The sequence below is a fragment of the Pseudarthrobacter equi genome, assembly GCF_900105535.1.
GTDB lineage: Bacteria > Actinomycetota > Actinomycetes > Actinomycetales > Micrococcaceae > Arthrobacter > Arthrobacter equi.
The window spans coordinates 1-57671 of the sequence record NZ_LT629779.1; the positions used below are offsets into that span (position 1 = coordinate 1).

45 protein-coding genes, 1 tRNA gene and 10 pseudogenes (1 of these 56 running past the window's edge) are annotated in these 57671 nt (G+C 64.2%); 32 read left to right on the top strand and 24 right to left on the bottom strand.

The features are described from left to right. Nucleotides 1-428 (bottom strand): annotated as a pseudogene (locus tag BLT71_RS00005) (MFS transporter); the annotation flags it as partial. Between the two features lie 31 nt (nt 429-459). Here BLT71_RS00005 and BLT71_RS20620 point away from each other — a divergent pair. From BLT71_RS20620 to BLT71_RS20965, 6 genes and pseudogenes are all read left to right on the top strand, one after another. Beyond that, a complete protein-coding gene (locus BLT71_RS20620; protein ID WP_231994390.1) occupies nt 460-1002 on the top strand; it encodes a hypothetical protein in 543 nt (180 codons plus the stop codon). Between the two features lie 75 nt (nt 1003-1077). Continuing rightward, nucleotides 1078-2010 (top strand): annotated as a pseudogene (locus tag BLT71_RS20625) (proton-conducting transporter transmembrane domain-containing protein). Between the two features lie 530 nt (nt 2011-2540). Next, nucleotides 2541-2882: pseudogene (gene mbhE / locus BLT71_RS20945) on the top strand (hydrogen gas-evolving membrane-bound hydrogenase subunit E); the annotation flags it as partial. 292 nt (nt 2883-3174) lie between these two features. Further along, nucleotides 3175-3446, top strand: a pseudogene (locus tag BLT71_RS20635) (MnhB domain-containing protein); the annotation flags it as partial. A gap of 178 nt (nt 3447-3624) precedes the next feature. After that, nucleotides 3625-4251: pseudogene (locus BLT71_RS20950) on the top strand (Na(+)/H(+) antiporter subunit C). Next, nucleotides 4248-4560, top strand: a pseudogene (locus BLT71_RS20965) (Na+/H+ antiporter subunit D); the annotation flags it as partial. The pseudogenes BLT71_RS20950 and BLT71_RS20965, both read left to right, overlap by 4 nt. Nucleotides 4561-4840: 280 nt before the next feature. On the opposite strand, the gene BLT71_RS20970 reads toward BLT71_RS20965, so the two are convergent. From BLT71_RS20970 to BLT71_RS20670, 8 genes and pseudogenes are all read right to left on the bottom strand, one after another. Continuing rightward, nucleotides 4841-4990, bottom strand: a complete 150-nt coding sequence (locus BLT71_RS20970; protein WP_407681227.1) for a hypothetical protein — start codon at nt 4988-4990, stop codon at nt 4841-4843. A gap of 151 nt (nt 4991-5141) precedes the next feature. Then, nucleotides 5142-5498, bottom strand: coding sequence for a sodium:proton antiporter (locus tag BLT71_RS20955; protein WP_407681251.1), 357 nt, complete (start codon nt 5496-5498; stop codon nt 5142-5144). Nucleotides 5499-5609: 111 nt separating this feature from the next. Next, nucleotides 5610-5999 carry an MnhB domain-containing protein gene (locus tag BLT71_RS20860; protein WP_322788318.1) on the bottom strand — a complete coding sequence of 130 codons (390 nt, stop codon included), beginning with the start codon at nt 5997-5999 and terminating at the stop codon, nt 5610-5612. Continuing rightward, nucleotides 5996-6976: a hydrogen gas-evolving membrane-bound hydrogenase subunit E gene (mbhE, locus tag BLT71_RS20865; protein ID WP_269457143.1), complete on the bottom strand. Its 981-nt coding sequence runs from the start codon at nt 6974-6976 to the stop codon at nt 5996-5998. Before mbhE (BLT71_RS20865) ends, BLT71_RS20860 begins: the two co-directional genes overlap by 4 nt. A gap of 87 nt (nt 6977-7063) precedes the next feature. Beyond that, the gene (locus BLT71_RS20975; protein ID WP_407681252.1) at nt 7064-7477 is read right to left on the bottom strand and encodes a hypothetical protein; all 414 of its coding nucleotides are present in this window, start codon (nt 7475-7477) and stop codon (nt 7064-7066) included. A 68-nt stretch (nt 7478-7545) separates the two neighbouring features. Then, a pseudogene (locus BLT71_RS20980) lies at nt 7546-8020 on the bottom strand (proton-conducting transporter transmembrane domain-containing protein); the annotation flags it as partial. Beyond that, nucleotides 7987-8397: a proton-conducting transporter transmembrane domain-containing protein gene (locus tag BLT71_RS20880; protein WP_269457145.1), complete on the bottom strand. Its 411-nt coding sequence runs from the start codon at nt 8395-8397 to the stop codon at nt 7987-7989. The gene BLT71_RS20880 and the pseudogene BLT71_RS20980, both read right to left, overlap by 34 nt. Beyond that, the gene (locus BLT71_RS20670) at nt 8376-8612 is read right to left on the bottom strand and encodes a hypothetical protein (RefSeq protein ID WP_231994392.1); all 237 of its coding nucleotides are present in this window, start codon (nt 8610-8612) and stop codon (nt 8376-8378) included. Before BLT71_RS20670 ends, BLT71_RS20880 begins: the two co-directional genes overlap by 22 nt. Nucleotides 8613-8804: 192 nt before the next feature. Between BLT71_RS20670 and BLT71_RS00035 the strand changes: the two are divergent. The 3 pseudogenes from BLT71_RS00035 (at nt 8805) to BLT71_RS00045 (ending at nt 11889) form a co-directional block, all read left to right on the top strand. After that, nucleotides 8805-10227, top strand: a pseudogene (locus BLT71_RS00035) (MFS transporter). An 8-nt stretch (nt 10228-10235) separates the two neighbouring features. Beyond that, nucleotides 10236-10713, top strand: a pseudogene (locus tag BLT71_RS20960) (cation:proton antiporter regulatory subunit). Continuing rightward, nucleotides 10682-11889 (top strand): annotated as a pseudogene (locus tag BLT71_RS00045) (cation:proton antiporter). The pseudogenes BLT71_RS20960 and BLT71_RS00045 overlap by 32 nt, the downstream one beginning before the upstream one ends. 28 nt (nt 11890-11917) lie before the next feature. On the opposite strand, the gene dcd reads toward BLT71_RS00045, so the two are convergent. After that, nucleotides 11918-12493, bottom strand: coding sequence for a dCTP deaminase (dcd, locus tag BLT71_RS00050; RefSeq protein WP_091716511.1), 576 nt, complete (start codon nt 12491-12493; stop codon nt 11918-11920). Nucleotides 12494-13298: 805 nt separating this feature from the next. Here dcd and BLT71_RS20680 point away from each other — a divergent pair. Both BLT71_RS20680 and BLT71_RS20685 read left to right on the top strand, forming a co-directional pair. Then, nucleotides 13299-13520 (top strand): CAP domain-containing protein, encoded by a 222-nt coding sequence (locus BLT71_RS20680; protein ID WP_231994573.1) that lies wholly within the window; start codon nt 13299-13301, stop codon nt 13518-13520. A gap of 336 nt (nt 13521-13856) precedes the next feature. Continuing rightward, entirely contained in the window at nt 13857-14408 is a 552-nt protein-coding gene (locus tag BLT71_RS20685; RefSeq protein ID WP_231994393.1) for an FG-GAP repeat domain-containing protein, read from the top strand. Between the two features lie 85 nt (nt 14409-14493). On the opposite strand, the gene BLT71_RS00060 is transcribed toward BLT71_RS20685, so the two are convergent. Continuing rightward, complete coding sequence (locus BLT71_RS00060) at nt 14494-14955, bottom strand: SRPBCC family protein (protein WP_091716514.1); 462 nt, start codon at nt 14953-14955, stop codon at nt 14494-14496. Between the two features lie 384 nt (nt 14956-15339). Here BLT71_RS00060 and BLT71_RS00065 point away from each other — a divergent pair, with 384 nt between their 5' ends. Genes BLT71_RS00065 through BLT71_RS00075 form a run of 3 tightly spaced genes read left to right on the top strand, consistent with a single transcriptional unit; the run spans nt 15340 to nt 17703 of the window. Further along, the gene (locus BLT71_RS00065; protein WP_091716516.1) at nt 15340-15720 is read left to right on the top strand and encodes a hypothetical protein; all 381 of its coding nucleotides are present in this window, start codon (nt 15340-15342) and stop codon (nt 15718-15720) included. A gap of 42 nt (nt 15721-15762) precedes the next feature. After that, entirely contained in the window at nt 15763-16653 is an 891-nt protein-coding gene (locus tag BLT71_RS20260) for a hypothetical protein (protein ID WP_157693399.1), read from the top strand. A 6-nt stretch (nt 16654-16659) separates the two neighbouring features. Continuing rightward, nucleotides 16660-17703, top strand: a complete 1044-nt coding sequence (locus tag BLT71_RS00075) for an ImmA/IrrE family metallo-endopeptidase (RefSeq protein WP_091716520.1) — start codon at nt 16660-16662, stop codon at nt 17701-17703. Between the two features lie 85 nt (nt 17704-17788). Here BLT71_RS00075 and BLT71_RS00080 read toward each other — a convergent pair whose 3' ends face one another. The 7 genes from BLT71_RS00080 to BLT71_RS00110 all read right to left on the bottom strand — a co-directional run bounded on the left by BLT71_RS00080 (nt 17789) and on the right by BLT71_RS00110 (nt 26918). Next, nucleotides 17789-18334, bottom strand: coding sequence for a hypothetical protein (locus BLT71_RS00080; protein ID WP_091716521.1), 546 nt, complete (start codon nt 18332-18334; stop codon nt 17789-17791). Between the two features lie 34 nt (nt 18335-18368). Beyond that, nucleotides 18369-19319, bottom strand: coding sequence for a hypothetical protein (locus tag BLT71_RS00085; RefSeq protein ID WP_091716523.1), 951 nt, complete (start codon nt 19317-19319; stop codon nt 18369-18371). Further along, the gene (locus BLT71_RS00090; RefSeq protein WP_091716525.1) at nt 19316-22420 is read right to left on the bottom strand and encodes a type I restriction endonuclease subunit R; all 3105 of its coding nucleotides are present in this window, start codon (nt 22418-22420) and stop codon (nt 19316-19318) included. The genes BLT71_RS00085 and BLT71_RS00090 overlap by 4 nt, the downstream gene beginning before the upstream one ends. A 2-nt stretch (nt 22421-22422) precedes the next feature. After that, the gene (locus BLT71_RS00095; protein WP_091716526.1) at nt 22423-23751 is read right to left on the bottom strand and encodes a restriction endonuclease subunit S; all 1329 of its coding nucleotides are present in this window, start codon (nt 23749-23751) and stop codon (nt 22423-22425) included. Next, the gene (locus BLT71_RS00100; protein WP_091716528.1) at nt 23748-25715 is read right to left on the bottom strand and encodes a type I restriction-modification system subunit M; all 1968 of its coding nucleotides are present in this window, start codon (nt 25713-25715) and stop codon (nt 23748-23750) included. The genes BLT71_RS00095 and BLT71_RS00100 overlap by 4 nt, the downstream gene beginning before the upstream one ends. Before the next feature lie 149 nt (nt 25716-25864). Next, entirely contained in the window at nt 25865-26101 is a 237-nt protein-coding gene (locus BLT71_RS00105) for a DUF2188 domain-containing protein (RefSeq protein WP_091716530.1), read from the bottom strand. A gap of 520 nt (nt 26102-26621) precedes the next feature. Further along, entirely contained in the window at nt 26622-26918 is a 297-nt protein-coding gene (locus BLT71_RS00110) for a helix-turn-helix domain-containing protein (protein ID WP_157693400.1), read from the bottom strand. Nucleotides 26919-27089: 171 nt separating this feature from the next. On the opposite strand from BLT71_RS00110, the gene BLT71_RS00115 reads away from it, so the two are divergent. From BLT71_RS00115 to BLT71_RS00130, 4 genes are all read left to right on the top strand, one after another. Then, the gene (locus BLT71_RS00115) at nt 27090-28022 is read left to right on the top strand and encodes a tyrosine-type recombinase/integrase (RefSeq protein WP_091716534.1); all 933 of its coding nucleotides are present in this window, start codon (nt 27090-27092) and stop codon (nt 28020-28022) included. Between the two features lie 102 nt (nt 28023-28124). Next, the gene (locus BLT71_RS00120; protein ID WP_157693402.1) at nt 28125-29405 is read left to right on the top strand and encodes a hypothetical protein; all 1281 of its coding nucleotides are present in this window, start codon (nt 28125-28127) and stop codon (nt 29403-29405) included. A 217-nt stretch (nt 29406-29622) separates the two neighbouring features. Continuing rightward, nucleotides 29623-29696 (top strand) — tRNA-Gly (locus BLT71_RS00125). Nucleotides 29697-30001: 305 nt separating this feature from the next. Next, the gene (locus BLT71_RS00130; RefSeq protein WP_091716538.1) at nt 30002-31252 is read left to right on the top strand and encodes an amidohydrolase; all 1251 of its coding nucleotides are present in this window, start codon (nt 30002-30004) and stop codon (nt 31250-31252) included. Between the two features lie 2 nt (nt 31253-31254). Here the strand turns inward: BLT71_RS00130 and BLT71_RS00135 are convergent, their stop codons facing one another. Continuing rightward, the gene (locus BLT71_RS00135) at nt 31255-32676 is read right to left on the bottom strand and encodes an MFS transporter (RefSeq protein WP_091716539.1); all 1422 of its coding nucleotides are present in this window, start codon (nt 32674-32676) and stop codon (nt 31255-31257) included. Between the two features lie 133 nt (nt 32677-32809). On the opposite strand from BLT71_RS00135, the gene BLT71_RS00140 reads away from it, so the two are divergent. Further along, nucleotides 32810-33664: a LysR family transcriptional regulator gene (locus BLT71_RS00140; RefSeq protein ID WP_045732473.1), complete on the top strand. Its 855-nt coding sequence runs from the start codon at nt 32810-32812 to the stop codon at nt 33662-33664. Between the two features lie 147 nt (nt 33665-33811). Beyond that, on the top strand, nt 33812-34126 hold the full coding sequence (locus BLT71_RS00145) for a hypothetical protein (RefSeq protein ID WP_091716541.1): 315 nt from the start codon (nt 33812-33814) through the stop codon (nt 34124-34126). A gap of 109 nt (nt 34127-34235) precedes the next feature. On the opposite strand, the gene BLT71_RS00150 is transcribed toward BLT71_RS00145, so the two are convergent. Next, nucleotides 34236-37769, bottom strand: a complete 3534-nt coding sequence (locus tag BLT71_RS00150; protein WP_091716543.1) for a proline dehydrogenase family protein — start codon at nt 37767-37769, stop codon at nt 34236-34238. A 346-nt stretch (nt 37770-38115) separates the two neighbouring features. Beyond that, nucleotides 38116-39579: an amino acid permease gene (locus BLT71_RS00155; protein WP_091716546.1), complete on the bottom strand. Its 1464-nt coding sequence runs from the start codon at nt 39577-39579 to the stop codon at nt 38116-38118. 153 nt (nt 39580-39732) lie between these two features. Here BLT71_RS00155 and BLT71_RS00160 point away from each other — a divergent pair, with 153 nt between their 5' ends. The 4 genes from BLT71_RS00160 (at nt 39733) to BLT71_RS00175 (ending at nt 43285) form a co-directional block, all read left to right on the top strand. Then, on the top strand, nt 39733-40644 hold the full coding sequence (locus BLT71_RS00160) for a LysR substrate-binding domain-containing protein (RefSeq protein ID WP_091716548.1): 912 nt from the start codon (nt 39733-39735) through the stop codon (nt 40642-40644). 85 nt (nt 40645-40729) lie between these two features. Continuing rightward, nucleotides 40730-41155 carry an aspartate 1-decarboxylase gene (panD, locus tag BLT71_RS00165; RefSeq protein ID WP_172829877.1) on the top strand — a complete coding sequence of 142 codons (426 nt, stop codon included), beginning with the start codon at nt 40730-40732 and terminating at the stop codon, nt 41153-41155. A gap of 51 nt (nt 41156-41206) precedes the next feature. Continuing rightward, complete coding sequence (locus BLT71_RS00170; RefSeq protein ID WP_091716552.1) at nt 41207-42133, top strand: AEC family transporter; 927 nt, start codon at nt 41207-41209, stop codon at nt 42131-42133. Nucleotides 42134-42154: 21 nt separating this feature from the next. Further along, the gene (locus tag BLT71_RS00175; RefSeq protein WP_091716554.1) at nt 42155-43285 is read left to right on the top strand and encodes an FAD-dependent oxidoreductase; all 1131 of its coding nucleotides are present in this window, start codon (nt 42155-42157) and stop codon (nt 43283-43285) included. A gap of 15 nt (nt 43286-43300) precedes the next feature. Here the strand turns inward: BLT71_RS00175 and BLT71_RS00180 are convergent, their stop codons facing one another. From BLT71_RS00180 to BLT71_RS00190, 3 genes are all read right to left on the bottom strand, one after another. Beyond that, nucleotides 43301-44857 (bottom strand): MFS transporter, encoded by a 1557-nt coding sequence (locus tag BLT71_RS00180; protein ID WP_091716555.1) that lies wholly within the window; start codon nt 44855-44857, stop codon nt 43301-43303. A gap of 63 nt (nt 44858-44920) precedes the next feature. Further along, nucleotides 44921-47551: a trehalase-like domain-containing protein gene (locus BLT71_RS00185; RefSeq protein WP_172829878.1), complete on the bottom strand. Its 2631-nt coding sequence runs from the start codon at nt 47549-47551 to the stop codon at nt 44921-44923. 188 nt (nt 47552-47739) lie between these two features. Further along, entirely contained in the window at nt 47740-48732 is a 993-nt protein-coding gene (locus BLT71_RS00190) for an LLM class flavin-dependent oxidoreductase (protein ID WP_091716557.1), read from the bottom strand. Nucleotides 48733-48889: 157 nt separating this feature from the next. On the opposite strand from BLT71_RS00190, the gene BLT71_RS00195 reads away from it, so the two are divergent. The 8 genes from BLT71_RS00195 to BLT71_RS00230 form a co-directional block, all read left to right on the top strand. Continuing rightward, entirely contained in the window at nt 48890-49798 is a 909-nt protein-coding gene (locus tag BLT71_RS00195; RefSeq protein WP_269457146.1) for an aldo/keto reductase, read from the top strand. Nucleotides 49799-49847: 49 nt separating this feature from the next. After that, on the top strand, nt 49848-50546 hold the full coding sequence (locus BLT71_RS00200) for a type 1 glutamine amidotransferase domain-containing protein (RefSeq protein WP_091716559.1): 699 nt from the start codon (nt 49848-49850) through the stop codon (nt 50544-50546). Between the two features lie 244 nt (nt 50547-50790). After that, entirely contained in the window at nt 50791-51771 is a 981-nt protein-coding gene (locus BLT71_RS00205; protein ID WP_091716561.1) for an ABC transporter substrate-binding protein, read from the top strand. A 79-nt stretch (nt 51772-51850) separates the two neighbouring features. Beyond that, entirely contained in the window at nt 51851-52447 is a 597-nt protein-coding gene (locus BLT71_RS00210; protein ID WP_091716563.1) for a hypothetical protein, read from the top strand. Nucleotides 52448-52522: 75 nt separating this feature from the next. Next, nucleotides 52523-53122 carry a TetR/AcrR family transcriptional regulator gene (locus BLT71_RS00215; RefSeq protein ID WP_091716565.1) on the top strand — a complete coding sequence of 200 codons (600 nt, stop codon included), beginning with the start codon at nt 52523-52525 and terminating at the stop codon, nt 53120-53122. A gap of 337 nt (nt 53123-53459) precedes the next feature. Continuing rightward, nucleotides 53460-54956, top strand: coding sequence for an aldehyde dehydrogenase family protein (locus BLT71_RS00220; protein ID WP_091716567.1), 1497 nt, complete (start codon nt 53460-53462; stop codon nt 54954-54956). Further along, nucleotides 54957-56606: a GMC family oxidoreductase gene (locus tag BLT71_RS00225; protein WP_091716569.1), complete on the top strand. Its 1650-nt coding sequence runs from the start codon at nt 54957-54959 to the stop codon at nt 56604-56606. It begins immediately after the preceding gene. 153 nt (nt 56607-56759) lie between these two features. After that, nucleotides 56760-57671, top strand: the 5' portion of a protein-coding gene (locus BLT71_RS00230; RefSeq protein WP_091723693.1) for an APC family permease. The gene runs 687 nt beyond the window's last position; 912 of the gene's 1599 nt are visible here — the first part of the coding sequence; the start codon lies at nt 56760-56762; its stop codon lies off the right edge, out of view.

The window sequence follows — 57671 nt, forward strand, 5'->3', positions numbered from 1 at the left end:
CCCGGCGAATTCGAAGAACACGTTGCCCAGGGCGATCAGGGTGACGCCAGCAGCAGGAATTCCGGCTGCGGGAAGACGAAGAAGCACAGCGCGGTGAGGACGGCGACGGCGGCCGTGTTGACTCCCAGCCACAGCTTCCGCCGGCCGCCGGCGTCGGAGCGCTGCCCGGTCACGGGGGCCAGCAGCGCGATGGCGAGGCCCGCCACGGCGAGGGCGCCGCCGAGGACAGCCGAGGCTTCGTCCTTGCCGCCGAAAGCGTTGGACGTCAGGTAGACGGTGAACACGAAGGTGGTCATCACAGCGTTGAAGGCCGCCGAACCCCAGTCCCAGGACGCCCAGGCCAGGATCCGGCCCTTACTGGAGACCTGGTTGCCGGATGCTAGTTCCGAGGACGGCTGCATGGCCCGGGGAGCGCTGGCGCTGTTCATAGCTGCATCGTATCCGCCGAGGGCGAACAGGATGCGGACCGAAGCCCTGACTGGCGCGAATGACGCGCGGCGGCCGGGAAACCGCGACGGGTCAGGCGCCCGGCTTGATAAACTGTGGATTCCCGAACCCGACATTTTGCCGCCTGCTCCAACTTTTGACAATCGAATTCCTGACGTTGCGGAGATACCAGTGATCACAGTCCTTGCCGTGCACTTTTCGGTGGCTGTGCTGGCGCCGTTGTTCTTCAGGAAGTGGGGCCGCAACGCATTTCTACGCTTTGGCAGCCGTACCCGCTGCTCGTTCGTCTGGCTCCTGTTCCAGTACGGCCCCGTCTATTCGCAACAGGGTGCGGTGGCCGAGGTCATCCCCTGGATTCCCGGCCTCCACCTCGAGTTCGCCTTCCGCATGGACCCGCTGGCCTGGGTGATGTCACTGCTGGTGCTGGTGTTGGTGCCCTGGTGCTGCTTTTACTGCGCCCGGTACTTCAAACGGAAAGACCAGGACCTTCGGCGCGTTCGGCGCGCAACTCCTGGCCTTCGCGGGCGCCATGTTCGGCCTGGTGGTGGCCGATGACCTGCTGCTGCTCTTCATTTCTGGGAACTCACCACCATCCTGTCCTACCTGCTGATCGGCTTTGCCCGGACAAGGCTGGCGGCCCGGCGCTCGGCGCTGCAGGCCCTGATGGTCACCACCGCCGGTGGCCTGGCCATGCTGGTGGGAGTCATCATGCTGGGCCAGACGGCCGGAACCTACCGCATCTCTGCCATCCTCGAACAGGCCCACGTGCTCGCGGAGGGCCCGTCCGGCGCCGTGGTGAGCGCCGCCGTCGTGCTCATCCTGGTGGGCGCCATCACCAAATCCGCGCTGGTTCCCTTCCACTTCTGGCTTCCCGGCGCCATGCCGCCCCCACCCCGGTCAGCGCGTACCTGCACGCCGCCGCCATGGTGAAGGCCGGCATCTACCTGGTGGCAACGGCTGGCGCCCGGATTCGCGGAGACGGCCTACTGGCAACCCGTGGTGCTGGGCCTGGGCCTGGCCACCATGCTGGTGGGCGGCTACCGTGCGCTGCGCCAGACCGACATCAAACTCATCCTCGCCTACGGCACCGTGAGCCAGCTGGGCTTCCTCACCATGGTGGTGGGCCTCGGCACGCCGGACGCCGCGCTGGCCGGCCTGGCAATGCTGCTCGCCCACGGCCTCTTCAAGGCGACGCTCTTCCTGGTGGTCGGCATCATCGACCACCAGTCCGGAACGCGCGATGTCCGGAAGCTTTCGGCGTCTTCAGGTCCTCCCGCGCCCTGGGGATCGTGGCCGGTATCGGTGCCGCGTCCATGGCCGGCATTCCCTTCCTTGCCGGGTTCGTGGCCAAGGAATCCGTGCTGGAAGCGTTCGTCCACCACGCCGGGGACCCTGACGCCGGACCGTGGGGCATGGTGGTCCTGGTGGGCTGGTCGTGGGTTCAGTCCTCACCTTCGCGTACAGCGCGCGCTTCATGTGGGTGCCTTCGCCGTCAAACCCGGCGTGGAGCCCACCCAGTTCAAGGCGTCCGGCCTTCCTTCATCGCAGCACCGGCCATCCTGAGCGTCCTGACCATCGCCTACGGCCTGTGGCCGGCACCGGTTGACACCTGGATCCAGCCGTACGCCGCGCTGTTCGCGTCCACAGCGCCCGACGCCGGAACACCGGCCGAGCAGGCCGGGCACCTCGCGCTGTGGCACGGGCTCACCCCCGCACTTGGCCTGACGACGCTCACCTTTGTCCTCGGCGCTGCGATGTACTTCGGCCGCAACGCCGTGGCCCGGGCGCAGGCGCTGGTGCCGGACTGGGTGGATGCCGACCGCGGCTACCAGCTGACCATCGGTGCGCTGGACGACATCGCCGTATGGATCACCGGCCGGACCCAGCGCGGTTCGCTCTACTTCTACCTCGCCGTCATCCTCACAGTGGCGTTTGCCCTGCCCCTGACCGCGATCCTCTTCGCCGGCAAGCCGCTTCCGGACAATATCTACCTGGTGGATCCGGGCTCTCCGCTGCAGATCGTCGCGGGAATCGGCATCGTGATCGGCGCCCTCGCGGCAGTCAAGGCGAACAAGCGCTTCCTCGCCGTCCTTATGGTGTCGGTTACCGGCTACGGCATCGCCCTGATGTTCGCCCTCCAGGGGGCCCCCGACCTGGCACTGACGCAGATGCTGGTGGAAACCATCATCCTGGTGGCCTTCGTCCTCGGCATGCGCCGCCTCCCTCCCGAACTGCGGGACCGTACCGGCGGCAAATACCGTGTGGTCCGTGTCATCATCGGCGCAGCCTTCGGAGCCACCATGGTGTTCGCGGCCATCTACGCCATGGGCGCCCGCGTGGCCCAGCCCATCTCGCTGCAGTTCCCGCAACTGACCTACGAGGGCGGCGGCGGACTGAACATCGTCAACGTCACGCTGGTGGACATCAGGGCCTGGGACACCTTCGGTGAAATCACGGTGCTGGCACTCGCCGCCACGGGTGTTGCGAGCCTCATCTTCGTCCGCGGCCGCGGTGACCGCCTGCGGGCCTCAAGCCTCGGTGGCGGAAGGAACCGTGGGCCGCTTCCATGGCGTGGACCCGGGTTCCCGGGATGGCGCCGCCCTGGCCATCAGCAGGAAGTTCGCCACGGCCACCCGGGACGCCTGGCTGGTGGCCGGCCGGACGCTGGCCCCGGAACGCCGCTCCATCATCTTCGAAGTGGTCACCCGGTTGGTCTTCCACTCGCTGGTGATCTTCTCGCTCTACCTTCTGTTCGCCGGCCACAACCTGCCCGGCGGCGGCTTCGCCGGCGGCCTGACGGCCGGCCTGGCCCTGACCATCCGCTACCTGGCCGGCGGGCGGTTCGAACTCAGCGAGGCCACTCCCGTCAGCGCCGGTGGCCTGCTGGGCATCGGCCTGGCCACGGCGGCGGCTCCGGTGTTGCCCCGCTGTTCCTGGGCGGCCAGGTGTTCCAGAGCGCCATCATCCAGTTCTGGCTGCCCGTCTTCGGGGACATCAAGTTCGTCACGTCGACCATTTTCGACATCGGCGTGTACATCGTGGTGGTGGCCTGGTGCTGGACGTGCTGCGCAGCCTCGGCGCTGAAGTGGATGAACACATCGAGGAGCGGGGCTCCGAACCCGCAGAGTACGAGGAACCCGAAGACATGCCAGCCGAAACCATCTCAGGAGGCAAGGCATGAGCATCAACCTCGCCCTGCTCCTGGTCATGGGTGCCCTGTATGCCTGCGGCATCTACCTGATCCTGGAACGCAGCCTCACCCGCGTCCTGCTGGGCTCATGCTCCTGGCCAATGCCACCAACCTGCTGATCCTGGCCACCGGCGGCTACTCCGGCCTGGCCCCGCTGTTCTCCAAGGAAACCGCTGCGGGGGACTACAACGATCCGCTGCCGCAGGCGCTGATCCTGACGTCCATCGTGATCTCGTTCGCGGTGACCGCCTTCATGCTCGGCATCATCTACCGGACCTGGGTGCTGGCGCGCGAGGACGAAATCCAGGATGACGTGGAAGACCTCCGCGTCGCCGAAACCCCCAGCTTCGACGCCGAGGACGACGCCGAGATCCCCGCCGAAACGTCCGAATTCCCGCTCACCATGCTGGGCGGCGACGGGCAGGACATCTCAGACCACCGAACGGGGTCAGGCGATGACACGTCCGGCGGACGTGAGGCCGGCGCCCGGGTGCACGGCGGTACCGCCACCGTGGTGGCGGGCGACCGCGAAATACCCACCGAGAACGCGGCCCAGGAAGAAAAAACCCGGCTCACCCAACGTCAAGCCCAGCCCGGAAGGAGGCGGACAGTGAACATCGCCAGTCTGGCCCCGCTCGCCGTCGTACTTCCCATCCTGGGCGCCGCCCTGACCTTCCTGCTGATCCGGCACTCCCGCGCCCAGCGGGCCGTCAGCATCGGACTGCTGTCCCTGACCCTGCTGCTCGAATGCTTCCTGATGGCGGCGGTGTGGGACGGCGGCACCGTGGCCGTCAGCATCGGCGGATGGATTCCGCCATGGGGCATCGTGCTGGTGGTGGACCAGTTCTCGTCACTGATGCTGGCTGGTTTCCTCCCGCCGTCGAGCCTCTGGCGGTACCTCGTCCTACGCCACGGGCCAGGGCCACTGGCCGACCGGCCGCGATCACAAGGACACCCCCGGCCACCAGGATCACGGTAGGTGGGGTTGGAAAGATGCGAATAACCCGGTGCGTCCTTGTCCGCCGTTCGGCCATGCCCTGGCCCGTGGCGTAGACGCAGGAACCGGCGAGGCTCACGGCGGAGAGGAAACCACCAGCACTCAGTGACGAGAACCTGGTCCACCACCAGCACGATGCCCCCATGGCGGAATCCATCCGCCGATGCTCGACGGCCACGGTGCCGCCGTCCCACCACCGCCGCCCATCAGGAAGCATTCGAGCAGCAGGGTCCAGGGACAGCCAGTCCGATGCTGACGGCCCGCTGGGCGCGGGAGTGCCGGATCAGCAGGAAGGTCAGGGCGGCGCCCAGGATGGGAAGTACGACGGCGAGCGGGGCCAGACTGGCGATGTTCACTGTCCGCCCTCCTTCCGGGCTGGGCTTGACGTTGGGTGAGCCGGTTTTTCTTCCTGGGCCGCGTTCTCCGGTGGGTATTTCGCGGTCGCCCGCCACCACGGTGGCGGTACCGCCGTGCACCCGGGCGCCGGCCTCACGTCCGCCGGACGTGTCATCGCCTGACCCGTTCGGTGGTCTGAGATGTCCTGCCCGTCGCCGCCCAGCATGGTGAGCGGGAATTCGGACGTTTCGGCGGGATCTCGGCGTCGTCCTCGGCGTCGAAGCTGGGGGTTTCGGCGACGCGGAGGTCTTCCACGTCATCCTGGATTTCGTCCTCGCGCGCCAGCACCCAGGTCCGGTAGATGATGCCGAGCATGAAGGCGGTCACCGCGAACGAGATCACGATGGACGTCAGGATCAGCGCCTGCGGCAGCGGATCGTTGTAGTCCCCCGCAGCGGTTTCCTTGGAGAACAGCGGGGCCAGGCCGGAGTAGCCGCCGGTGGCCAGGATCAGCAGGTTGGTGGCAATTGGCCAGGAGCATGAGCCCCAGCAGGACGCGGGTGAGGCTGCGTTCCAGGATCAGGTAGATGCCGCAGGCATACAGGGCACCCATGACCAGGAGCAGGGCGAGGTTGATGCTCATGCCTTGCCTCCTGAGATGGTTTCGGCTGGCATGTCTTCGGGTTCCTCGTACTCTGCGGGTTCGGAGCCCCGCTCCTCGATGTGTTCATCCACTTCAGCGCCGAGGCTGCGCAGCACGTCCAGCACCAGGCCCACCACCACGATGTACACGCCGATGTCGAAAATGGTCGACGTGACGAACTTGATGTCCCCGAAGACGGGCAGCCAGAACTGGATGATGGCGCTCTGGAACACCTGGCCGCCCAGGAACAGCGGGGCAACACCGGAGCCCGCCGCCGTGGCCAGGCCGATGCCCAGCAGGCCACCGGCGCTGACGGGAGTGGCCTCGCTGAGTTCGAACCGCCCGCCGGCCAGGTAGCGGATGGTCAGGGCCAGGCCGGCCGTCAGGCCGCCGGCGAAGCCGCGCCGGGCAGGTTGTGGCCGGCGAACAGAAGGTAGAGCGAGAAGATCACCAGCGAGTGGAAGACCAACCGGGTGACCACTTCGAAGATGATGGAGCGGCGTTCCGGGGCCAGCGTCCGGCCGGCCACCAGCCAGGCGTCCCGGGTGGCCGTGGCGAACTTCCTGCTGATGGCCAGGGCGGCGCCATCCCGGGAACCCGGGTCCACGCCATGGAAGCGGCCCACGGTTCCTTCCGCCACCGAGGCTGAGGCCCGCAGGCGGTCACCGCGGCCGCGGACGAAGATGAGGCTCGCAACACCCGTGGCGGCGAGTGCCAGCACCGTGATTTCACCGAAGGTGTCCCAGGCCCTGATGTCCACCAGCGTGACGTTGACGATGTTCAGTCCGCCGCCGCCCTCGTAGGTCAGTTGCGGGAACTGCAGCGAGATGGGCTGGGCCACGCGGGCGCCCATGGCGTAGATGGCCGCGAACACCATGGTGGCTCCGAAGGCTGCGCCGATGATGACACGGACCACACGGTATTTGCCGCCGGTACGGTCCCGCAGTTCGGGAGGGAGGCGGCGCATGCCGAGGACGAAGGCCACCAGGATGATGGTTTCCACCAGCATCTGCGTCAGTGCCAGGTCGGGGGCCCCCTGGAGGGCGAACATCAGGGCGATGCCGTAGCCGGTAACCGACACCATAAGGACGGCGAGGAAGCGCTTGTTCGCCTTGACTGCCGCGAGGGCGCCGATCACGATGCCGATTCCCGCGACGATCTGCAGCGGAGAGCCCGGATCCACCAGGTAGATATTGTCCGGAAGCGGCTTGCCGGCGAAGAGGATCGCGGTCAGGGGCAGGGCAAACGCCACTGTGAGGATGACGGCGAGGTAGAAGTAGAGCGAACCGCGCTGGGTCCGGCCGGTGATCCATACGGCGATGTCGTCCAGCGCACGATGGTCAGCTGGTAGCGCGGTCGGCATCCACCCAGTCCGGCACCAGCGCCTGCGCCCGGGCCACGGCGTTGCGGCCGAAGTACATCGCAGCGCCGAGGACAAAGGTGAGCGTCGTCAGGCCAAGTGCGGGGGTGAGCCCGTGCCACAGCGCGAGTGCCCGGCCTGCTCGGCCGGTGTTCCGGCGTCGGGCGCTGTGGACGCGAACAGCGCGGCGTACGGCTGGATCCAGGTGTCAACCGGTGCCGGCCACAGGCCGTAGGCGATGGTCAGGACGCTCAGGATGGCCGGTGCTGCGATGAAGGAAGGCCGGACGGCCTTGAACTGGGTGGGCTCCACGCCGGGTTTGACGGCGAAGGCACCCCACATGAAGCGCGCGCTGTACGCGAAGGTGAGGACTGAACCCACGACCAGCCCCACCAGGACCACCATGCCCCACGGTCCGGCGTCAGGGTCCCCGGCGTGGTGGACGAACGCTTCCAGCACGGATTCCTTGGCCACGAACCCGGCAAGGAAGGGAATGCCGGCCATGGACGCGCACCGATACCGGCCACGATCCCCAGGGCGCGGGAGGACCTGAAGACGCCCGAAAGCTTCCGGACATCGCGCGTTCCGGACTGGTGGTCGATGATGCCGACCACCAGGAAGAGCGTCGCCTTGAAGAGGCCGTGGGCGAGCAGCATTGCCAGGCCGGCCAGCGCGGCGTCCGGCGTGCCGAGGCCCACCACCATGGTGAGGAAGCCAGCTGGCTCACGGTGCCGTAGGCGAGGATGAGTTTGATGTCGGTCTGGCGCAGCGCACGGTAGCCGCCCACCAGCATGGTGGCCAGGCCCAGCCAGCACCACGGGTTGCCAGTAGGCCGTCTCCGCGAATCCGGCGCCAGCCGTGCCACCAGGTAGATGCCGGCCTTCACCATGGCGGCGGCGTGCAGGTACGCGCTGACCGGGGTGGGGCGGCCATGGCGCCGGGAAGCCAGAAGTGGAAGGGAACCAGCGCGGATTTGGTGATGGCGCCCACCAGGATGAGCACGACGGCGGCGCTCACCACGGCGCCGGACGGGCCCTCCGCGAGCACGTGGCCTGTTCGAGGATGGCAGAGATGCGGTAGGTTCCGGCCGTCTGGCCCAGCATGATGACTCCCACCAGCATGGCCAGGCCACCGGCGGTGGTGACCATCAGGGCCTGCAGCGCCGAGCGCCGGGCCGCCAGCCTTGTCCGGGCAAAGCCGATCAGCAGGTAGGACAGGATGGTGGTGAGTTCCCAGAAAATGAAGAGCAGCAGCAGGTCATCGGCCACCACCAGGCCGAACATGGCGCCCGCGAAGGCCAGGAGTTGCGCGCCGAACGCGCCGAGGTCCTGGTCTTTCCGTTTGAAGTACCGGGCGCAGTAAAGCAGCACCAGGGCACCAACACCCAGCACCAGCAGTGACATCACCCAGGCCAGCGGGTCCATGCGGAAGGCGAACTCGAGGTGGAGGCCGGGAATCCAGGGATGACCTCGGCCACCGCACCCTGTTGCGAATAGACGGGGCCGTACTGGAACAGGAGCCAGACGAACGAGGCAGCGGGTACGGCTGCCAAAGCGTAGAATGCGTTGCGGCCCCACTTCCTGAAGAACAACGGCGCCAGCACAGCCACCGAAAAGTGCACGGCAAGGACTGTGATCACTGGTATCTCCGCAACGTCAGGAATTCGATTGTCAAAAGTTGGAGCAGGCGGCAAAATGTCGGGTTCGGGAATCCACAGTTTATCAAGCCCGGGCGCCTGACCCGTCGCGGTTTCCCGGCCGCCGCGCGTCATTCCGCGCCAGTCAGGGCTTCGGTCCGCATCCTGTTCGCCCTCGGCGGATACGATGCAGCTATGAACAGCGCCAGCGCTCCCCGGGCCATGCAGCCGTCCTCGGAACTAGCATCCGGCAACCAGGTCTCCAGTAAGGGCCGGATCCTGGCCTGGCGTCCTGGGACTGGGGTTCGGCGGCCTTCAACGCTGTGATGACCACCTTCGTGTTCACCGTCTACCTGACGTCCAACGCTTTCGGCGGCAAGGACGAAGCCTCGGCTGTCCTCGGCGGCGCCCTCGCCGTGGCGGGCCTCGCCATCGCGCTGCTGGCCCCGTGACCGGGCAGCGCTCCGACGCCGGCGGCCGGCGGAAGCTGTGGCTGGGAGTCAACACGGCCGCCGTCGCCGTCCTCACCGCGCTGTGCTTCTTCGTCTTCCCGCAGCCGGAATTCCTGCTGCTGGGCGTCACCCTGATCGCCCTGGGCAACGTGTTCTTCGAATTCGCCGGGGTCAACTACAACGCCATGCTGGCCCAGATTTCCACCCCCCGGAACATCGGAAAGGTCAGCGGCATCGGCTGGGGCGCCGGGTACCTGGGCGGCATCGTGGCACTGCTGATCGTGCTGCAGCTGTTCGTCCAGCCCAGCTTCGACTGGTTCGGCGCGTCCACCCAGGACAGCCTGAACATCCGGCTGGTGGCCGTGTTCTCGGCCCTGTGGTTCTTCATTTTTGCCCTGCCGGTCCTGTTCGCCGTCCCGGAACTGCCCGGGCCGGCCAGGCAGCCCGCCTCGGCATCGTGGCCAGCTACCGGCTGCTCTTCCGCCGGATCCGCGCCATCTATGCCACCAGCCCGCACACCATCTACTTCCTGCTGGCCAGCGCCGTGTTCCGTGACGGGCTGGCCGCAGTGTTCACCTTCGGCGGCATCATCGCCGCGGGCACCTTCGGGTTCGAGCTGTCACAGGTCATCTTCTTCGCCATCTTCGGCAATGTGGTGGCGGCAGTCGGAGCCATCCTCGGCGGATTCCTGGACGACAGGGTGGGCCCGAAGGCCGTCATCATCGGCTCACTCGCGGCCTGCTGGTGCAGGCACCGTGATCCTGGTACTGGGTAATGGCGACTATTCCTTCTTCGGCATGGAGTGGGCCGGAAGCACCACGTTCTGGGTGTTCGGCCTGTTCCTCTGCCTGTTCGTGGGCCGGCGCAGTCGTCATCGCGCGCGTACCTCGCCCGGCTCGCACCGCACGGGGAGTCCGGCGAACTGTTCGGTCTCTACGCCACCACCGGCCGGCCGTGAGCTTCCTGGCACCGGCCCTCTTCACGCTGTGCATCACGGTGGCAACCCTCTGGTAGCCGCCGGAGAGGCTCAGCGCTGGGCATCCTGGGCATCAATGGTGGTCCTGCTCGCCGGGCTGCTGGTCCTGCTGCCGGTGAAGTCGCCGGACAAGGCTCCCATCGCCGTCGTCCCTCCGCCTGACCCACCACGCAACGCTCCGGAAGACTAGGCTTAACCATGAACGTGGACGAAACGAATCTTCCCGGCCTCGGCCGCCGGAAGGACTTCATGACAGCTTCCGGACGCCGGATCGGCGTGGTGGAGCTGAGGGAAGCCAGACGAGCTCATCGTCTCCACGTGGGACGATCCCGATACCTGCCAGGCTTCCATTCGCTGACCAGCGATGAAGCCGCCACCCTGGGCAACCTGCTGGGCGGCCAGCACCTCGCCATGAAGCTGACGGAGGAGCACAAGGACGTCCCGGGCATCGTCACCGGCAGTTCTCCATCGCCCCGGAGTCCCCGTTCCAGAACCAGCCCATGGGCAAGGCGTGCATCCGTACCCGGTGCGGCGTCTCCATCGTGGCCATCATGCGCGAAGGCGAGGTCCTGCCCTCGCCCGGACCCGACGTGATCCTGCATACCGGTGACCTGCTGGTTGCTGTCGGAACCCTGAAAGGCTCGATTCGGCGGCCGACATCCTGCGCCACGGCTGACCCCTATGGACCCGCTGGCCTGACCCTCATCGAACTGGGGGCCGTTGTGTTCTGCCTTGGCCTGTTGGCCAGGCTGGCCGACGGATAGGAATGTCACCCATCCCGCTCTACCTGCTGGGCGGCTCGCTTTCGGCGCCGGTGGCGTGGTGAAGCTCGAAGGCATGCACGAGTTCGCACACCTTTTCCGGCGAGATCGGCGTCATTCTGCTCCTGCTCATGCTCGGACTGGAATATACGGCGGCGGAGCTGTTCACCGGCCTGCGGCGGTCGTGGCAGGCCGGCGTGCTGACCTCGTGCTCAACTTCCTTCCGGGAGCGGCACTGGCCCTGCTCCTCGGCTGGGGCGGTGTGGGGGCCATGGTGATGGGCGGCGTCACCTACATTTCCTCGTCCGGAATCGCCGCAAAGGTCATCACGGACCTGGGCCGGCTGGGCAACCGTGAAACACCGGTGGTGCTGTCCATCCTGGTGTTCGAAGACCTGGCCATGGCCGTCTACCTGCCCATCCTTACTGCCACCCTCGCGGGCGTCAGTTTCCTGGGCGGGCTGACTACCGTGGCCATTGCGTTGGCCGTGGTCACTGCGGTGCTCATGGTGGCGCTGCGGCACGGCCACCATGTGTCCAAGGCCGTGCACAGCGAAAACTCGGAGGTGTTCCTGCTCAACGTGCTGGGCGCTGCGCTGCTGGTGGCCGGCCTGGCTTCTGCCATGCAGGTCTCCGCAGCGGTGGGCGCCTTCATGCTCGGCATCGCCATCTCCGGCGCCACCGCCCCAAACGCCACCCGCATCCTCGAACCGCTGCGGGACCTGTTCGCCGCCATCTTCTTCGGGGGCTGAACACCGACCCCACATCCATTCCGCCGGTACTGGGCTGGGCCCTGGTGCTGGCGGTGCTCACTGCCGGAACCAAGATGGCTACCGGAATCTGGGCAGCCAAACGCGAAGGGATTGCCAGGCCAGGACGCTTCCGTGCCGGTGCAACACTCATCGCCCGCGGCGAGTTCTCGATCGTGATCGCCGGGCTGGCCGTCGCCTCAGGCGCCGTACCGCCCAACCTCGCCGCCTGGCCACCGCCTACGTCCTGCTGATGGCTGTCATCGGCCCGCTGGCCGCGCGCTTCGTGGAACCCCTGGTCAAGGCATCGACGCGGAGGCGGCAGGTCCCGGCGCAGGCGTAGGCGAAATCGGTACGGAGTGCCGGTTGCGCTAGATGCGGGTGCGGTGGAAGTTCAGGTGGCTCCGGCTGGCGGTCGGGCCGCGCTGGCCCTGGTAACGGTTGCCGTACTCACCCTGGCCGTAGGGGTACTCCGCCGCGGAGCTTAGGCGGAAGAAGCAGAGCTGGCCGATCTTCATACCGGGCCACAGCTTGATGGGCAGCGTGGCCATGTTGGACAGTTCCAGCGTGACGTGGCCTGAAAAGCCGGGGTCAATGAAGCCTGCGGTGGAGTGCGTCAGGAGCCCCAAGCGGCCCAGCGAGGACTTGCCTTCCAGCCGGGCGGCGATGTCATCCGGGAGGGTGACGGTCTCGTAGGTGGAGCCCAGGACGAACTCGCCCGGGTGCAGGATGAAGGCCTCGTCCTGCTCAACCTCCACCAGCCGCGTCAGCTCCGGCTGCTCCTGCGCAGGATCGATGTGGGCGTACTTGTGGTTGTCGAAAAGCCTGAAGAACTTATCGATCCGGACGTCCACCGACGACGGCTGCACCATCGCGGGCTCGAACGGTTCCAGCACGATCCGCTGGGAGTCTATTTCGGCACGAATATCGCGGTCTGAGATCAGCACCGTCCCAAATTACCGTATGGGATATCCACAGCCACATTCTTTCGTTGTTGCTGTTGTCCAGTGGGGCTAATGTTGCCTCAGATACACAGGCGCCGGATGGTCTCCCGGATGGCCCAACAGAGCTGGGGATGTTGTGAATAAATTAGTCGCGCCCTCTTTTATTGGCGTGCTCTGCGCGCTGGTGCTCGCCTCCTCGACGGCGGGGCCAGCCCGCTGCCATTGGATGCCGGCCAGCACGTGGCGGCCTCAGGACCGTCACGCGTGTCGCTGGGGGAGGCCACCGGGAACGGCGGCGGCTCCAGCACGGTGAACAGCACCACCGGCACCGCCCTCACCCCGGCTGTTGATCCGGACATCCGGGTGGCCTCGCCCACCGCGCCGCTGGACGTGGCACCGCCTACAGCTCCTGCGGCCGCCGCGGTGGGACCGGCGCTGGACATCAGGCCGGTCCAGGAACCGTCCCCGCGCCATCAGCCGATCCCACCGGCGCTTCGGGTCCCGCCACTGCGCTGCCCGCTGCCGGGGTCCCGTCCATACCCCCGCTGTGGGCACCTGACGCCGATCTGGCCTCCCCGCCGCCGGCAACATCCGGGCCCACTACTTCCGGGCCGGCAACGTCCGAATCACTGGCAGCGCCCCCGGCCACGGAGGCACTGGTCAAGGACAACAACTCCGCAGCGATCCTCACCGTCTTCACCAAGATCAACGAGTACCGGGCGTCCAAGGGCTTGAATCCGGTGAAATACAACCCCACTGTGGCCGGCCTCTCCAGGAGTGGTCGGACAGCATTGCCTCCCGCGAGGTCATTGAGCACCGCGCCAACTTCTGGACAGATCCGCGCGCCATGAACCCCAACAACGGCGCAGGCGAGGTCATCGCCATCCGGACAGACAGGGATGCCGCCCAGCTGGTGGAGTGGTGGAAGGGCTCCCCGGGGCACAACGCCATGCTCATTGACCCCCGGTTCAACGTCATGGGTGCAGGCATCTCGTACACCAACTCCACCTACCAGATCTGGGTGTGGTGAACTTCTTCGGCTACACCACACTCCCGGCCGGCACCGTGGACTCACCCGGCGGGTCCGGCGGGTCCTCAGGGGGAGGCTCCGCTTTCCCAGCACCGGCACCCACCTTGTGCGATGCCACGGGGCGGCACATGCCTCCCACGCTGGACCTGCGTGCCGCGGCCATCACGGGGCCGGCGACCTTGTGTCCGTCAATTCTTCGGGCCAGCTGCTTAACAGGGCCTCAACAGGTGTCCGCACGTACGGCGCCGCCAAGGTCATCGGTTTCAGGCTTCACCGGGGCGAAGGAAGTCTTCGTCACCGATTGGGACCGGACGGCGCCTACGATCTCGTGACCCAGTGGACCAACGGGGACCTCACCCTGCACCGCGCATCGCCACCGGAGGGTTCCAGGCAGCAATCACCCTGGGGTCCGGCGGCTGGCAGTCCCTCACCCTTGCGGTGGGCGGCTGGTGCGCCAACAACAGGATGCCGCAGATCCTGGCCCTGGACAGCAGCGGGAACCTATTCCTGTACCCCAACAAGGGCACCACAGACCTCTCGGCAAGGGCATTGATCACAAGCGGCGTTAACGCGTCCCGCCTCGCGATGGTGGACTACGACGCAGACGGCTTCCAGGATGTCCTCGCCCTCCGCGCTGATGGCGCGGTACAGCTCTACCGGGGCTGGGGAACCACCACCCTCCGTGCCGAGGCGCGGCCTACGGTGGCCACCGGCTGGCAGGATGTCACAGGCATCAGGGCACTGAAGAACGTCACCGGCCTGAACTCCACCGGTATCGCGCTCCGCAGGGCTTCCGATGTTGTGCAGTACTGGGACCTCTCGGGCGGAAGCCTGGCGTCGCCGTCGAACATTGCAGGGCCCTGGACCGGCCAGCGGCTGGCGCAGTAAGCACCAAACCGTAAGTACCAGGGCAGAAGGCGGAGAACCCTCACTGGGCCGGCGGCGGAAGCTGGTGGGCCGGGACGTCGCCTGGCTAGCTGACGGTCTGCAGCTCCAGTACGTCCTTGAGCCGGTCCAGCTGGGATACCTCGGCGCGGACCCGTCGCTGGGCGATCTTATTCAGGAGGCCGAACCGGTCAAGGAAGGAGAACGAGCCTTCCGGCCGGGCTTCGAGCGCGTAGCGGAGCCGGGTGCCGTCGTTCTCGGTGCTGAGGTAGTAGCCGCCCGAACGGTTCGACGGGCCGGAGGTCACCCGGAACTGGATTTCGGCGCCGGGCCTGGCCTGGGTGATTTCCAGCTCGGCCGGAATGCTGAGCCCGGACCGCCCCGCCACCATCTTGCGGTACACGGCGCCTTTGGTGCCGGCAGAGCCCTGCACCAGCTTCACGCTCCGGACAGCTTCGCGCCACGTGGGCAAGTTGGTGGCGTCCAGCAGGTACAGGTACACGGCCATGGCGTCACGCCGGATGAGGACCTCGTGTTCTGCGGATGCCATGGGGATCTTTCTGTGGTTGACGCCGGCATGCTGCCCGGACCGCCTCCCCCTGGCGCCACAGCATTCCGGTTCAGGTTAGCCAGCCCGCCGGGTGCCAACCTAGCCAGATGCGGCGACGTTATTGAAGAGTTACTGGATGACGTGCCGGACCTGGGACACGGCTGGAACTGCCGGCACCGTGGCCGGACCGCCGTTCCATCTGCGCTAAGCTAAGTTCTGCCCCGCAGATGCGGCGGCAACGCGGCTGGGACTGGTCAATAATCCCCACAGACGCTAGAAGACGCAGTAGGCAAAATGCCCCAGAAACGCGTAATGCCCGTTTTGGGAACGCACTGCCAGACTCACACAGAAAATCATGTCGGTGTTAGGCGCTATCTTTGAAACATGGCTAAGAAACCGAACCCCGAGGTATGCGATATATACGTCGCTGACCCCACGGAGATCAACGTTCGGGACGATCACAAAGAGAAGATCACCCGTCGATACGGAATTGCGGAAGCTTCAAAGAAGTCCTTTACCGTGCAAGCTATTGGACGCACCACGGACGAACCACGGGCTGACGAGAAGATTGATCCCGTTCATTCCCCAAGAAATGATGACATTGGGTTGACTAAGGAAGGGTGGTGGATCGTTCGGTACCGCTGCACGATCGGAAAGGCACTCTTCAAAGAGGATGTTCTGGACCACAGAGGTGAGCTTCTCGCTCCAGAGTCGGACGCATTCAATGACCTTTGGCACAAGAACTCTGTTCTCGGCTACTACTGATACACTGATCTACTGCCCACTTCACAGATCGGCACGCCTGCATTGAAACTCCTTGATCGCAGCCAGCTTCCCAGCGAGGCTGTCCGAATTATCGACGGCGGCACCCCCGCCGCACCAAAAGCTGGTGACGTGTGGGTGCTGGCAGATGAGATTCAAGACCTTGCTCTAGGTCTAATTACGCGTGTCCATGATTCCTTCGTGTCTATCCTTCCGATCACCTGCGATGCCGCCGAAGCTAGAGAGCCTGCTTCCATCGTTCGCGCCGCACAGTCGCCCATAAATGCAGACATTGCAGTCTGGTCGCCTGCACCGACAGGGATCGGCATGCACCTTCTGGACCGTCGTATCGGGAACCTCTGCTCTGAAAGCGCAGCACTGAGACTGGAACGATCAGCTTTCGACGACGACGTGGACAGCCCTTTTGAAATGGGCGCTGAAATGGAATCCGATGACACGACCCCATTCATCGACTTTTTGTTGAGCAGCTTTCGCAAGTTTTGCTTTGATTCGTGGCCGTCTGCCACGGCTGGAGAGGCGGTATTCAAGACAGAAGCTCTCATGGAAGCTGAAATGACCGCCAAGAAGATTCGTGAAAATTTGAACATTCCTGAACGCGGGGACGCTGCCGACCTCTTTCGCGGCGATGCGTTGCCGACTTCTGCACAGATATCCGTAATGCGCGAGATCACTGGTCTCACTGATTCCCAACTCCTTCGTCCGGTCAGCTCTGAAGTAGTAACCGAGTTGATGCAACCAACCCAGCGGGACAAAATCGTAAGCTTGGCAGAGCGCAGGGCGTTGAAGCAGCGTGATGCAAGAAACTTACTCATGCAGAATGCATTGATCGCAGCTCGCAGTTCCAAAGCTGGCGATGAACGACAAGCGGCGCAAAACCGCATCGACGAAGCGTATTCGCGTCTGATGCAGGAGTAGCTGGCAATGCTTACAACTCTTACTGATTACCGACTTTGGGCACTGCCCCGCAACTACGTGAAAATTGCCGACGCCATGATCCAAGAAATACTGGATTCCGGTGCGGTTTTTGAAGACATTGCGGACGCCCCTGTGGAGTATGTTGAATCGCGTGGCGACCTTGACGTTATCTTCCATGAGCTGCGGGGAACCAAGGGATGCAATGTTCAGGCGTGCTATGACCCCTACATCGATCCTCCGGCAATCTTCGTCCACCTAAGCGGAAACACCGGGCGCGACAACTTCAGCGTGTTGCATGAACTTGCCCACCATCAACAACGAGTTGGCGACGCTTGGTCCGATATCACTGAAGACATCACCGATCGAGCCTTCATAAAGGAACTTCGCGAGAAGGTCGCCAACAGTTTCGCGTCCAGACTTCTACTTCATGAGGATTTGATCGAGTCCGCGTTCGGTTCAGGACCTGTAACCGCCGCTGGGGTGAGATGGTTGTTCGATAACTCGGCAGCATCCATGCAGGCATGTCTCTATCGATCCCTTGAACTTGAAGGCAATAGGGTTGTCATGCAGACAGACTCTGACGGCAGGCTTTTCTTCAGCGCGGCAAATAGCGATGAACTATTCCCACCCCACAAGGATAAAACTCAGGAAGAGATTGCTCGCTCCTTCGAGCGTCTACAGGCTAGCGAGGACGGAAGCTTAGTTGTTCGTGGCGGGTACGGTATCCAGCACCTCAGCGGAAAGAGCTACACCAACGTTGTACTCGACATGGTTCTGTGCGACGGGTGCGTTCTCGTGATTGCCACCAAGGGACGCAGCGAGTACTTCGCCTTCAGTGACGACGGCGAGTACTACCAAGGCTCCGTCTGCCATGACAGCTTCCTGATTAAGGACTCTCCCGGTAGGTGTTCTACCTGTAACGAGCCGAAATGCTCGAAGTGTAAAGCCTGTGGATGCCCTGACAAGCAGCCTCCGCCATGCACCCGATGCTTCATGCTTTTGTCCGTTAATGACGTGCGTGCAGGGCGGACCGCACACGAAGATTGTTGAGGCAACGAAAATTGCCGCTGATACCGTGGTTCCCCAGCCAGACAATCGACAGAGACGCCATTGGTATTAAGACCACGGGAAACGCTTAGTAAAGCGCCGTATCCCATTTCAAAGCGCCCGCTGCGTGCCGTACCCCTCCTTCGCTCATGCTGCTGCCGCTGAAGTAGGACGTATTCCACTGCGGGACTTCTTCAGTTTCGGAAAACTCGCGATACCAGAGAGACAAGAACGTTCCCACGTTAGTGGCAGGAATGTTCAGCACGATTCTGCTGCCTCTACGGAAGATCGCCACGGGCGCACCTGCCGGGTTTTGAAACTCCACGGTGGAACCGCCGCAGTGAGGCGTAGCCTCCGCCATGACTACAACTGCCGGATCATAATGGTTACGCTCCAACAGCCAATAGTTCCCTTCCAGCTTCGTGAGGGACCAAGGCTCTTCACGCCCTACCTGTTTCCAGTCCTTGATCGCTACATCTAGAGCTTCAGTTGAGATTGCGTGGCTTGCCTCCGCTACCTTTTTGCTCTCTACTGCAACCTGTTTGCTTTCCTTCGAAACCTTGTAGGTGAGCCATGCGACGACGATCGTAAGAAGCGCGATTACCGCCGTAGCGATCGTTATGACTTCAGTCATACACTGGTCCTGTTCTCATGTCATTGGATTCAAACTATTTGATCGGAGATGAGAGGTCGAGATGACCCAATTGAGCGCCAGCAGGGAAATCTTCTGACGACGTTACCGTTAGCACTTCTGGGCACTTTTCCACTCGCGCGGCGATTTCTTCCCCTAGAGCAAAAAATCGTTCGTCTAGAAAAGAATCCAGATGTTTCGCCTGAACAACATCGATCCGCAATTGCAAATCCATCTTGTCCGTCTTGATGTGTCGCGTCACGTTCGACCACGGCTTGCTGTGGGCTTCCAGTACATCAGCCTCTGTATCCACCTCGAATATGTCGTTTGAGGTAACGAGTATCGGAAGCGTCAAGCGGTTGAGCGAAAAGTTGGTATCTGGATTGAAGACGCCACGGGCTACCGTTCTTTTCGAGACGCTTTGCACTGCTTTAGCCATGGGCATGACGATTCCGTTGAACATATGGTCGTTATCAGCTATCCATTCCTTCTTTCGCTCCATGACTACGAGTTGATTGCCAATAAAGCTATCAGCGCTCGGACTGCCGGGAGCGGAAGCGAGGTCTAAAACGCTCCAGACCGAGCGGCGGGTGGAGCCTCTACTCGCCGTGCTTGGAGGAACTGGCGGAATAGGTATGGAAATACCCTCGTGCGCATAAAACTTTGCACCGAAAGGGACCCGCGCCTTTTCGGTGTCCTTTGCAGCCCTTCCGACTATCACGTACGGCGACTTCGGATTCTTGCACTCAATCAGTAATTGGATGCCGAAAACGATGCGTCGGCTCTCATGTGTATAGAACTGCTTATAACCCCACACATCGATCTCACGGGATTTACCTTCGTCGGGGTCCTCATACGCACGAGACACCTCACACTGAATGTCGCGCTTCTCTAGCACCTTTCGAACGTCTTGTTCAAGGATGAAACCAGTCTGACGAAGGGCAGCGATTACGTCTTCTGATGATGGTCCGGAGTTGAGTTGGTTCATGCCGCTTCCTCATCCCGAAGCTTCTCGAAAAGCCCCATCTTCTTGAGCAACTCCACCATCTCGCCCACCTTGTCGGAGGACAGGACCCAGCCAATACCCTTGGCGTGCTGCTCCCCTGCCTCGATGACAGAATCCTCGACGGTAGTCAGAATCTTGGGTGACGAGTAGAAGTCCACCTTGCCGTTCGCCTGCGCCTGACCCCGCAGCGTTCGGTTCTCCAGTGCCTTGTTCAGCACGCTCTCTGCCACGGAGAGCTGGTCGGCATCGGTCAGTCCAGAACCCTCAAAGAAGGTGTTCATCTGGTCAATGATCTCCGCCCACTTTGCCTTCTTGACTTCGTGGGCTGAACCGGTTCCAGCAGCCGTCAGCGGGTCGAGAGGTATGGACTCATCACCTGACAGCTTCAGGTCAGCCTTTTCCTGCTTCTTGAGCTTGTAGTGAGTCATCACTACCTCGGACAGGTCAACTGTCGTTCTGTCCTGATTCTCCGAGCTGATTACACGCGCGAGCAGCTTGTAGAAAATCGACCGCTTCTCCAGATCGGTGTCTTGATAGTCGATGATTTGCGACAGGAAGTCGTAAGCGCGGATGAAGCTGCCAAGGTCCTTACGGAACAGGTCCAGCGCGTCCTGTGCAGTCTTGTCGCCGTCTTCCCGCGCCTTCTGGTAGCGAACCCGGAACCGTGACTGCGCAGGCGCTACAAAGCCCTTCAGCTTCTCATGAGTGGTCTTCCCAACCCACGCGGCAGCCGTCGCCTCGACCTCGCTGATCTCGTAGATACCAGCGCTATCCAGCTTCGCTTGGAGGTCATGCACGATGTCCGGATCAGTGACCGCAGAAAGTTCGGCTTCCTTGTGGTACTGCTGGAACGCGGCAAGGATTTCCGCCGGGTCATTCACAAAGTCGACGATGAACGTTTGGTCCTTGCCGGGAGTCACTCGGTTCAAGCGTGAGAGGGTCTGCACGGCAGTGATGCCAGACAGTTTCTTGTCCACGTACATCGCAACAAGCAACGGCTGATCAAAGCCAGTCTGGAACTTATTGGCAACCAGCATGATCTGGTACTCATCGGTGTTGAATGCCTTCGGAAGCTCACGCCCCTTGAGACCGGGGTTCATCGTGTGCTCATTTAGCTTGCCGATGCCGGATTCGTCGTCGATTATGTCGCCCGAGAATGCGACGAGCGTTGCCAAGTCCTTGTAGCCCTTGTCGGCAATGTACTTATCGATAGCCACCTTGTAGCGGACAGCTTCCTTCCGGGAGCCAGTAACAACCATGGACTTCGCACGCCCTGCGAGGTGGTGACGCACATTGGAGCGAAAATGCTCCACGACGACGGCAACTTTTTGACTGATGTTATATGGGTGAAGTTTCACCCAGCGCATCAATTCCTTGACGGCTTCAGACTTCTCGATCGTCGTCTCGTCAGAGTCGTAGTCCACGCCGTTGTGCGCGAGCTTGAACGCCATCTTGTAAGGCGTGTAGTTCTTCAGCACATCGAGGATGAAGCCTTCCTCAATTGCCTGCTGCATCGAGTACAGGTGGAAGGGCGCGGGTAGTCCGGCTTCGTTGGGACGCCCGAACAGCTCCAGCGTCTTAGCCTTCGGCGTTGCGGTGAATGCGAAGAACGACAGGTTCTTGCTTTCCGCGCGCTTGTTCATTTCTTCTGCGAGCACGTCTTCTGTGGAAAGCTCAGCTTCCGGATCGACTTCAGCGTCGACGGCGGCTTCATTGCCGGAGGTCAGAACCTTCTTCAGGTTCTTCGCTGCGTCACCGGACTGTGAGCTATGCGCCTCGTCCGCGATGATGGCGTACGACTTGCCCTTCAGTCCCTTGTTTTTGGCGATCTCATCAAGAGCGAAGGGGAAGGTCTGGAGCGTCACACCAATAATTTGGGTGCCACCAAGAAGTGCCTTGGAAAGTGCCTTCGACTTTGCGCCGCCAGTGGAGGTAATGGCTTCAAATACCCCATCCACCTTGTTGAGCTGCTTGACAGCATCCTGCAACTGCCCATCCAGTACCTTGCGGTCACTGATCACGATCACGGCATCGAACATCTTCTTGCCATCGGCATCGTGCAGGGAGTTGAGCCGGTGAGCAGTCCATGCGATGGAGTTTGTTTTGCCAGAACCAGCAGAGTGCTGGATCAAGTACCGGTGTCCCGGTCCTTCGGCGGCAGCAGTTTCCGCCAGCTTGTTTACCGCTTCCCACTGGTGGTAGCGCGGGAACAGCAATGATTCGTTCTTGGTCTTCTCGCCCGTGATCGGGTCCGTCTTCTCCTCAACGTGCAGGTGCATGAACTTACTGATGATGGTCAGCCAAGAATCGCGTTCAAGAACCCGCTCCCACATGTAACTCGTCTCCGAGCCGTTGGGGTTGACCGGGTTGCCCTTGTGCCCGTCATTGCCCATGTTGAAGGGGAGGAAACGCGTCTTCGCGCCGCGCAGATGTGTGGTCATGAAACACTCGGCGTTAGACATGGCAAAGTGCACTAACGCTCTATGCCCGAACGAGAACAGCGGTTCACGCTGCCGCGTGACGGCATCCACGGGGAGACGGTTTGTCTTGTACTGGTCCATCGCGTCTTGCACCGTCTGGGTGAAGTCCGTCTTCAACTCCATAGTGGCGACAGGAATGCCGTTGACGAAGAAGACGAGATCGACGCTGTTCTGGTTGCTGGTGGAGTAGTAGACCTGCCGCATGACGCGCAGACGAATTTTCGCGTAGTCGGCGGTGGTCTTCGGGTTCTTGTCGTCGTTGGGCTTCAATTGCGACATGCGGAACGAAGCTGGCGTCGCCTTGAACCCATTTCGGAGAACAGCGAGGGTGCCGCCCCCTGATTCCAGTGGGGCATCGAGCACCTTGACGAGCCGGGTGAGCAGCCGTTTGAAAGACTTGTTCTGCACGTCCGGGGAGTCAGTTGGCTTGACGATCTTCTCAAGCTCTTCGGGCTGGGTGTCCGTCAACCATCCGCGCACGTCCTCGGGGAACAGGGCGAGTTCCTTGTCGTATCCTGTACCGTTCTCTGAGTACAGCCAGCCGTGGCCGTGCAGGTACTCCCCGATGCCCTTCTCGAATTCAACCTCGTTGTATATCGCCATACCTACGCAGCCCCCAGCTCAGCAGTAATGTGGTTTCGAACGTCAATCTTGCCCGTCACGGCAGCGGAAATGAGCGCAGCGCGCCGCTCCTTAGACAGCTCAATCGCTTCCTTTGCATCAGCTATTGCGGCGTCAATTTCGGCAGTCTCGTAGTCGAGATAGACAGTAATTTCCCTCTGCTCATCAACGGGAGGAACTGGAACTGGCAAAGTGGCATATTTGTCAGCACCGATGTTCTGAATCGTGGCGACCGTTTGCGACGCATTCTTCCAATCAAGAAATGGCGTCGACTGGAAGAACCTGTATGCGAACTGCGGCAGGAGCAACTTCGGATCGCACTCAACCCTGATGAGATAGCCCGCGAAGCAACTGGGCGGACTGTCCTCCGGCACAATGAATGCTTTCCCTACAGTTGCTCCGCTTCGTGCCAGCAAGATGTCATGAGGTTTCACCATGTAGTCCGCTGCAACTTCCGGTGGCAAGGACCTGAAAGTCTCGTCCTTGAGTTTTCCATCGTAGCCGAAATCAGTGATCCTCAAATAACGCACCCAGTCGGGGTTATCAAATTCCGCCGCTTCGTTCGCCCCATACTTCAGTTTTGACGCCAGCAGATGCCTCAAGGAAGCGGTGCGCCAACCCTGAGGTACTTTTCCAAGCCACTCAACACCGCTGCCCTTCATCTGGACAGTTAGGTCGAGACCCTTTGTCACCGCCTGTGTAATGGTGGCTGTTCGCCGCTCATTCAGTAGCTCGATAAGTTCCTCCTGATCCGCAATAAAGTCATCGATCTCGGCGGTCTCTCGGTCGAGGTAGGACACGATGGCGCGCTGTTCACCCAACGAGGGAACCGCGAGAGGTAACCACTTCATGTCGGAGAACTTCATTGACTGCCGAAGCCCGCCGCCCATGAAATAGAAAACCTTCCGAAGGTCGCAGTCCCGAAGTGCATACGCCACGAAACGGGGAAGAACACCCTCGCATCGTACCGACAGATACGCAGAAGTTATTATCCCGCGTTCCGCCGCGATAGCGGATCTTAAGCTTCGTTTGTCATTCTGCAAGTCGGTCAGTCGCAAAACAATGTCATCCGCCTCGATCACCTGATACGTTTCGAATGACTCGGGTAAGAGTCCCGCGTTCGAACTAATATCTTTACGAATGACCCTCCCATAACTGAGGGAAAGCAGATTATCCTCCACCATCCCCCGGTTCGAGCGCTTATTCTCCCTTACTAGCGAGAAGAATGGGCGGACGGTCCAAGATGCGGGGATAATTCCCATCCACTCTACGTTGCTGTTTTTGTACTCTGGATAAGGCTTTACACCGCTCATGCCTTTACCGCTTCCAAACGGGCACGGATACGCCCAAGAACCGCGTCAAGATCATCGTCAATAGATTCCAGCGATCGAGGTTCCTGATACTTGTAGAAGTGACGAGTGAAGGGGATGTCGTAGCCAATTCTGGTCTTCGACTCATCTATCCAAGCATCCGGGGCAAACGGGATTACCTCACGCTCGAAGTATTCCTGAACGTCCTCAGTCAGCGGCACGTTCTCAGTGTCACGCAGGTCCGGATCGGCTTCCGGCATGCCCTTAGCGTTGGTACTGATCTCGCCAGCTTCGTCACGAGCAGAAAGTCCTGTGACGAGTGCTTTGATCTGTGGCGCGGTGAGGCTTACTCCTCCGTTCTTTAGCGCGGTCCTGATGTCAGTAGTGAAGCCATCGCGGTTTGTCCACACATACTCCGGGTTCAGTTCCGACAGCGCCTCACGCAGTGCAACAGCTTCGTTGTCAGTCAGTTTCACCAATCCCTTGGACGCCAATGCGGCGGCTATCCGATCCTCGTTAACGGCAAAGTTGATTCGAAGGGGACGCTCAACAGTGATCGTTTGGTAACCGAAGTCAGCGATCTTGAGAACTTTGCTGTGCTCGGACTCAGCGTCAGCGTATGCACCGTAGAGCTTCACGATGCTCTCGATGTGCTTCTCGCCAAGTTCCTTTCGCTTGGAGCCAAGGCTCTTACGCATCGTTCGGAAGAATTGTTCACCGGAGGCGTCTATGAGTTGGACAGTCCCCTTGCGTTCCTCAGACTTCCTGTTGGTAAGGACCCACACGTACGTGGAAATGCCCGTGTTGTAGAACATGTCAGTGGGCAGCGCGATGAGCGCCTCCAACAGATCGTTCTCCAGAATGTATCGACGAATCTCCGATTCACCGGAACCAGCGCCACCCGTAAACAACGGTGAACCGTTCAGGACGATGGCAGCGCGTCCGCCGCCGTCCCGAACCGGGCGCATCTTCTTGATGAGATGCAGCAAAAAGAGCAGGGACCCATCGGAGACGCGGGGCAGTCCGGGACCGAAGCGACCCTCGTAGCCCTGTTCCTTGTGTTCCTTCTCGACGATCGGCAGGGACTTCTTCCAGTCGACGCCGAAGGGAGGGTTGGACAGGCAGTAGTTGAAGGTCTTGCCGATGTGTCCGTCGTCCGTCAGCGTGTTTCCAAGGACAATCGCGCCAATGTCCTGTCCCTTGATCACCATGTCTGCTTTGCAGATGGCGTAGGACTCTGGGTTCAGTTCCTGACCAGCGAGGGTCAACGTGGCATCCGGGTTCATCTTCCGGATGTGCTCATCCGCAACCGAAAGCATGCCACCAGTACCTGCGGTGGGGTCATAGATGGATCGGACGATGTTCGCCTTGTCCAGATCGTTGTCGTCCGGGGCGAAGAGGATGTCCACCATTAGGTGAATGACCTCACGCGGAGTGAAGTGCTCACCGGCGGTCTCGTTGGACGACTCCGCGAACTTGCGGATCAGTTCCTCAAAGATCAGACCCATCTCAGTGTTGGTGACATTGCTTGGGTGAAGATCGACGGCAGCGAACTGCTGCGCGATCAGGAACAGCAGGTCGTGCTCATGCAGTTCCTCGATGCGCTCTTCAAGCTTGTATTTCTCGAAGATGTCACGCACGTTGTCGGAGAACCCGCGCACATAGTCGAGCAGGTTGTCACGAACGTTCTCGGCGTCACCTGTCAGTTTCTGGAAGTCGTACTTCGAGGTGTTATAGAACGCGTGCTTTGACTTCCGGGGAAGAAGTACCGTGAGCGGGATACCGCCGTCCTTTGACTTCTCATACTCTGCCAGCACGTCTTCCTTGGTCTCCGCCAGCACAGCGTCCAAACGGCGGAGGATCGTGAAGGGAAGGACGATGGAGCCGTACTGGTGAGGGCGGTATGAACCCCTCAGCAGATCGGCAATGCTCCAGATGAAGTTGGCGTAGTTGTTGTTGCTAGACAAGATTGCCCCCGGCGAGTCAGTACATGCGAGATATTGAAATTCATGCTATCCCGCGCTGAGCGCCAACTTTCTTGGGGCATATTTTGTTCGCCGTTGGCACCAGACCTTGCTTTCTGACGTGCAGGCAGGTCTGGTGCCAACCAATGCGACTACCCCTTGATATTGCGAGGATCGTTACCCGGCTTCACAGTGTCGGCGGCACGAATCTGGCCGTCAGTACCATGGATGCTTACCTCTCCACCGCCCGCGTTGCCCACGATGGTCTTGGCACGACTGATCGCTTCCTTCTGCGTGTCGGTGACCGCGCTTGCGCGCTTCGCGTCCGGGGCAACAACAGCCCAGCCGTCATCTCTCTTTAATACGTGTCGGTTATTGGGATTGCTCACTGAGACCTCCTGAAGTTGGAACTGCTGACAATGGCATGGTCGCACCCCACGCCGACATTTACCGGCAGGGCATTCGAAGTCCCCAGCAGGGCGACAATTCGAAACGGCCACGGAAGAAATGCCTGTTCTCCAATAGCGAAAAGTGGACGGTCATCGCCGCGAAATTGCCGGATTCCCAAGGATTCGCACCACTGTCGCCATAATTGACATTTCTACTTCGGGACTCATCGCCGCTGGCCGTAACGAGAGATCGGTGCTTCGATCGGGATTGACTAACCCGCGCCCAAACAAAGGATTCACCGCGAAGATGTCCGCAACATTCAAGCGTCCCGTCGCTTAAAGAGGAATGACTCCAGCGCCAAACTGAGGTCATTCAGAATTCCTTGACTAACGCGAACCCACTCGCGCTAATCCACTCCTACAAGAGAGTAGTTCCATGGTACCGGCCGTTTCAGGCACAAAGCAATCAAGCCTGTCAGCGTTGGGCGAACAATTCCCTGATAGAGAACTTGGTGGTTCTTCACGCAAGTCGAGGCGAGGGGAGCAATTCCCTACCGAGCGCTTTCTCCAGCAAGGCGATGGTACCGAGGTCGGGGACGGTATGCCCCTCGATGATGCTCAGGACAGTGGTGTGCGAAACACCGGCAAGTCGTCCCAGCTCACGGAGTCCGAGCCCCTGATCATCCATGGCGGCGACAAGAGCACTGGCAAACAGGCGAGCGTACTCAGCGGAGATGTTGCTGGACAGGTCAGCAGTAAGCCACTGGACGCCTTCTCCGGCGATCTCAGCGGGTCTGACAGCCTTCCTCTGCGCCATGGTCCAACTGTAGACCACCCCGTCCGCAGCGCGGCAGTCCCTTGGTATCTCGTCGGCGCTCCCGCAGATTTTCTTCTGGCAAACAGTCAAGGGTCTTGTCAAACACCCGACTCCCGTGTTTATAGTGGTGGTCTATATATCGACCACTCGATAAACATGGAAGCAGATGCCATGGCGAAAACCAAGCCAGAGCAGGGCGTCCTCCTCATTGAAGCCGTGGACCTAGTGCTCAAGCACTGGAAAGACACGAACGCGCTGACGGAGGCGTCCCACGCCAAGTTCGATGACCTTCTCCACCGCTACGCCAAATTCGCCCAAGCACACAACGTCCCGGTCTTTGCCGATCAGACAGAAGCGCTGGCAGCAAAGTGGATCAAGGCTAAGGGCACGTCCCGGCACGGCGTCGTCTCTGAGCCTGCCACTGCTACCCAGAACACGCGGCGTTCGGCGCTCCGTAAGTTCTACCGTGATGCTGAGGAACTCCGCATACATGGCTCAGGACTTGTAGTCCGAACTCGCGTAGGTCCCCGTTCTCCCGGTCTCGCGCGTCCACTGACGGAAGAAGAAGCGCGAAATGTTTGGCTTTACGCCAAGGATGCTGGTCCTCGCACGCGCCGTCCCGTGATGTTCGCTTTGCTACTGTCTGGCGTCCACTCCTCGGAAGCTGGGATTATCACCACGAGTGACGTGGATATCGCCAATCAGCGCGTCTGGGCGCACGGTGACACTACGCGCATGGAAGCGCGGTGGGTGAAGATTCCCGACATCTACTTCTCAGCCATTGTGGAGCGCGTCGAGTACCTGCGGGCATGGATGCCGCCACACCGCACCTTTGAGACTTTTCAGCTCACGCAGGGTACATCCCAGCAACCGATGGGTCACGCGCAAAACCGGGCAGCATCAGCGTGTGTCGAGGTATTCAGGAGGGCGGGACTCGGGGATGACCCGCGCATCACCCCGTCGTCCGTGTCTCTTTATGCAGGCTCGCGCATGCTCATCGACGGCGAGCGCATCGAGGTCATCGCGCACGCACTCGGCTACAGGTCCATCGATTCTTGCGTCGCCGCTCTTGGCTACAACTGGCGGACGGGGGAGATCGGCTAACCCATGGGGAAACTAGGGCATGGCTCTCCGGCAGACAAGGAATACGGTTGGACTCCCCACCGTAGGTCTCTTGCTGCCCTGCGCTCGCCCTACATCCCCGAAATGGCAGCTATCATCCCCAAGCGTGATGGGTCCAAAGCCGGTCGACCCAATCATCACCCGGATCACGTTTACCTTCTTGTTTTGGCAATCCTCGGTATCCACGGATCGCACCGCAGCGCGATTGCGTGGCTACGAGAAGACACGAACTGGTACAAGGTGCGATCGCACGCTCGCCGCTTCTGGGACATCGAGCTTGCCACCACGCCGCCGAAACGCAGTACGGTCACCTACAACCTTGACCGGCTATCCCCTTACGCTGATCTTCTGAGTGACAAGTTCACGTTGCTCGCCATCGAACAGGCGCAGAAGCAAGGGTGCCTGATTGAAGGTCCGGAAACGATGAGTAAGCCCAAGCGTGGCAACATTCTGGTTGCTGACGGCACCGTGCCCAAGACTCGGATCACAGAGACCACTCGTAAGAGACTCATCGAAAAGGGCGTGAAGCTACCCGAGGTCGATGAGCACCGAGAGGGAGGCGAGGACAAGGGTGTCCGTGTGCTGGGGTTCAAGGAACTGTTGGTTGCAGTACGACCTGATGCTTTCCCGAATTCGCGCATCATCCTGAGCCGAACCCACGTGCCAAAAGAGAAGGGCTATGGCGGCGAAGCGGGCATAGCGGTTCGGGAGATGGAGAAGCTGCGAAAACTGACTAAGGGATTCCTTGGTCTCCGCTATGACGGCGCGATGACCGGCATGCACCTCGACGCCATGCTGAAACTAGGTGTCAGCGCCATTTCTCCGGTTCCAAAAGACAATATCCAGCGGATGCTCTATGACATCGATTGCACCTGCGGTAACCAGCACACCCTGCACACAGAGGGTGGAGAATTCGTTGAGCTGGACGTGCTGGACACCGGAAAGACCTACTCGGTGCCGTGCAAGCGAGTAGAGCAGTATTCACGGAAGAATGCCGATGGCACACACCGCTGGTATGCAAAGCTGCTACTGATGTGCGGGGAGCACCGCACCGAGCGACTCGACACCACCGCCGCAGACAAGAAGCTCGGCTTCAATCGCGCGCACCATGTCCGGCTGCACCCTCCGGAGAGTCAGTACTACAAGGACACCTACGGCTACCGAGCAGACATCGAGAGCGTAAACAATAACTTGGATTCCACTCTCTACCGTCACCGCATGATCACGGACACCAAAGGACGGCAGGCGTTGGTCGTCCTCGGTTTTGCTATGGCACGGAACGCGATAAGCGCCGAGGTCTACGCCGCGCGACTAAAAGCTGGGCACTTCAGCGATCCGCCAAAGGAACTGGCATCAGCGGCATGACACATCGGTAAGAGGACCAAGAAGCCTAAGATAAGCCTGTCTCCGGACGGGCTTTCTGTGGTTTTAGGGAGGTTTCACCCCCGCCCTCAAGCCCTCGGGCAACCCAAAACGGGGGAATAACCAGCAGTGTCGCGGTTCCGAGGGAACTTCAGACTGAGGTAGTGTAAAGCTCGTTGTTTGACCGGGATTATTGTCCAATTTTTTGGACAGTCCCAACGCGGCTGTAGCTCAATGGTAGAGCGCTAGCTTCCCAAGCTTGATACGCGGGTTCGATTCCCGTCAGCCGCTCCAGTTTTCCCCAGGCCAGGCCTGAGGAGTGATGTTTACGGTGGGCCACAACAATAACAACGACGCTGTGGACCACAGCCCGTCCAGCCTCCGGAACTTCTCCGGCAGGAGATCAGCCAAACCTTGCTGCCGTTTCTGCGCGGGTGATTGTTCGGCCCCGCTCCTCACGGGCTGTCGCCGGCAAGGCCATACTTTTACCCCGTCCGGCGACGGTTTTGCGGTCGGTGAACGCCCGGCCTTTGGCCCTCGCTTCGCCTGCCTCCGGGCGTAGGGTCGCAAAGCAAGCGAACCCGTAAGTAAGGACTGTCATGACAAAGGTTTTGGACGACGTTGCCTGGGTGGCACAAGACCTCGCCGGAGTTTACGAGGATCTGCACCAGCATCCCGAGCTGTCCGGAGCCGAAGTCCGGACCGCCGGGATCGTGGCCGAACGGCTCTCCGGGCTGGGCTGGGAAGTGGGCACCGCAGTCGGCGGGACCGGCGTCGTGGGTGTCCTACGGAACGGGGACGGACCCACAGTGATGCTCCGTGCGGACATGGACGGCCTTCCTGTCCTAGAAAAGTCGGGGCTTGGCTACGCCAGCACGGCACGGGGCACCAGTCCCGACGGAGCTGACGTTCCCGTGATGCATGCGTGCGGCCACGACGTCCATGTCACCTGTCTCCTCGGTGCGGCCACGCTGTTCAGCGCCCACCTCCCGGCTTGGTCCGGGACCATCGTGGCGGTGTTCCAGCCGGCCGAGGAAACCGGCGCCGGCGCCCGCGACATGGTGGCGGACGGTCTCTTCGACCGTTTCCCCGTGCCGGACGTTGTCATGGGACAGCACGTGGCCCCGTTCCCCGCCGGTGCACTGGGTGTGCACGCCGGACCGGCCTTCGCCGGGTCCGACAGCTTTGCCGTGACGCTGTTCGGCCGGAGCGGACACGGCTCCCGCCCGGAAACCACCGTGGATCCTGTGGTGATGGCCGCCGCCACCATCATGCGGCTGCAGGGGCTGATATCCCGCGAAATCGGCGGCAACGAGACGGCTGTCCTCACCGTAGGCCAACTCAACGCCGGCACCAAGGACAACATCATTCCCGAAGAGGCCAGGCTGGGCATCAGCATACGCACCGCGGATCCGGCGGTCCGGGAGCGGATGATCAGCGGCATGACCCGCATCATCAACGGCGAGGCCGCAGCTTCCGGGGCTCCCCAACCGCCCTCGATCACTGCCGGGCAGCACTTTCCCGTAGTGGTCAACAACCACGACGCCACCGCCCGCGTACGCGAAGCGTTCTCCGCAAAGCTGGGCGGCGCCGTCGATCCCGGCCCCGTCACCGGCAGCGAGGACGTGGGCACCCTCGCCACAGCCGCAGGAGCACCATTGGTGTACTGGCTGTTGGGCGGCACCGATCCCGAGGCGTACGGCAGGGCGGTCCAGGACGGGACGGTGGCATCCACCATCCCGTCCAACCACTCACCGACTTTTGCCCCAGTCATCCGCCCTACCCTCGACGCCGGGATCTCGGCGCTCGTGGTAGCCGCGTTCGCTTGGGTTGGAAAACCCGAAGGGTAGGGCTAGGCAGGCGCCGTCCGGTCCACGATCCGGATCGGCCGGCGCCGGTCCCGCACGTCCACCTTCAGGTACAGTGAGCCCTTCCGTGCCAGGACAATGCCCACCACAACTGCCGCGAGCGCAGGCACCCCGCCGGATACCAGGAGGGCAACGTGCGGGTCAGCGTGTTCGGCGATCCACCCCAGCATCGGACCGCCAAGTGCCTGGCCGCCAATAAGCACCATGATGTACAGGCTCATGACGCGCCCGCGGATCCCCATGTTTGAGCTGATCTGCACCAGCTGGTTGGAGCCGGTGAGGAACATCAGGCACCAGAACCCGGAAAGCACCATCACAGCCCCGAACGTTGCCAGCGAGGGCGCCAGCGCAGCCAGGCACAGCATGGCCCCATACATTCCCGCACAGAACACCACCGAGCGCAGCCGCAGTTGGCGGCGCCGGGTCGAGGCTATGGCACCGGCCAGGGCACCGAGGGCCACCAGCGCGTTCAGGAGGCCATATCCGCCGGCTCCCACACGGAAGACATGGTCGGCAAAGGCCGCGAGGATCACCGGCAGGCTCATGGCGAAGACCGAGATGAATCCGGCCATCAGCCAAGGCCAGTAGATGGTGGGCTTGCTCAGCGCATACCTGAGTCCCGCGCGCAGCATGCCCTTGCTCTTGGGTGTGGGGGCGCTGACGTGCAACTGGTCCTTGCGGAGGATGAGCAGCATCGCCACGGTGGAGCAGCAGGCCACCGCGTTGGCCGCGAACGCCCAGCCCGCACCCACGGCGGTGAGGAGCAATCCGGCCAGCGCCGGCCCGATCAGCCCGCCCAGCTGGAACGTGGTGGAGTTGACGCTGATGGCGTTGCGCAGGTGGGTGGGACCCACCAGTTCGTTGACGAATACCTGGCGCGCGGGCTGGTCGAGCACTGTGACCAGTCCCAGGACCAGGGCGATCACGTAGACGTGCCACACCGCAATGGCGCCGGTCAGGGCGAGCGTGGCGAGCAGGGCAGCCAGGACCGCAGCCATGCTCTGGCACAGGATCAGGATCTTCCGCTTGGCGAAGCGGTCGGCAATCATGCCGCCCCACGGGCCCAGCAGCAGCGACGGCAGGAACTGCAGCGCCACCGTGAACCCCACGGCGGTGACGGACCCGGACAGCTGGAGGACCAGCCAGTCCTGGGCGATGCGCTGCATCCAGATGGCGATGACGGCGATGAAGTGGCCCACCGCGAAGATGCGGAAGTTGGGCACGCTGAGGGAGATAAACGTGTGCTTCCACGGCAGGCGTTCCGCGACGACGGGCACGGGCTGGGTGAGCGCGTCCCGGTTCCGGACGTCGGGAGCTTGCGGGGTGGGCGGCAGGGCCGGTGCTGAACTCGCGGAATCGATGACGGGCTGGCTGACGGTTGCCGACGACGGCGGTGGGGGTGCCACAGGATTGTCCTCAAAGTGGGTGCGGTCCGGGATGTCCTTAACGCTATGGTGGCGCTAACAGATTATGGAGACGTATTGTCCCTATAACTCGTATTGCAAACCGCAATACAACGCGCAGCCGATGGAGTCCACCGTGTTCGAACCAGCCCAACTCCGCTCGTTCCTGGCTGTTGCCGAGACCCTGAGCTTCACCAAGGCCGCAGACCGGCTGGGGCTGGCCCAGCCCACCATCAGCCAGCACATCCGGAAGCTGGAAACCGCCGCCAAGCGTGTCCTCATCACCAGGGACACGCGGGACGTGCGGCTGACGGACAACGGGGACGCGATGGCGGGTTTCGCCAGGAACATCCTCTCGGCCCACGACGCCGCGGCCCGCTACTTTTCAGGCTCGGCGATGCGGGGCCGGCTGCGTTTCGGCACGGCTGACGATCTGGCCATCACCGGGCTGCCCCGGATCCTGCGCGAGTTCCGGCAGATCTACCCGCAGATCAACCTTGAACTGACTGTGGGCCAAAGCGACCAGCTCTACCGCAAGCTCAACGCCGGCCAACTGGACCTGGTGTTCGTCAAGTGGGTGGCCGGCGCCAAGGACGGCACTGTGGTCCAGCACGATTCCTTCTCCTGGGTGGGCCTGGAACAGACGTCCCTCGAACCGGGCGCGCCGGTGCCCCTGATCGCTTACCCCTCCCCCAGCCTCAGCCGGAAACTTGCCATCGACGCTCTCGAAGCGCACGGCCGGACCTGGCGGATCACCTGCACCACCCGCCAGATCAGCGGCGTCCTGGCCGCCGTCCGGGCCGGAATCGGCGTGGCCGTCATGCCGTCATCTCTGGTACCGGAGGACCTGAAGATCATCACCCGCCGGTTCGATCTGCCGGCGGTGGGCGATGTGGATTTCACCCTGATCCGGAATCCGCTGGCCAACGCGGAAGTCATCGACGCGCTGACGCAGTCCATTGTGGGGCGGATCATCAACCGCCAGGGGTGAAGCGGCAAGGCAGAGACGGGAGAAATCTTTCATTGATGTCAGATCGTTGCATAATCTATGCTGGTTTCTCCAGGGTCAAGCAGCAGGCCGGTTCTATACTACGGGCGCGCCTGCACACCATGGCACGCCGCCCGGGACAGGCAGCCAATGACGACAGCCAGGAACACCCATCTCAGCGCCGCACACGCCCGCCCGCACACCAGCACCCGGCCGGCAACGCGTCAGTCCAACCTCGGCACCGGCCTTGCCACCACCGATTCGGGCTACATCGGAAAGCCGACCTGCGAAAAGTGCCGGACGGACGAATTCATCTATCTTGAGTCCTATATTCCGCCCACCTACCGGCACGACGGGTCAGTCGCGGCTCTGGGCGAGGTGGCATACAACTGCACGCGGTGCGAGGACTTCTCGGCCCACAGCGTGCCCGTGACGTGGTCTCCGCCAGGTTGGTACTTGGGCTGACATCCCACGGGCCGGGCGGGCCGTAACCCATGCTCCCGCAAGCCCAACCAACAACGAGGCCGGGCGGCCACCCTGAGGGTGGCCGCCCGGCCTCGTTTGTTCCGGCCTGCTAGACCAGCGAATCCGAAAGGTGGTTCGGCGTGCCGAACCGGTGGGCGGTGATGCTGACAGCCTGCTCGTGCAGGAACGGCAGCAGCTCAACCCGGCCCGCTTCGGTCACGGCGTGGGAGTAAACAGCGACGTCGGGCCTGCCGCCGGTTGCTTCCGCCAAAGCCGAAGCGTCGCCGCCCAGCAGCCGGATACGGGCGCCGGAGAGCTTGCCCGCCGAGGCGAGCCGTCCCGCTGAAGCCAGCCAGCCGGCGTCGGACTCCACCGTCAGGTCCACATCGAGGCCGAGGAACACCGCCCGCAGCTGGGCGGGAAGTTCGACGGCGGTGGACACGGTGAGCGCCGACCCCGCCAGCACGCCGGCCGCCACGGTCCGCACGAGGTGGGCCAGCGGCTCACCTTCGGAGAGGCGGATGGTGACCGGAAGGTTCCTGTAGCGGAAGATGTTGCGCTCCGCGCTCAAACCTGAAACGTCCTTGGCGGTGCCGAACTCGCTGGCCCAGGCCTCGGCGTCGGACGCCAGGGCCCGCTGCACGGACTCAAGGTGGGCCGGCTCCAGGGCGGCGCCTGCGGCGTTGATGATCCGGCGGACGCCGGGGTGCGTGACGTCAGCCTTCCCGGATGCCTCGGCGGGGGTCCAGTCGCCCAGCCCGGCAAGGTAGTTCGGGCCGCCGGCCTTGGTGCCGGCGCCGACGGCCGACTTCTTCCAGCCGCCGAACGGCTGCCGCTGCACGATGGCGCCGGTGATGCCGCGGTTGACGTAGAGGTTGCCTGCCTGGATGCTGTCCAGCCAGATTCCCAGCTCCTCGGAGTTAAGCGAGTGCAGGCCTGCGGTGAGTCCGTACTCGATCTGGTTCTGGATGGCGATGGCCTCTTCCAGGGTCCCGGCAGTCATCACGCCCAGGACCGGGCCGAAGAATTCGGTCAAGTGGAAGTAGGAACCGCGCTTGACCCCGTACCGTACGCCCGGGCTCCAGAGCCTGCCGGTCCCGTCCAGCTTCTTCGGTTCCACGGCCCAGTTTTCGCCCTCGCCGAGGGTGGTGAGGGCGTTGAGGAGCTTGCCGTTGGCGGGCTCGATGATGGGGCCCATCTGGCTGGTGGGGTCCTGCGGGTAGCCCACCTTCAGGGAGGTGACGGCGTCGATCAGCTGGTTGTGGAACCGCTTGGACTTTGCAACGGATCCCACCAGGATCACCAGGGACGCGGCTGAGCACTTCTGGCCGGCGTGGCCGAACGCGGAGTAGGCCACGTCCTTGGCTGCCAGGTCCAGGTCGGCGCTGGGGGTGACGATGATGGCGTTCTTGCCGCTGGTTTCGGCCAGGAGCGGCAGGTCCTTGCGGAAGGAACGGAACAGCTCTGCCGTTTCGTAGCCGCCGGTGAGGATGACGCGGTCAACGGCCGGGTGGGAGATGAGCTGCGTGCCGAGCTCCCGCTCGCCCAGCTGCACCATGGTGAGGACGTCCTTCGGGACGCCGGCTTCCCACAGGGCCTCGACCATCACGGCGCCGCTGCGTGCAGCCTGCTTGGCAGGCTTGATGACGACGGCGGAGCCGGCGGCGAGTGCTGCGAGGGTGGACCCTGCCGGAATGGCGACCGGGAAGTTCCACGGCGGCGTGACAACGGTGAGCTTCGCCGGGACGAACGTGGCGCCGTCGACCGCGTCCAGCTTGCGCGCGGACTCGGCGTAGTAGTGCGCGAAGTCCACAGCCTCGCTGACCTCGGGGTCGCCCTGGTCGATGGTCTTGCCGGTCTCGCTGGCCATGACCTCGAGGAGGTCTGCACGGCGGGCTTCCAGTGCGTCGCCGGCGCGGTGCAGGATCTCGGCGCGTTCGGCGCCGGAGAGGGCGCCCCAGGCTTTGCCCTTGTCCACGGCGGTTTCGATGGCCGTGTTGAGCGCCGCCTCGTCATTGATGAAGGCTGCCTTCACCGAGGCGTTGCCCAGCGTGGAGCCCGGAACGCGGTCCAGGATTGCGCGGCCCCAGGTGCGGTTGGCGGGCAGGGACGGGTCCGTGTCGGGGGTGTTGTCGAAACTGTGTTGTGCCTGACCGGCGCGAGGCACGGCTGCGGCGGGAAGGCTGCGGTCCTGCCGGCGGTTGGGGCGCGGCACGCCGTTGTCCAGGGCTTCCAGAGAGGACAGGAAACGCTGCTTTTCGCGTTCGAACAGGGTTTCGTTCTTGTCCAGCTCGAACACGGCGGACATGAAGTTGTCCTGGCTGGCGCCCTCTTCGAGGCGGCGGATCAGGTAGGCGATGGCGACATCGAACTCCGCTGGGTGCACCACGGGAGTGTAGAGAAGCAGGGAGCCGACGTCCTTCTTCACGGCTTCGGCCTGGCCCTGGGCCATGCCCAGCAGCATCTCGAACTCGATGCCCGCTTCTACCCCGCGCTGCTTGGCCAGGAGCCAGGCAAACGCGATGTCGAACAGGTTGTGCCCGGCCACGCCGATGCGGATGTTTCTGATCCGCTCCGGGTGAAGCGCGTAGTTGATGACGCTCTTGTAGCTGGTGTCAGAGTCCTGCTTGGAACCCCAGGTGGCCACGGGCCAGTCGTGCAGCGAGGCTTCCACCTGCTCCATCGGCAGGTTGGCGCCCTTGACCACGCGGACCTTGATGCCGGCGCCGCCGTTGGCGCGGCGCTCGGCGGCCCAGTCCTGCAGCCTGATCATGGCGGACAGCGCGTCCGGGAGGTAGGCCTGGAGCACGATGCCGGCCTCGAGGTCCTTGAACTCGGGCTTGTCCAGGATCCGGGTGAAGACCGCGATGGTCATATCCAGGTCCTTGTACTCCTCCATGTCCAGGTTGATGAACTTGGCCTTGCCGCCGGTGCTGCTGCCGGGGGCGGCGAAGGAGGCCGCGCGCTGGAAGAGCGGGGTGAGCTTTTCGACGACGTGTTCCACGGCTTCGTCGAAGGCCCAGGCGGAGTGCGGGGCCACGGTGGAGGAAACTTTGATGGAGACGTAGTCGACGTCGGGACGCGCCAGCAGCGTGTGCGTTCCTTCAAGCCGGCGGGAGGCCTCGTGCTCGCCGAGGACTGCCTCGCCAAGGAGGTTGACGTTGAGCTTGATGCCGTCCTTTTTGATCTTGGCGATGGCTGGGCCCAGTTTGGCGTCGGTGGCGTCAACGATCAGGTGGCCCACCATTTCGCGGAGCACCTTGCGGGCTGCGGGGATGACCACCTGCGGCACTGCCGGGGCCATGGTCCCGCCAAGCGCCACGGCGCTGCGCATGTACCAGGGCAGGAAGGCCGGCACCTTGGGCGCCAGCGCAGCCAGGTTGCGGGCGGCCACGTTGAGGTCCTCGGGGCGGACCACGCCGTCCACGAAGCCCACCGTGAAGTCCAGGCCGTTGGGGTCCTTCAGGACTCCGGCCAGCTGTTCGGCGGAGGCATCCACCGGAACCCTCGCGGCCTCGGTGAGCCAGCGCCGGACCAAGGCGACCGCCTCAGTGGCGAGGGCCTTGGCCTGGGGGACGTCGACGTCGACCGTCTGCGGGGTGGCCGCGTGGGTGACTGCCGGTTCCATTGCAACGTGGGTCATGGTTTTCCCGATCTTTCCTTGGGTGGGAGGAGGTCTTTTCATCAGTATGCGCTCCTGCTCACATAAGATAAAGCGACCTTTTCCAATCAATACAGGTTAGAAAAACCAATGGTTTTCTCTCCCCGAAACGCCCGCTCACTTGTGGCGGTCAAAACGCGAACCCCCGCTCACTTGTGGCGGCCAAAACCCGAACCCCCGCTCACGTCCAGGGGCCCTTAAATGCGCCAGCCCTCCCACACATGATGTGCAGGAGGGCTGGCAAATGGAGCTGGAGTGAGCGCGCGTTCCCCGGGAAGCCGCCACAAGTGAGCGCGCGTCGCAGGGGCGGCGGGGATCAGGCAGGGGGTCAGGCGAGGGGGCGGTGCATTTCCTCAATTTCCTGGTGCCGCGGGCTGTTGGGGTTCATCAGCGAATTCTTGCGGCCGTAGGCGAAGTAGATCACCAGGCCGATGACCAGCCACACAACGAACCGCAGCCAGGTTTCCCAGTGCAGCTGCAGCATCAGGAAGGCCGAGGCAAGGACACCGAAGGCCGGCACCAGGGGCATCAGCGGCAGCCGGAAGGTGCGCGGCGCGTCCGGACGCTTGTAGCGGAAGATGATGACGGACAGGCAGACGACGACGAACGCGGCCAGGATGCCGATGTTGGTCAGGTCGGCGACCTCCTTGATGGGGAACACGCCGGCCAGGAAGGCCGAGGCGATGCCGGCGATCCAGGTGACGCGCTGAGGAGTGCCGTTGCGGTCAGTCTTGGCGAACCAGCCCGGGAGCAGCCCGTCGCGGCTCATCGAGAACCACACGCGGGTGACGCCCAGCAGGAACGTCAGCATCACGGTGAGGATGGACAGCACCGCGAAGACAGAAATGATGGTGGCGATCACGGGCAAGCCCACCGAGCTGAAGGCGGACGCGAAGCCGGCCTTGGGGTCGATGTCCTTGTAGTTCTGCATGCCGGTGAGTACCAGGGTGGCCGCCACGTAGAGCAGCATGGCGACGATGAGCGAGAGGATGATGGCCTTGGGCATGTGCTTCTTGCCGTCCTTGGCTTCCTCCGCCGCAGTGCTCATGGCGTCATAGCCGAAGACCGCGAAGAACACGGTGGCGCTGCCGGCCAGCACGGGCCCGAAGCCGGAGGGCATGAACGGGTTGTAGTTGTTGGTGTCGATATAGAAGACGCCCAGGCCGATGATGAAGAGGATGAGGATGACCTTGATGGCCACTGCCACGAGCTCGAAGCGGCCGAACGCCTTGGTGCCGCGGGACAGGATCCAGGTGACCAGGAGGCAGACCAAGATGGCGGGAATGTTGACGATGCCGCCCTTGCCCTCATCCGCCGTGGACGTCATCCAGGTGGGCAAATGGATGCCAATACCGGAAAGGAACGCGTCAAGGTAGCCGGAGATGCCGATGGCCACCACGGCCACAATGGCGATGTACTCCAGCAGGAGGTCCCAGCCGATGAACCAGCCGATCACCTCGCCGAGTGCCACGTAGCCGTAGGTGTAGGCAGAACCGGCACGGGGAATCATGCCTGCGAATTCCGCGTAGGACAGGGCCGCCGCAGCGGAAGCCAGGCCCGCAATAAGGAAGGAGATCAGCACCGCGGGCCCCACTCCCGGGTTGCCTTCGCTTCCTGCGGCCACCAGCCCCGCGAGGGAGAAGATGCCGACGCCGATGATGCCGCCGACGCCGATGGCAGTGAGCTGCCACAGGCCCAGCGATTTAAAGAGGCCGCTGTGCTTGTTCTCCTCTTCAATGTCATCAATGGGCTTCCGCCGCATGATGGACTGGCTCATATCTCTAGTGCTCATCAGGAACTCCTGCTGTGGGGTGCTGCCCCGCCGCGGCACGCCGGGAAAGGCTGTGACGGGGGTAACTCAGTCCCAACAGTATGCAAGCCCGTTTGCATTAGATAAAGTGACTACTTCTAACCTATATTCATTAGTTTCAGTTAGGAATTCCCTATGCTTGACGTACGCCGGCTGCGCCTGTTGCGGGAACTGAGCATCCGGGGGACGCTGGCCGAGGTGGCGGAGGCGCTGCAGTACAGCCCGTCGTCGGTATCCCAGCAGCTGGCCCTCCTGGAGAAGGAGGTGGGCGTGGAGTTGCTGCGGAAGACCGGCCGCCGCGTGCAGCTCACCCCGCAGGCCGAGGTGCTGGTGGCCCACACTGCCCAGCTGCTCGAAACCATGGAACAGGCCGAGGCGGATCTGGCGGCCTCGCTGACCACCGTCACGGGCACCGTGCGGATTGCGGTTTTCCAGTCGGCGGCCCTGGCGCTGATGCCGGACACCCTCACCCGGATGGCCGCAACCTACCCGGAAGTCCGGATCGAGATGATCCAGCGGGAACCGGAGACGGCACTCCACGAGACATGGGCCCGCGACTTCGACCTGGTCATCGCCGAGCAGTACCCAGGCCACGCGGCTCCCCGCTATCCGGAGCTGGACCGCGTCAAACTGACCACCGACGCCATCCGGCTTGCGGTTCCGGCGTCCGATGGCGGCACGGCCATCCGCGCGCTCGCGGACACCGCGGAGCTCCCCTGGGTCATGGAACCGCGGGGTGCCGCGTCGCGCCACTGGGCGGAACAGGCGTGCAGGAGCGCGGGGTTCGAGCCGGATGTGCGCTTCGAGACGGCAGACCTGCAGGCCCAGGCCCGGCTGATTGAATCCGGCAACGCTGTGGCACTGATGCCGGATCTGGTGTGGACGGGGCGTGGCACCACCGCCCGGCTGCTGGAGCTCCCGGGCAAGCCGCACCGCACCATCTTCACGTCGGTCCGCCGGTCCAGCGCGCAGCGGCCCGCCATCCTGGCAGCAAGGGAAACCCTGGCCGCAGCTGCCGCCGCGGTGGCGGGGGACGACGCCAGGTAACCGCCCGCCGTCGTCCGTTGACGGAGCTGCGGGTGTTCCGTGCGTCACTGCGGCGGCCCGGCCCCGGCGCTAGACTGGAGCCGTTATGAATCGAACCATGTTCAAGTCCAAAATCCACCGGGCCACCGTCACCCACGCAGACCTGCACTACGTAGGTTCCGTCACCGTTGACCTGGACCTGCTGGAGGCAGCTGACATCCTGCCGGGCGAGCTTGTCTCGATCGTCGACATCACCAACGGCGCCCGGCTGGAGACCTACACCATTGCCGGTGAGCGCGGCTCCGGCGTCATCGGCATCAACGGCGCCGCCGCACACCTGATGCACGAGAACGACCTCGTCATCCTCATTACGTATGCCCAGATGACCACCGAGGAAGCCAAGGCCTACGAGCCGAAGGTGGTCCACGTGGACCAGGACAACCGCATCATCCAGCTGGGGAACGATCCCGCCGAGGGCATTGCCCCCGGGATGATGCGTCCGCCGTTCGCACTCAACAACGCCGCCCTGTAGCCGGGGCGTGAGACCCGGCACCCTTTTCCGCCGCCCGCCGCGGGTTCCTCCGTGCTAGGGGTACTCGCCGGCTTCTTCGTTGTCTGGTGCATCATCCTGGTGGGCTGGTTCGTTGGCCGGCGGAAGATCCTCGGTGACAACGCCCGCCAGGTCCTCAGCTCCCTCACCTTCTTCGTGGCCAGCCCGGCCCTGCTGTTCGAGACCCTCAGCAAGGCCCGGCTGCAGGAAGTCTTCGCCGCTCCGCTGCTGGTGACCGCAGTGGCCGCCATCGCCACGGCTGCCATCTTCTTCACCATTGTGAAGTTCTGGCTGAAGCGCTCGCTGCCCGAGTCTTTGATGTCATCGATGTCCGCCTCGCTCGCGAATTCGGCAAATTTAGGTATTCCCATTGCGGTATATGTCCTGGGTGATGCCAGCTATGTTGCGCCGCTGCTGATCTTCCAGCTGGCCTTCTTCACGCCGCTGTTCCTCATGATCCTGGACTCCAGCACCAGCTCGCACCGGACCACCCCGCTCGGCTTCGTGGTGATGATCCTGCGGAACCCGATGATCGTGGGTTCGGCGCTGGGCCTGATCGTTGCCGGCACCGGTTTCAAGGTACCCGAGCTGGTCATGGAGCCCATCCACCTGATTGGCGGCGCCGCGATCCCGGCCATGCTGATCGCCTTCGGCATGAGCCTGAACGGGACCCGGCCGCTGCAGGCAGCCGCCGGACGGCGCGTGGACACCCTGCTGGCGAGCGCGTTCAAGCTGGCCGTCCAGCCTGCCCTGGCCTATGTGTTTGCCCGATTTGCCCTGGGAATGGACGGCCACGCCCTGTTCGCCGTAGTGGTGACGTCCGCCCTGCCCACGGCGCAGAATGTGTTCGTGGCGGCCAGCCGCTACAAGACCGGCCTCACCGTGGCCAAGGACACCGTGCTGATCACTACCGTGGTGGCTGTTCCGGCGATGATCGGCGTCGCGCTGTTGCTGGCGTGACAACCTGGACGAGGAGGACCAGTGGCAATAACTCTTGACACCGTGGTGATCGGCGGCGGCGCCATGGGTTCCGCTGCCGCATGGGCGCTGTCCCGGCGGGGACGCCACGTGACCCTGGTGGAGCAGTTCGGGCCGGGGCATAGGATCGGCGCTTCCCACGGCACCACCCGCAACTTCAATCCCGGCTACCACCGGCCGGAATATGTTGCCATGATCGCCGAGTCCCTGGACCTCTGGAACGAGCTGGAGCAGGACAGCGGCGAGACGCTCCTGGCACGGACCGGCATCGTCACGCACGGGCCCGAACCCATGCTGCCGGACGCTGCGGCAGCGCTGGCACAGGCCGGGCTTCGCGCCGAGTTCCTGCGTCCGGACGAGGCCGGTGAGCGCTGGCGCGGCATCCGCTTCGACCAGCAGGTCCTCTACATGCCCGACGGCGGCCAGCTCAACCCGGAGGCCGCACTGCCGGCTTTCCAGCGCCTTGCCGCGGCCCGGGGCGCCGACATCCGGCACCACACCAAGGTGGTGTCCTTCGAGATAACGGACGACGGCGTCCGGCTGGGGCTGGAAAGCAGCGCCGGTACCGAGGTGGTCACCGCCGCGCAGGTGGTGGTGACGGCCGGCGGCTGGACGGAGAAGCTGCTGGGCGCCGCCTCGGGCGGGCGACTGCGGACGCCGAAGCTCAGGGTGACGCAGGAGCAGCCGGCCCACTTCCGGGTCACCGACCCGGACGCGGTATGGCCCGGGTTCAACCATTACCCCGGCGGCGGATCGCAGTACGCGGGATGGTACTCCCCGGTCTATGGCATGCAGACCCCCGGCGAGGGCATCAAGGCCGGCTGGCACGGGGTGGGTCCGGTGGTGGACCCGGACAGGCGCACCTTCGAGCCGGAACCGCAGCAGCTCGCTGCCCTGCAGGCCTATGCGAGGACCTGGCTGCCCGGCGTGGACGCCGACGCCTTCGATGCCATCAGCTGCACCTACACCACCACCCCGGATGAGGACTTCGTCCTGGACCGGATTGGGCCAGTGGTGATCGGCGCCGGGTTCTCCGGCCACGGGTTCAAGTTCACTCCCGTGGTGGGCCGGATTCTTGCCGACCTCGCCACGGGCACCCGCCCCGCCCCAGCCATCTTCAGCGCCTCGCGCTAGCTGCTCCCGGCCGGATCAGCTGCCGCGGCGGCCTGAATCCTCCACTTCGGTGCGGCCCGGACCGGGGGCCTCCCCGCCGTCGTCGTCCCCGTTCGTTGCATCCTGGTTCGAGGCTGTGTCCTGTCCGGAAACCTGGTCCTGCCCGGCGGCGGCATCCCCGGCACCGGCGGCCTGCATCCCCGGCATGGCCAGCACCGCCAGGACCGTCAGGAGCCCGGCCACCAGGGCTGCCAGGAAGACGGCGCTGGATGCGGCCACCACGGCCTGGCCGTTTCCCTCACCGCCCGGGTTGCCGGAGTAGATGGCGTTGGCCACGGCGCCGAACACCGCCACGCCCAGGGCGCTGCCGATGGAGCGGGCAAACATGTTGGTGCTGGTCACCACGCCGCGCTCGTTCCACCGCACGCTGGACTGCGCGGCGATCAGCGTGGGCGTTGCGAGCAGGCCGAGGCCCAGGCCCACGACGAAGCAGCTGGATGCTATCAGCGCCACGTTCGGCGTCCCTGCCGTCGACGCCAGGATGAGCAGCCCGGCCACGGTGATGGAAATGCCGATCAGGCCGGTGGCCTTGAACCCGATCCGCAGGTACAGGCGGCCGGCCTGGGACGCGCTGAGCGGCCAACCGAGGGTCAGCGCCGCCAGGGCCAGGCCCGCCACCAGCGGCGAAACGGACAGCGCACCCTCCAGGAAAGTGGGCACGTAGGAGGTCAGGCCAATCATCACCGCACCCACGCCAAAGGATGCGAGCGCCGTGGTCACCAGCAGGCGCCGCTGCACCACCCAGGACGGCAGGATGGGTTCCGCAGCGCGCCGTTCCACCAGGATGAAGACCACCAGGAGCACCGCACCGACGCCGAAGACGGCAAAGCTGACCGGCGAATCCCACGCCCAGGCCTCGCCGCCCTGCAGAGCGCCGAGGATCAGCAGGCCCAAAGAGCCCGCCATCAGTGCCGCTCCGGCGTAATCCACCGTGTGCTTGGCGCGTTCCACCTTCTCGTGCAGCGTCCGCACCAGCATCCAACCGGCCAGGATGCACAGCGGGATGTTGACCAGGAAGATTCCGCGCCAGATTCCCAGCGCCGAGAACACGCCGCCCAGGCTGGGCCCCACCACGGAGGACACCGCCCACACACTGGCCAGGTACCCCTGGACCTTGGCGCGCTCCTCCAGCGAGTAGATGTCGCCGGCGATGGTGATGCTGACCGGCAGCACAGCACCGGCGCCCAACCCCTGCAACGCGCGGAAGGCGATCAGGGACGGCATGCTCCAGGCCACGCCGCAGAGGACGGAGCCCAGCAGGAACAGTCCGATGCCTGTCAGGATGATCGGCTTGCGGCCCACCATGTCTGACAGCTTGCCGTAGATGGGCACGGAGACGGCCTGGGCCAACAGATACGCCGAGAACAGCCACGGGAACGAGGAGAACCCGCCAACGTCGCGGACGATGGACGGGACGGCGGTGGCCACGATGGTGGAGTCGATCGCCACCAGTCCGGTGGACAGCATCAAGGCGATGAGGATGGGGCCACGCTCCGAGCGGAACCCCACCCCCTGGGCGCGGGCGGTCATCATGAGTCTCGATTCGGTTTCTGTATCCCTGATCCTTCCACTCTAGGTACCCCGGACAAGCGCTGCCTACCGTCCGGACTGGTGCGCATCCAGGAGGCGGGCGCAGCGGATGAAGCCCAGGTGGGAATATGCCTGCGGATGGTTGCCCAGGTGGGTCTCGGTGCCGGGATCGTATTCCTCCGGCAACAGCCCGGTGGGCCCGAAGAGGTTCACCAACTGGTCGAACAAATCCCAGGCTTCATCGATGCGGCCCACGGCGACATAGGCCTCGATCAGCCAGGTGGTGCAGATGTGGAAGCCGCCCTCCAGGCCCGGCAGGCCGTCGTCGTACCGGTACCGGAAGACTGTGGGCCCCACCCTCAGTTCCCGTTCCACGGCGGTGACCGTGTCCAGGAAGCGCTGGTCGGTGACATCCAGCAGGCCGGAAAGTCCTATGTGCAGGACGGCGGCATCGAGGTCCGGGCTGTCGTAGGCCACCGTGTAGGACTTGGCCGATTCGTCCCAGCCCTCCCGCAGCACCTCGTCCCGGATGGTGGCGGCCATGGGAGCCCAGGCGGGGTCCGGCTCCCTGCCGTGCCGGTCAGCTGTCCGCAGTGCCCTGTCCAGGGTCACCCAGCACATCACCTTGGAGTAGACGTGGTGGCGTGCCGGGCGCCGGGCTTCCCAGATGCCGTGGTCCGGTTCATGCCAGCGGGCCAGGACTGCCGAGGCCATCTGGACCAGCAGCTCCCAGTGCTCGTCGGCGAGTGCGCCCTCCTTCGAACTCAGGGTATGGATCAGTTCGGCAACGGGGCCAAAGACGTCCAGCTGGACCTGGTGGTCCGCCGCGTTTCCGATCCGGACCGGGCGGGAACCGGCGTAGCCCGGGAGGCTGTCCACCACGGCTTCCGTGGACAGCGGCGCACCGGTGACGGAGTACAGCGGATGCAGCCACTCCGGGCCCGGGGCATGCTCAAGGATCCGCCCCAGCCACCCAAGGAACCCGGCAGCCTCCGCGGTGGAGCCGAGGTCCGCCAGGGCATTGACAGTCATGGACCCGTCCCGCAGCCAGCAGTACCGGTAGTCCCAGTTCCTTGTTCCGCCGATGCCCTCGGGCAGGGACGTGGTGGGGGCGGCGAGGACTGCGCCAGTGGGTTCGTGGACCAAGGCCCGGAGCACCAGCGCCGAGCGCCGTACCAGCGAGGGTTTCACGGACGGAAGGGCAAGTCTCTGCACCCACTGGCGGGCGTGGAGGGCCACCTCCGCCCGGCGTTCCGTCTCACCCTGCGGGTCTGCAGGCCGGGGTTCAGTGTCGCCGCAGCGCAGGTTGAGCACCACCGGCCCGGACTGGAGGTTCACCGATGCCGTGGCCGTGCCGTGCCTGCCGTCCGAGGTGATGCTGAAGGTCACGCCCGGCGCGAAGAGAATGATCGGTTCCGACGTGCCCACCACATGCAGCTCGTCGCCGCGGGCCTCCATGACGAACGGGGCGTTCGCGTAGTCAGGCCGCGGTGCGAAGGTGATCCGGGCAGCCCCGGTGCCGGTCAGCACCCGGACCAGGCTGGTGATGCCTTCCGGGGCCGGTTCGAGGTAGTCGGTGACCGTGACGTCCGCCCACCGGGTTTCGACGATCATGGTGCTGTCCACGTAGCGCTGGCCCAGCACCTGCGATGCCTTTGCCGGTTCCACGGAGAAGTGGCCGGCCGCGTCACCGCCAAGGATGTGGGCGAACACCGAGCCGGAGTCCGGCAGCGGGTGGCTCATCCAGCAGACCTTGGCATCCGGTGTCAGCAGTGCGGTGGAGGAGCCGTTGCCGATCAAGGTGTGCCGTTCGAGGCCCACGGCGTCCTCGCCGAACAGCCAGGCCCGGCGCAGTTCGAAGAGCAGGGCAAGGACCCGGGCAAAGGACTCGGGGTCGCGGACCCGGTGTGCCGCTGCGGTTTCGCCCCCGCCGACCCGCAGGCCCAGGTCCGGGCCGCGGAGCGTGGCGATGGCCAGTTCGTCGCTGTCGGCGTCGCCCGCGAACATGGCTGCACTGGCGCCGAGCCGGGACCGGAGGGTTTCCAGTGCCTCGCCCTTGGACGGCTCCACCACGGACAGGTCCAGCACCGAGCCGTCCACGATGAAGAACAGCCCGTGGGCGCGCGCTATCTCCCGGGCAGTTTCGGTCACCGAGGCGACGACCTCTGCCGGGGCCGGACGGGTGTGGACCGAAACAGCCACCGGTTTGCGCTCAATCCAAACGCCGCTCTGGAACCCTACGGCCTCGTTGAGCGCAGCGTTGACCTTTTGCAGGACCGATTCGGTGGCAAGCGTCTGGGTGTGCGCGAAGCCCATGTCCGACTCCGCGCCGTGCGACCCGATGAGGTGGACCTCCACGGGGAGCCGGGACACCGCCGCCAGGTCCCTCAGGGAACGGCCTGAAATGATGGCGGCGTGCGTGCTGGGCAGGGCGGCAAGTGCCCGCAAGGCGATGGCGGCGCTGCCCAGCGGGAGGATCTCGGTGGAAATGCCTTCCGCGTCGCACAAGGTGCCGCCGTAGTTGCAGGCCACCAGCAGGGCGGGAACACGTGCCAGAACCTTCAGTTCGTCCAGCAGCGCCGGGGTCAGCCCGCTGTCCGCCGCATCCGCCTGGACAAACGACCGGAGCACGTCCAGCGGAAGGGAACGGGTGAGCAGGGCGGAATCCGCCACGCTCTGGTTCAAAGGCGTGGGCATCAGGGAACCCCTTCGAGGCAGAACCAGGCCGGGACTGCAGCCGCTGGGTCACCTGCGGACTACCGGTTGGCGCCCCTCCCGAAGATCCTGGCGGATTCCCGGGGGAGCATTACCCATCGTCATCCCCGGCGGTTTCCCCTGAATATCCCCTTCATTGCGTATGTGTAAAAGCCCGGGCAGGCGGAAGCTCAGACGCGCGCCAGCCCGGCCACCTCGGCCAGCAGTTCCACCGAGCGCAGGCGGGCGTCCGTGCCGGTGCTCTGGTGCGCCACGATGAGTTCGTCGGCGTCGGCATGCCTGCCGAACCCGTCAAGGTAGTCCAGGACGACGTCGGGCGTTCCCACTGCGGAGTAGGTCATCATCTGCGAGACGTGCTGGCCCTGCGGGGAGTCGAGGATCATGTCCGCCTCGTCATCGGTGAATTCCCGGGTCCCGCCGCCGAAGAACAGGGACACGCGCGCGCGTTTGGTGGCCTGCATCATCTCCTGCGCCTCGGACGCGGAATCGGCCGCGATCACGTTGACGCCGGCGATCACGTGCGGGGCGTCCAGCTGCGCCGAAGGCTTGAACTCGCGGCGGTAGACGGCCACCGCATCCTTGAGCGCGTTGGGTGCAAAGTGCGAGGCGAAGGCGTACGGCAGGCCCAGCTGGGCAGCGAGCCGCGCGCCGAACAAGGACGATCCCAGGATGTAGAGCGGGACGTTGGTGCCCTTGCCGGGGGTTGCCTCCACGCCCTGGATCCGTGTGGGTCCGGTGAGGTAGCCCTGCAGTTCCAGGACGTCCTGCGGGAAGCTGTCGGCGGACATCGGGTCGCGCCGGAGGGCCCGCATGGTGTTCTGGTCGCTGCCGGGGGCACGGCCCAGGCCCAGGTCGATCCGGCCCGGGTGCAGGGTCTCCAGGGTGCCGAACTGCTCGGCGATGGTCAGCGGCGAGTGGTTGGGCAGCATGACCCCGCCGGCGCCGAGCCGGATTCTTTCAGTGTTCGCGGCCACGTGTGCGATCAGCACACTGGTAGCGGACGACGCGATGGACGACATGTTGTGGTGCTCGGCGTACCAGACCCGCCGGTACCCCAGTTTCTCGGCGCTCTGCGCCATGGCCACGCTGCCCGCGAAGCTTTCCGCCGCCGTCTGGCCTTTGCCGATGGTTGCCAGGTCAAGGATGGAAAGCGGGAGGGTCACGTCGGGTGCCGGCCTTTCGGAGCGTTGCGTACGGAATATCGTTGCGTCATGGCGCCCGCCGGAATCGCGGCAGGCACAGAGGGTATAACCACCGCGGCGGCCGGCTTATTTCTGTGATCTGCGGAATACCCAGCACACTGATGATGTTGCCGCCCCTATGAGCCCAGACACGAACAGCCCAGACACGAACAGCGCAGACACGAAGAGCACAGGGACAACGAACCAGTCCGCCACCATCGACCTCAAGGACCTCGGAACCGTGCAGCGGCTCGGCTTCGGTGCGATGCGCATCGTGGGCGACGGCGTCTGGGGCGAGCCCGCGGACCGGGCGGCCGCCGTGGCCGTGGTGCGCCGCGCCGTCGAACTCGGCGTCGATTTCATTGACACCGCGGATTCCTATGGCCCGAACATCAGCGAGGAAATCATCGCCGAAGCCCTGCACCCCTACAAGGACGGCCTGAGAATCGCCACGAAGGTGGGATTTACCCGCACCGGGCCCAACAAGTGGGTTCCCGTGGGCCGGCCCGAATACCTGCGCCAGCAGGCGGAACTGAGCCTCCGCAAGCTGAAGGTGGACACCATCGACCTGCTGCAGCTGCACCGTATCGATCCCAAGGTGGACGCCGAGGAACAGTTCGGTGTGCTGCGTGAACTCCAGGACGAGGGCAAGGTCCGGGCGCTGGGGCTGTCGCAGGTCAGCGTGGCCGAACTCGAAGCCGCCGGAAAGCACTTCACTGTTTCCACCGTCCAGAACCGCTACAACCTGACGGACCGCAGCTCCGAGGACGTGCTGCGCTACTCCGAGGAGAAGGGCATCGGTTTCATCCCGTGGGCCCCGATTTCCGCGGGCGAGCTGGCACAGCCTGGCGGTCCGCTGGACGAGGCCGCCTCGCGTCTGGATGCCACCACCTCGCAGGTGGCCCTGGCGTGGCTCCTCCGCCGTTCCCCCGTCATGATGCCCATCCCCGGCACGGGATCCCTCAGCCACCTGGAGGAGAACATCGCAGCGGCGGGCATCACGCTCGACGACGACACGTACGCTGGGCTGGAGGCTGCCGGCAATTAGCGGCGGCTTTCCACGCAGTGCCCAGCAACACAACAGGCAGGAGAACAGCATGGCTAACGTTTTGATGGTTGTTTCAGCAGCCGATTCCCTCACCATGAAGGACGGCAGCGAACACCCCACCGGCTTCTGGGCTGAAGAACTGGTGGTCTCGCACCAGACCCTGGTGGACGCCGGACACACTGTCCACATCGCCACACCGGGCGGCGCGAAGCCCACCGTGGACCAGGTCAGCCTGGCCGCAGATTCCGCCGGCGGTGAGGAACGCGCCGAGGGCTTCCGGGACTACCTGGCCAAGATCGGCACCGAACTGTCGCAGCCCCTGGTGCTCGCCGACGTCGACATCGCTTCCTACGACGCCGTGGTGATGCCCGGCGGGCACGGCCCGATGGCCGACCTCTACAAGGACGCCGATCTGGGCCGCCTGCTGGTGGCCGCGGACAAGGACGGCAAGGTCATCGCGCCGTTCTGCCACGGCCCAGCGGGCCTGCTCAGCGCAACGGACGACGCCGGGACGTTCATTTTCGCGGGACGGCGCCTGACGGTCTTCAGCAACGAAGAGGAACTGAACGGCGGCACCGGCGAGAACACGCCCTGGCTTGTGGAGGACGCGCTGAAGGAGAAGGGCGCGATCGTCAACAACGCCGCTGCCTGGTCTTCCCACGTGGTCCGCGACGGGAACCTGATCACCGGCCAGAACCCGCAGTCCAGCGAGGACGTGGCCAAGGAAGTCATCAAGGCCCTGGGCTGACAGGCTTAGCGCTTTCCGGCCGGATGGCCTGAAGCCCACGCATTGACGGAGGGGACCAGCTCTTGGGAGCTGGTCCCCTCCGTCGGTGTACGCGGATTGTGACCGCGGCGGTCCCCGCATTAACTGCGGTTACTCCCCGTATCGCCCGGTTTCGGGGCCTTTGATTCTGCCGGTGGCACTCCCGGATAGTTGCTGCAACGCGCATCATCCGTCGCATCAACTTCGTACCTCCAAGGAGGAAACCATGGCCATCCCCACGCCGAAACCGGCCCTTATCGCGGCCCTGGCAGTGTCCCTGCTGGGCCTGGCCGCATGCGCCGATCCGGGCGCGACGGCGGCGACAGGACCGACGTCGGAGACGACCGCCACCGCAGCCGGCAAGACCTTCAACCTGTCCCCCGAGCAGGACCGCTTCAAGGTGGACGTGGACCAGGCAGCGGCCGTGCAGGTTCCCGACGCCATCAAGGCCGATGGCAAGCTGACAGTGGTGACCACCGGCGGCACGGCCCCGCTGAGCACGTTCGCCTCCGACAACAAGACCCTGATTGGCAGCGAGGTGGACATCGCCTACGCCGTGGGCGAGACGCTCGGCCTGCAGGTTGAGGTCCTCCCCGTCGCGTGGGCCGACTGGCCGTTGGGCATCGAGTCGGCCAAATACGAAGCCGTCCTTTCCAACGTGACCGTCACCGAGGCGCGCAAGGAGAAGTTCGACTTCGCCACGTACCGCAACGACCTGCTCGGTTTCTACGCCAAGAGCGACTCGGACATCACCGAGGTGAAGGAAGCCAAGGACGTGGCGGGCAAGCGGGTCATCGTGGGCTCCGGCACCAACCAGGAAGCAATCCTGGTGCGCTGGGACGAGGAGAACAAGAAGAACGGCCTCAAGCCGGTGGAGTTCCAGTATTACGACGACGACTCCGCCTCCGGACTGGCCCTCCAGTCGGGCCGGGCGGACCTGACCTTCGGGCCCAACGCCGGGGCTGCCTACAAGGCGGCGAAGGACGGGAAGACCAAGCAGGTGGGCACCCTGGAGGGCGGCTGGCCGCTGAAGGCCGAGATCGCGTTCACCACCAAGAAGGGCAACGGCCTGGCCGTCGCAGCCCAGGCCGCCCTGAACCACCTGATTGACGACGGCACCTACGCCAAGATCCTGGACCGCTGGGGCCTGTCCTCCGAGGCAATCCCGAAGTCCGAACTGAACCCGGCGGGCCTGCCCAAGAAGTAGGCGGCCAGCGGCGGCGCCGTCCCTAGTCTTAGGACTATGGGGCCGCGAGGCCGATTGCGTGGTGGCACTAGGAGTTCCGGTGGAAGTACTTCTCCCTGAGTATCTGACCTTCGATTACCGCTGCCAGTTCCGTGGCAGGCCCGGCGTGCACCACGATCCGGACGACTATCCCCTCGTGTGGAACGTCAGCGTCAACGGCCGCACCTGGGACGGCGCGGACGACGGCGGCGACGGCAAGGAAGTCCGCGTCGGCGAAGCGGAACTGTATGTTGTTCCGGACGCCGGGATCATCGATCTGTTCCTGACCCTGGATGCCGTGAACCCGGACGTCGCCGCGGTGGGTGAAATGCTGACGATCAACCGCCCGGACCTGGTCAAGGAGCTGGCCCTGGGCGGGGATCTGCTGATCCTTTCCAAGCTGCACGTGGCTAAGGAATTCCGCACGAACAAGCTCGGCCACGAGATCCTGAAAGCCGTCCTGAGCAGCGTGGGCCGGTCAGCGTCCAAGGTCATCCTCGAAGCAGTCCCGGCGCCCACGGACAACGCCCCCGCCGAAGGAACGGACGGGTACGAGGCCGCGAAGGCATCGTTGCGCCGGTACTGGGAAAGCTTCGGCTTCCAGGCCGCCCACGGTGACTACCTGGTGTTCGATGACATGAACGGCGTCGTCGACTGACCACTCAGCCGCAACATCACTGCTGCGGAACGGGGGAAAGTGCACTGCCGGCGAGTTTGGCAATAGTCTGGCCAGATGGGGACTAATACCGTGAACTCCGGCGAGCAGCTCGACAGGCAGTCCCGCATCCTCGAAGCGGCCCTGGACCTGCTCTCCCGGCACGGGATCTCCGGCGTGAGCATGCGCTCCGTGGCCCGGGAGGCCGGCGTCGCCCTGGGCCTGGTGAACTATTACTACGACGACAAGACGAGCCTGATCCGGGCAGCCCTCCACCGTGTCGACGAGCACGACCTCCTGCTGGTCACACCGGATCCGGACTCGACTCCCGACGAACAGCTGCGCACGGCCCTGCGCCGGGTGGCGGGCGCGGATCTGCTGACCACCAAATACCTGTCGCTGCGTCTCCACCTCTGGGCCCTCGCCCAGGCCGATGAGGGCTACGCCGAAATCAACGCCGCCGCCTTTGACCGGTACATCGACGGCCTCGCCGCACTCGTGGCCAATGCCCGGCCCGGGCTCACCTGGGCGGAGTGCCGGGAACGCGCATCAGATGTGGTGGTCATCCAGAACGGCATGTGGCTGACCTCCCTCCTGGGCGTGGACAAGGCCTCCATCCAGCGCAGCATCCAGCGCACCGAGGACATTGCCTTCGCCCCTGCACCGGACGCCGTTTAGGCAGAAGCGCCACAAACCCTGACCCTCGAGTCACATTTGAACGAGTGTTCAACCTGCTATTGAACACTCGTTCAACATGCATTACTGTCCTTCTATGACGTACGCCACACCCGCCCGGGTTTTCGCTGACAGGGGCCGGCACTTCACCCTCCGCTCCGCGCCGCACTAAGCCCCGCCGGCCCGAAGCCCGGCGCGATGTTCGCACCACGGACACCGCGCACCGCAAAAGTCACCTCCGCAGCACAGCCGCCGCACCACCCGGCGCTGCTCTGCCGCGCCCGCAGCGCGGCCGTTGCACCAGCCGGCGCGGCCCGTGACCTACCACTTAGGGAGACACATGACAGATACAGCAACCACCCTGTTCATCAACGGATCGTGGGAGGCCGCCGCGTCCGGCGCCGTCCGTGAAATCCGCAACCCGGCCGACGGCGAACTGGTCGCCACGGTGTCCGAGGCCGGCCAAGCAGACGCGGAGCGTGCCATCACAGCCGCCCGCGCCGCCTTCGATTCAGGCGTCTGGTCCGGCGTCCCGGCACCCGATCGCGGCGCATTCCTCCTCAAGGTCGCCGCCGGCCTGCGGGAACACCGCGAGAAGTTCGCCCGTGCCGAGTCGCTGGACACCGGCAAGCGGATGGTGGAAAGCCGCATCGACATGGATGACATCGCCGCCTGCTTCGAATACTTCGGCAGGCTCGCCGGGCAGCAGGCGGGGCGGATTGTCGACGCCGGGAACGCCGACGTCGTGAGCCGGATCGTCTACGAACCCGTGGGCGTCTGCGGCCTGATCACGCCCTGGAATTACCCGCTCCTCCAGGCCGCCTGGAAGATCGCCCCGGCCTTGGCCGCCGGCTGCACCTTCGTCCTCAAGCCCTCCGAGCTGACCCCCTCCACCAGCATCCTGGCCATGCAGCTGCTGCACGACCTGGGCCTGCCCGACGGCGTGGCCAATCTCGTCACCGGGACCGGTCCCGAGGCGGGCGCGCCCCTTTCGGAACACCCCGCCGTCGACCTCGTCTCCTTTACCGGCGGCCTGGAAACCGGCAAGCGCATCGCCGCGGCCGCTGCCGGCACCGTCAAGAAGGTGGCGCTGGAACTCGGCGGCAAGAACCCCAACGTGGTGTTCGCGGACGCTGACTTCGACGCCGCCGTTGACAACGCCCTCAACGGCGCGTTCGTCCACTCCGGCCAGGTCTGCTCCGCCGGCGCCCGGCTGGTGGTGGAGGAATCCATCGCCGAACGTTTCGTGGACGAACTGGTTCGCCGTGCCCAGGGCATCCGGCTGGGCGGCCCCTTCGACGAGGACGCCGAATCCGGGCCGCTGATCTCCGTCGCCCACCGGGACAAGGTCAACGCGTACGTCCAGCGCGGCATCGAGGAAGGCGCGCGGCTCCGGACCGGCGGCGCGGCACCCGAAGGCGAAAAATACGACGCCGGGTTCTACTACCAGCCCACCATTTTGGACCAGGTGCAGCGCGGCATGTCCGTGGTCACCGACGAGGCGTTCGGCCCGGTGGTCACCGTGGAAACCTTCCGCACCGAGGACGAAGCCGTGGCCACCGCCAACGACACCGTCTACGGCCTGGCCGGCGCCGTCTGGACCCAGGACGCCGGCAAGGCGCAGCGGGTGGCGGGCAGGCTCCGGCACGGCACCATCTGGATCAACGACTACCACCCCTACCTCCCCCAGGCCGAGTGGGGCGGCTTCGGCCAGTCCGGCGTCGGCCGCGAGCTGGGCCCCACCGGCCTTGCCGAGTACCAGGAAGCCAAGCACATCTACCAGAACACCAGCCCGCAGGTCACCGGCTGGTTCGCTGACCACAGCAAGGAGAACTAGATGCACTTCGACAACATCGACGACGCCATGCAACGGGAATTCGATTACGTCGTCATCGGCGGCGGGTCCGCCGGTGCCGCCGTGGCCGCGCGACTGAGCGAGGATCCGGACGTTACCGTGGCCCTCGTTGAGGCGGGCCCGGACGACCGCAACCTGCCCGAAATCCTGCAGCTGGACCGCTGGATGGAACTGCTTGAATCCGGCTACGACTGGGACTACCCCGTCGAGCCGCAGGAGAACGGCAACTCGTTCATGCGGCACGCCCGCGCCAGGGTGATGGGTGGCTGCTCCAGCCACAACTCCTGCATCGCGTTCTGGGCCCCGCGCGAGGACATCGACGAGTGGGAGTCCAAGTACGGCGCCACCGGCTGGAACGCGAACACCGCCTGGCCGCTGTACAAGCGCCTCGAAACCAACCAGGACGCCGGCCCGGACGCACCCCACCACGGGGACTCGGGCCCCGTGCACCTGATGAACGTGCCCCCGGCCGATCCTGCCGGCGTCGCGCTCCTGGACGCCTGCGAACAGACGGGCATTCCCCGCGCCAGGTTCAACACCGGCACCACCGTGGTCAACGGCGCCAACTTCTTCCAGATCAACCGCCGGGCGGACGGCACCAGGTCCTCCAGTTCGGTGTCCTACATCCACCCCATCATCGAGCGGGACAACTTCACCCTGCTGACAGGCCTCCGCGCCCGCCAGCTGGTGTTCGATGCGGACAAGCGCTGCACCGGCGTGGACGTGGTGGACGGAGCGTTCGGACGCACCCACCGGCTCTCCGCGCGGCAGGAAGTCATCCTGTCCACCGGCGCCATCGATTCGCCCAAGCTGCTCATGCTCTCCGGCATCGGCCCGGCCCAACACCTCGCCGCCCACGGTATTGAGGTCCTGGTGGACTCCCCCGGCGTGGGTGAGAACCTGCAGGACCACCCCGAAGGCGTGGTGCAGTTCGAGGCCAGGCAGCCCATGGTGCAGACCTCAACGCAGTGGTGGGAGATCGGCATCTTCACCCCCACCGAGGACGGCCTGGACCGCCCGGACCTGATGATGCACTACGGCTCCGTCCCGTTCGACATGAACACCCTGCGGCACGGCTACCCCACCACGGAGAACGGCTTCAGCCTTACCCCCAACGTCACCCACGCCCGCTCCCGCGGGACAGTGCGGCTGCGCAGCCGCGACTTCCGGGACAAGCCGATGGTGGATCCGCGCTACTTCACGGACCCGGACGGCCACGACATGCGCGTCATGGTGGCCGGCATCCGCAAGGCCAGGGAGATCGCCGCCCAGCCCGCCATGGCGGAATGGACGGGCCGCGAGCTTTCGCCCGGCATTGAGGCGCAGACGGACGAGGAACTGCAGGACTACATCCGCAAGACCCACAACACCGTCTACCACCCGGTGGGCACCGTCCGGATGGGAGCGGACGACGACGGGATGTCACCTTTGGACGCCCGGTTGCGGGTCAAGGGGGTCACCGGGCTCCGGGTCGCCGATGCGTCCGTCATGCCTGAGCACGTCACGGTCAACCCCAACATCACGGTGATGATGATCGGCGAGCGCTGCGCCGATCTGGTCAAGGCGGATTACGCCGGCGCCGGCAGCTCCGCGGCAACGGCAGAGGAGGAATTCGCCCCTTCCTTCGCCTGACGGGCACGGCACTGCGGCAGCGGGCTTAATATGGCCACGCCGCGTGCACGCCGCCCCTCCGACTCAGCCGCGCCCCAGGGCGGCCGATCCCATCGTGCTTTTCTGATTTAGGAGTCCACAGTGGAACCCAGCAAGAGTATTGATTCAAGCGGCATGGACGAATTTGGCTACACCCAGACCCTGGACCGCAGCATCGGCAAGTTCGCCAGCTTCGCTGCAGGCGTCAGCTACATTTCCATCCTCACCGGCGTTTTCCAGCTGTTCTATTTCGGCTTCTCCATGGCCGGCCCCGCGTACGCGTGGTCCTGGCCCATCGTGTTCGTGGGCCAGCTGATGGTGGCCCTCTGTTTTGCCGAGCTCGCCGGCCGCTACCCGGTGGCCGGTTCGGTCTACAACTGGGCCAAGCGGCTGGCGTCCGGGACGTCGTCCTGGCTGGCCGGCTGGCTGCTGCTGCTGTCGTCCATCATGGCGCTGGGCTCGGTGGCGCTGGCACTGCAGATCACGCTGCCGCAACTCTGGTCCGGCTTCCAGTTCGTCGGCGACGGTACCGGCCCGTTCGATTTCGCCATGAACGGCGTGGTGCTGGCCACCATCATGATCACCATCTCCACCCTGATCAACGCCTTCGGCGTGAAGCTGATGACGCGGATCAACAGCATCGGCGTCTTCGTGGAGCTGGTGGCGGCGGTGCTGCTGATCCTCGCCCTGGGCTGGCATGTGGTGCGCGGGCCGGAGGTCTTCTTCGATACGGCGGGCTTCGGCGAGGGGCACGACCTCGGTTTCTTCGGCGTCTTCCTGATCGGGGCCATGGCCTCCGGCTACGTCATGTACGGCTTCGACACCGCCAGCTCGCTGGGTGAGGAGACCAAGGACCCCAAGAAGACGGCGCCCAAGGCCATCCTCCGCGCCGTCACCGCGTCGTTCCTGCTGGGCGGGCTCATCCTGCTGTTCGGGATCCTTGCCGCACCGGACCTCACCGATCCGAAGGTGGGATCGGCCGACGGCGGCTTGCAGTACATCGTGCTCAGTGTCCTGGGCGGCCCGTTCGGCAAGGCGTTCCTGGCC

Bases quoted from the DNA above. Each gene is read 5' to 3' on its own strand.
- BLT71_RS20620 (WP_231994390.1), top strand. From the start codon at position 460: ATGCGGACCGAAGCCCTGACTGGCGCGAATGACGCGCGGCGGCCGGGA.
- mbhE (WP_269457143.1), bottom strand. From the start codon at position 6,976: ATGCCGACCGCGCTACCAGCTGACCATCGTGCGCTGGACGACATCGCC.
- BLT71_RS20975 (WP_407681252.1), bottom strand. From the start codon at position 7,477: ATGGCCGGCATTCCCTTCCTTGCCGGGTTCGTGGCCAAGGAATCCGTG.
- BLT71_RS20880 (WP_269457145.1), bottom strand. From the start codon at position 8,397: ATGGACCCGCTGGCCTGGGTGATGTCACTGCTGGTGCTGGGTGTTGGT.
- BLT71_RS00060 (WP_091716514.1), bottom strand. From the start codon at position 14,955: ATGGCATCCGCAGAACACGAGGTCCTCATCCGGCGTGACGCCATGGCC.
- BLT71_RS00065 (WP_091716516.1), top strand. From the start codon at position 15,340: ATGGCTAAGAAACCGAACCCCGAGGTATGCGATATATACGTCGCTGAC.
- BLT71_RS00075 (WP_091716520.1), top strand. From the start codon at position 16,660: ATGCTTACAACTCTTACTGATTACCGACTTTGGGCACTGCCCCGCAAC.
- BLT71_RS00080 (WP_091716521.1), bottom strand. From the start codon at position 18,334: ATGACTGAAGTCATAACGATCGCTACGGCGGTAATCGCGCTTCTTACG.
- BLT71_RS00085 (WP_091716523.1), bottom strand. From the start codon at position 19,319: ATGAACCAACTCAACTCCGGACCATCATCAGAAGACGTAATCGCTGCC.
- BLT71_RS00090 (WP_091716525.1), bottom strand. From the start codon at position 22,420: ATGGCGATATACAACGAGGTTGAATTCGAGAAGGGCATCGGGGAGTAC.
- BLT71_RS00095 (WP_091716526.1), bottom strand. From the start codon at position 23,751: ATGAGCGGTGTAAAGCCTTATCCAGAGTACAAAAACAGCAACGTAGAG.
- BLT71_RS00110 (WP_157693400.1), bottom strand. From the start codon at position 26,918: ATGGCGCAGAGGAAGGCTGTCAGACCCGCTGAGATCGCCGGAGAAGGC.
- BLT71_RS00115 (WP_091716534.1), top strand. From the start codon at position 27,090: ATGGCGAAAACCAAGCCAGAGCAGGGCGTCCTCCTCATTGAAGCCGTG.
- BLT71_RS00120 (WP_157693402.1), top strand. From the start codon at position 28,125: ATGGCAGCTATCATCCCCAAGCGTGATGGGTCCAAAGCCGGTCGACCC.
- BLT71_RS00130 (WP_091716538.1), top strand. From the start codon at position 30,002: ATGACAAAGGTTTTGGACGACGTTGCCTGGGTGGCACAAGACCTCGCC.
- BLT71_RS00145 (WP_091716541.1), top strand. From the start codon at position 33,812: ATGACGACAGCCAGGAACACCCATCTCAGCGCCGCACACGCCCGCCCG.
- BLT71_RS00150 (WP_091716543.1), bottom strand. From the start codon at position 37,769: ATGACCCACGTTGCAATGGAACCGGCAGTCACCCACGCGGCCACCCCG.
- BLT71_RS00155 (WP_091716546.1), bottom strand. From the start codon at position 39,579: ATGAGCACTAGAGATATGAGCCAGTCCATCATGCGGCGGAAGCCCATT.
- BLT71_RS00160 (WP_091716548.1), top strand. From the start codon at position 39,733: ATGCTTGACGTACGCCGGCTGCGCCTGTTGCGGGAACTGAGCATCCGG.
- panD (WP_172829877.1), top strand. From the start codon at position 40,730: ATGAATCGAACCATGTTCAAGTCCAAAATCCACCGGGCCACCGTCACC.
- BLT71_RS00180 (WP_091716555.1), bottom strand. From the start codon at position 44,857: ATGATGACCGCCCGCGCCCAGGGGGTGGGGTTCCGCTCGGAGCGTGGC.
- BLT71_RS00185 (WP_172829878.1), bottom strand. From the start codon at position 47,551: ATGCCCACGCCTTTGAACCAGAGCGTGGCGGATTCCGCCCTGCTCACC.
- BLT71_RS00195 (WP_269457146.1), top strand. From the start codon at position 48,890: ATGAGCCCAGACACGAACAGCCCAGACACGAACAGCGCAGACACGAAG.
- BLT71_RS00200 (WP_091716559.1), top strand. From the start codon at position 49,848: ATGGCTAACGTTTTGATGGTTGTTTCAGCAGCCGATTCCCTCACCATG.
- BLT71_RS00205 (WP_091716561.1), top strand. From the start codon at position 50,791: ATGGCCATCCCCACGCCGAAACCGGCCCTTATCGCGGCCCTGGCAGTG.
- BLT71_RS00215 (WP_091716565.1), top strand. From the start codon at position 52,523: ATGGGGACTAATACCGTGAACTCCGGCGAGCAGCTCGACAGGCAGTCC.
- BLT71_RS00220 (WP_091716567.1), top strand. From the start codon at position 53,460: ATGACAGATACAGCAACCACCCTGTTCATCAACGGATCGTGGGAGGCC.
- BLT71_RS00225 (WP_091716569.1), top strand. From the start codon at position 54,957: ATGCACTTCGACAACATCGACGACGCCATGCAACGGGAATTCGATTAC.